This window comes from Eudoraea algarum, from assembly GCF_050589645.1.
Taxonomy (GTDB): Bacteria; Bacteroidota; Bacteroidia; order Flavobacteriales; family Flavobacteriaceae; genus JBNGOQ01.
Map to the genome: position 1 here is coordinate 1 of NZ_JBNGOQ010000002.1, position 55,902 is coordinate 55,902.

General features: G+C 44.2%; 62 protein-coding genes (1 of these 62 only partly in view). 31 read left to right on the forward strand and 31 right to left on the reverse strand.

All coding sequences use genetic code 11. The features are described from left to right. Positions 1-368: 368 nt before the first annotated feature. Positions 369-1,706, forward strand: a complete 1,338-nt coding sequence (locus ACRD67_RS06220; RefSeq protein WP_430966191.1) for an amidohydrolase family protein — start codon at positions 369-371, stop codon at positions 1,704-1,706. 12 nt (positions 1,707-1,718) lie between these two features. Beyond that, positions 1,719-2,357 carry a PAQR family membrane homeostasis protein TrhA gene (gene trhA, locus ACRD67_RS06225; RefSeq protein WP_430966192.1) on the forward strand — a complete coding sequence of 213 codons (639 nt, stop codon included), beginning with the start codon at positions 1,719-1,721 and terminating at the stop codon, positions 2,355-2,357. 85 nt (positions 2,358-2,442) lie between these two features. Here the strand turns inward: trhA and ACRD67_RS06230 are convergent, their stop codons facing one another. After that, on the reverse strand, positions 2,443-4,560 hold the full coding sequence (locus tag ACRD67_RS06230; RefSeq protein WP_430966193.1) for an Ig-like domain-containing protein: 2,118 nt from the start codon (positions 4,558-4,560) through the stop codon (positions 2,443-2,445). 207 nt (positions 4,561-4,767) lie between these two features. Then, entirely contained in the window at positions 4,768-5,439 is a 672-nt protein-coding gene (locus tag ACRD67_RS06235) for a ZIP family metal transporter (RefSeq protein ID WP_430966194.1), read from the reverse strand. A gap of 94 nt (positions 5,440-5,533) precedes the next feature. Between ACRD67_RS06235 and ACRD67_RS06240 the strand changes: the two genes are divergently transcribed. Together ACRD67_RS06240 and ACRD67_RS06245 are read left to right on the forward strand one after the other, a co-directional pair. Beyond that, positions 5,534-6,703, forward strand: a complete 1,170-nt coding sequence (locus ACRD67_RS06240; RefSeq protein ID WP_430966195.1) for a THUMP domain-containing class I SAM-dependent RNA methyltransferase — start codon at positions 5,534-5,536, stop codon at positions 6,701-6,703. Further along, positions 6,700-6,930 (forward strand): hypothetical protein, encoded by a 231-nt coding sequence (locus ACRD67_RS06245; protein WP_430966196.1) that lies wholly within the window; start codon positions 6,700-6,702, stop codon positions 6,928-6,930. Before ACRD67_RS06240 ends, ACRD67_RS06245 begins: the two co-directional genes overlap by 4 nt. Position 6,931: 1 nt before the next feature. On the opposite strand, the gene ACRD67_RS06250 is transcribed toward ACRD67_RS06245, so the two are convergent. Genes ACRD67_RS06250 through rlmD form a run of 3 tightly spaced genes read right to left on the reverse strand, consistent with a single transcriptional unit; the run spans position 6,932 to position 9,618 of the window. Continuing rightward, complete coding sequence (locus ACRD67_RS06250; RefSeq protein ID WP_430966197.1) at positions 6,932-7,684, reverse strand: DUF6048 family protein; 753 nt, start codon at positions 7,682-7,684, stop codon at positions 6,932-6,934. After that, positions 7,665-8,165 (reverse strand): DUF6452 family protein, encoded by a 501-nt coding sequence (locus tag ACRD67_RS06255; RefSeq protein WP_430966198.1) that lies wholly within the window; start codon positions 8,163-8,165, stop codon positions 7,665-7,667. Before ACRD67_RS06255 ends, ACRD67_RS06250 begins: the two co-directional genes overlap by 20 nt. A gap of 37 nt (positions 8,166-8,202) precedes the next feature. After that, positions 8,203-9,618 (reverse strand): 23S rRNA (uracil(1939)-C(5))-methyltransferase RlmD, encoded by a 1,416-nt coding sequence (gene rlmD, locus ACRD67_RS06260; protein WP_430966199.1) that lies wholly within the window; start codon positions 9,616-9,618, stop codon positions 8,203-8,205. Between the two features lie 123 nt (positions 9,619-9,741). Between rlmD and ACRD67_RS06265 the strand changes: the two genes are divergently transcribed. From ACRD67_RS06265 to rocD, 3 genes are all read left to right on the forward strand, one after another. Continuing rightward, positions 9,742-10,308: an RNA polymerase sigma factor gene (locus ACRD67_RS06265; protein WP_430966200.1), complete on the forward strand. Its 567-nt coding sequence runs from the start codon at positions 9,742-9,744 to the stop codon at positions 10,306-10,308. Next, positions 10,283-10,669, forward strand: a complete 387-nt coding sequence (locus tag ACRD67_RS06270; protein ID WP_430966201.1) for a DUF6768 family protein — start codon at positions 10,283-10,285, stop codon at positions 10,667-10,669. Before ACRD67_RS06265 ends, ACRD67_RS06270 begins: the two co-directional genes overlap by 26 nt. 117 nt (positions 10,670-10,786) lie before the next feature. Next, complete coding sequence (gene rocD, locus ACRD67_RS06275; protein ID WP_430966202.1) at positions 10,787-12,064, forward strand: ornithine--oxo-acid transaminase; 1,278 nt, start codon at positions 10,787-10,789, stop codon at positions 12,062-12,064. A gap of 70 nt (positions 12,065-12,134) precedes the next feature. On the opposite strand, the gene rplS is transcribed toward rocD, so the two are convergent. The 7 genes from rplS to ACRD67_RS06310 form a co-directional block, all read right to left on the reverse strand. Continuing rightward, positions 12,135-12,485, reverse strand: a complete 351-nt coding sequence (rplS, locus tag ACRD67_RS06280) for a 50S ribosomal protein L19 (protein ID WP_430966203.1) — start codon at positions 12,483-12,485, stop codon at positions 12,135-12,137. Between the two features lie 128 nt (positions 12,486-12,613). Beyond that, positions 12,614-12,943 (reverse strand): hypothetical protein, encoded by a 330-nt coding sequence (locus tag ACRD67_RS06285; RefSeq protein WP_430966204.1) that lies wholly within the window; start codon positions 12,941-12,943, stop codon positions 12,614-12,616. A gap of 8 nt (positions 12,944-12,951) precedes the next feature. Further along, positions 12,952-13,626 carry a tRNA (guanosine(37)-N1)-methyltransferase TrmD gene (gene trmD / locus ACRD67_RS06290; protein WP_430966205.1) on the reverse strand — a complete coding sequence of 225 codons (675 nt, stop codon included), beginning with the start codon at positions 13,624-13,626 and terminating at the stop codon, positions 12,952-12,954. Positions 13,627-13,660: 34 nt separating this feature from the next. Then, positions 13,661-14,104 (reverse strand): GNAT family N-acetyltransferase, encoded by a 444-nt coding sequence (locus tag ACRD67_RS06295; protein ID WP_430966206.1) that lies wholly within the window; start codon positions 14,102-14,104, stop codon positions 13,661-13,663. 39 nt (positions 14,105-14,143) lie between these two features. Further along, a complete protein-coding gene (locus tag ACRD67_RS06300; protein WP_430966207.1) occupies positions 14,144-14,761 on the reverse strand; it encodes a tRNA (guanine-N1)-methyltransferase in 618 nt (205 codons plus the stop codon). A 148-nt stretch (positions 14,762-14,909) separates the two neighbouring features. Continuing rightward, positions 14,910-16,358, reverse strand: coding sequence for a glyceraldehyde-3-phosphate dehydrogenase (locus ACRD67_RS06305; protein ID WP_430966208.1), 1,449 nt, complete (start codon positions 16,356-16,358; stop codon positions 14,910-14,912). 124 nt (positions 16,359-16,482) lie between these two features. Continuing rightward, entirely contained in the window at positions 16,483-17,874 is a 1,392-nt protein-coding gene (locus ACRD67_RS06310; protein ID WP_430966209.1) for a S1C family serine protease, read from the reverse strand. Between the two features lie 131 nt (positions 17,875-18,005). Here ACRD67_RS06310 and dapF point away from each other — a divergent pair, with 131 nt between their 5' ends. From dapF to ACRD67_RS06330, 4 genes are all read left to right on the forward strand, one after another. Beyond that, a complete protein-coding gene (gene dapF / locus ACRD67_RS06315; protein ID WP_430966210.1) occupies positions 18,006-18,785 on the forward strand; it encodes a diaminopimelate epimerase in 780 nt (259 codons plus the stop codon). Beyond that, the gene (locus ACRD67_RS06320; protein WP_430966211.1) at positions 18,772-19,296 is read left to right on the forward strand and encodes a GNAT family N-acetyltransferase; all 525 of its coding nucleotides are present in this window, start codon (positions 18,772-18,774) and stop codon (positions 19,294-19,296) included. Before dapF ends, ACRD67_RS06320 begins: the two co-directional genes overlap by 14 nt. An 8-nt stretch (positions 19,297-19,304) precedes the next feature. Next, on the forward strand, positions 19,305-20,348 hold the full coding sequence (gene mltG, locus ACRD67_RS06325) for an endolytic transglycosylase MltG (RefSeq protein WP_430966212.1): 1,044 nt from the start codon (positions 19,305-19,307) through the stop codon (positions 20,346-20,348). Positions 20,349-20,503: 155 nt separating this feature from the next. After that, positions 20,504-21,139 (forward strand): hypothetical protein, encoded by a 636-nt coding sequence (locus ACRD67_RS06330; protein ID WP_430966213.1) that lies wholly within the window; start codon positions 20,504-20,506, stop codon positions 21,137-21,139. A gap of 57 nt (positions 21,140-21,196) precedes the next feature. On the opposite strand, the gene ACRD67_RS06335 is transcribed toward ACRD67_RS06330, so the two are convergent. Genes ACRD67_RS06335 through dnaA form a run of 3 tightly spaced genes read right to left on the reverse strand, consistent with a single transcriptional unit; the run spans position 21,197 to position 23,817 of the window. Beyond that, complete coding sequence (locus tag ACRD67_RS06335; protein ID WP_430966214.1) at positions 21,197-21,919, reverse strand: SAM-dependent methyltransferase; 723 nt, start codon at positions 21,917-21,919, stop codon at positions 21,197-21,199. A 7-nt stretch (positions 21,920-21,926) separates the two neighbouring features. Beyond that, on the reverse strand, positions 21,927-22,385 hold the full coding sequence (locus tag ACRD67_RS06340; protein ID WP_430966215.1) for a low molecular weight protein-tyrosine-phosphatase: 459 nt from the start codon (positions 22,383-22,385) through the stop codon (positions 21,927-21,929). Positions 22,386-22,392: 7 nt separating this feature from the next. Beyond that, positions 22,393-23,817 carry a chromosomal replication initiator protein DnaA gene (dnaA, locus tag ACRD67_RS06345; RefSeq protein ID WP_430966216.1) on the reverse strand — a complete coding sequence of 475 codons (1,425 nt, stop codon included), beginning with the start codon at positions 23,815-23,817 and terminating at the stop codon, positions 22,393-22,395. Between the two features lie 207 nt (positions 23,818-24,024). Between dnaA and ACRD67_RS06350 the strand changes: the two genes are divergently transcribed. Further along, positions 24,025-24,423, forward strand: a complete 399-nt coding sequence (locus ACRD67_RS06350) for an acyl-CoA thioesterase (protein WP_430966217.1) — start codon at positions 24,025-24,027, stop codon at positions 24,421-24,423. On the opposite strand, the gene ACRD67_RS06355 is transcribed toward ACRD67_RS06350, so the two are convergent. The 4 genes from ACRD67_RS06355 to ribD are packed head-to-tail and all read right to left on the reverse strand — an operon-like array spanning position 24,420 to position 27,606. Further along, on the reverse strand, positions 24,420-25,037 hold the full coding sequence (locus ACRD67_RS06355) for an IMPACT family protein (protein WP_430966218.1): 618 nt from the start codon (positions 25,035-25,037) through the stop codon (positions 24,420-24,422). The genes ACRD67_RS06350 and ACRD67_RS06355 overlap by 4 nt on opposite strands. Then, positions 25,037-25,900 (reverse strand): EamA family transporter, encoded by an 864-nt coding sequence (locus ACRD67_RS06360; RefSeq protein ID WP_430966219.1) that lies wholly within the window; start codon positions 25,898-25,900, stop codon positions 25,037-25,039. The genes ACRD67_RS06355 and ACRD67_RS06360 overlap by 1 nt, the downstream gene beginning before the upstream one ends. Position 25,901: 1 nt before the next feature. After that, on the reverse strand, positions 25,902-26,504 hold the full coding sequence (locus tag ACRD67_RS06365; RefSeq protein WP_430966220.1) for an HAD family hydrolase: 603 nt from the start codon (positions 26,502-26,504) through the stop codon (positions 25,902-25,904). After that, positions 26,497-27,606, reverse strand: coding sequence for a bifunctional diaminohydroxyphosphoribosylaminopyrimidine deaminase/5-amino-6-(5-phosphoribosylamino)uracil reductase RibD (gene ribD / locus ACRD67_RS06370; RefSeq protein ID WP_430966221.1), 1,110 nt, complete (start codon positions 27,604-27,606; stop codon positions 26,497-26,499). Before ribD ends, ACRD67_RS06365 begins: the two co-directional genes overlap by 8 nt. Before the next feature lie 73 nt (positions 27,607-27,679). Between ribD and ACRD67_RS06375 the strand changes: the two genes are divergently transcribed. From ACRD67_RS06375 to ACRD67_RS06395, 5 genes are read left to right on the forward strand one after another with little or no spacing between them, the layout of a single operon-like run. Next, entirely contained in the window at positions 27,680-28,171 is a 492-nt protein-coding gene (locus ACRD67_RS06375; protein WP_430966222.1) for a GNAT family N-acetyltransferase, read from the forward strand. Positions 28,172-28,199: 28 nt separating this feature from the next. Then, positions 28,200-29,042 (forward strand): peptide chain release factor N(5)-glutamine methyltransferase, encoded by an 843-nt coding sequence (prmC, locus tag ACRD67_RS06380; protein WP_430966223.1) that lies wholly within the window; start codon positions 28,200-28,202, stop codon positions 29,040-29,042. 15 nt (positions 29,043-29,057) lie between these two features. After that, positions 29,058-29,639, forward strand: a complete 582-nt coding sequence (locus ACRD67_RS06385; protein WP_430966224.1) for an LOG family protein — start codon at positions 29,058-29,060, stop codon at positions 29,637-29,639. Then, on the forward strand, positions 29,639-31,636 hold the full coding sequence (gene ligA, locus ACRD67_RS06390) for an NAD-dependent DNA ligase LigA (RefSeq protein WP_430966225.1): 1,998 nt from the start codon (positions 29,639-29,641) through the stop codon (positions 31,634-31,636). The genes ACRD67_RS06385 and ligA overlap by 1 nt, the downstream gene beginning before the upstream one ends. Before the next feature lie 24 nt (positions 31,637-31,660). Next, entirely contained in the window at positions 31,661-31,963 is a 303-nt protein-coding gene (locus tag ACRD67_RS06395) for a hypothetical protein (protein WP_430966226.1), read from the forward strand. A gap of 129 nt (positions 31,964-32,092) precedes the next feature. On the opposite strand, the gene ACRD67_RS06400 is transcribed toward ACRD67_RS06395, so the two are convergent. Further along, positions 32,093-32,998 carry a bifunctional metallophosphatase/5'-nucleotidase gene (locus ACRD67_RS06400; protein ID WP_430966227.1) on the reverse strand — a complete coding sequence of 302 codons (906 nt, stop codon included), beginning with the start codon at positions 32,996-32,998 and terminating at the stop codon, positions 32,093-32,095. Position 32,999: 1 nt separating this feature from the next. Then, the gene (locus ACRD67_RS06405; protein WP_430966228.1) at positions 33,000-33,752 is read right to left on the reverse strand and encodes a 5'-nucleotidase C-terminal domain-containing protein; all 753 of its coding nucleotides are present in this window, start codon (positions 33,750-33,752) and stop codon (positions 33,000-33,002) included. A 78-nt stretch (positions 33,753-33,830) separates the two neighbouring features. Here ACRD67_RS06405 and ACRD67_RS06410 point away from each other — a divergent pair, with 78 nt between their 5' ends. The 6 genes from ACRD67_RS06410 (at position 33,831) to porD (ending at position 38,641) form a co-directional block, all read left to right on the forward strand. Beyond that, on the forward strand, positions 33,831-34,364 hold the full coding sequence (locus tag ACRD67_RS06410; RefSeq protein WP_430966229.1) for a DUF6913 domain-containing protein: 534 nt from the start codon (positions 33,831-33,833) through the stop codon (positions 34,362-34,364). 3 nt (positions 34,365-34,367) lie between these two features. Next, on the forward strand, positions 34,368-35,258 hold the full coding sequence (gene dapA / locus ACRD67_RS06415) for a 4-hydroxy-tetrahydrodipicolinate synthase (protein ID WP_430966230.1): 891 nt from the start codon (positions 34,368-34,370) through the stop codon (positions 35,256-35,258). Positions 35,259-35,391: 133 nt separating this feature from the next. Continuing rightward, positions 35,392-36,201, forward strand: coding sequence for an outer membrane protein assembly factor BamD (locus ACRD67_RS06420; RefSeq protein WP_430966231.1), 810 nt, complete (start codon positions 35,392-35,394; stop codon positions 36,199-36,201). Between the two features lie 21 nt (positions 36,202-36,222). Beyond that, positions 36,223-36,549: a DNA-directed RNA polymerase subunit omega gene (locus ACRD67_RS06425; protein WP_430966232.1), complete on the forward strand. Its 327-nt coding sequence runs from the start codon at positions 36,223-36,225 to the stop codon at positions 36,547-36,549. A 3-nt stretch (positions 36,550-36,552) separates the two neighbouring features. Further along, the gene (coaBC, locus tag ACRD67_RS06430; protein WP_430966233.1) at positions 36,553-37,761 is read left to right on the forward strand and encodes a bifunctional phosphopantothenoylcysteine decarboxylase/phosphopantothenate--cysteine ligase CoaBC; all 1,209 of its coding nucleotides are present in this window, start codon (positions 36,553-36,555) and stop codon (positions 37,759-37,761) included. Further along, on the forward strand, positions 37,754-38,641 hold the full coding sequence (porD, locus tag ACRD67_RS06435; protein WP_430966234.1) for a type IX secretion system protein PorD: 888 nt from the start codon (positions 37,754-37,756) through the stop codon (positions 38,639-38,641). The genes coaBC and porD overlap by 8 nt, the downstream gene beginning before the upstream one ends. A gap of 65 nt (positions 38,642-38,706) precedes the next feature. Here porD and ACRD67_RS06440 read toward each other — a convergent pair whose 3' ends face one another. Further along, entirely contained in the window at positions 38,707-39,747 is a 1,041-nt protein-coding gene (locus ACRD67_RS06440; protein WP_430966235.1) for an SRPBCC family protein, read from the reverse strand. A 105-nt stretch (positions 39,748-39,852) separates the two neighbouring features. Between ACRD67_RS06440 and recN the strand changes: the two genes are divergently transcribed. From recN to ACRD67_RS06475, 7 genes are all read left to right on the forward strand, one after another. Beyond that, on the forward strand, positions 39,853-41,547 hold the full coding sequence (gene recN / locus ACRD67_RS06445) for a DNA repair protein RecN (protein ID WP_430966236.1): 1,695 nt from the start codon (positions 39,853-39,855) through the stop codon (positions 41,545-41,547). 49 nt (positions 41,548-41,596) lie between these two features. Then, the gene (locus tag ACRD67_RS06450; RefSeq protein ID WP_430966237.1) at positions 41,597-42,409 is read left to right on the forward strand and encodes an enoyl-ACP reductase FabI; all 813 of its coding nucleotides are present in this window, start codon (positions 41,597-41,599) and stop codon (positions 42,407-42,409) included. Between the two features lie 65 nt (positions 42,410-42,474). Then, the gene (locus ACRD67_RS06455) at positions 42,475-43,494 is read left to right on the forward strand and encodes a glycosyltransferase family 2 protein (protein WP_430966238.1); all 1,020 of its coding nucleotides are present in this window, start codon (positions 42,475-42,477) and stop codon (positions 43,492-43,494) included. Then, on the forward strand, positions 43,491-44,444 hold the full coding sequence (locus tag ACRD67_RS06460) for a CdaR family protein (RefSeq protein WP_430966239.1): 954 nt from the start codon (positions 43,491-43,493) through the stop codon (positions 44,442-44,444). Before ACRD67_RS06455 ends, ACRD67_RS06460 begins: the two co-directional genes overlap by 4 nt. Then, a complete protein-coding gene (coaE, locus tag ACRD67_RS06465) occupies positions 44,441-45,028 on the forward strand; it encodes a dephospho-CoA kinase (protein ID WP_430966240.1) in 588 nt (195 codons plus the stop codon). Before ACRD67_RS06460 ends, coaE begins: the two co-directional genes overlap by 4 nt. An 80-nt stretch (positions 45,029-45,108) precedes the next feature. Continuing rightward, positions 45,109-46,689, forward strand: coding sequence for a sensor histidine kinase (locus ACRD67_RS06470; protein WP_430966241.1), 1,581 nt, complete (start codon positions 45,109-45,111; stop codon positions 46,687-46,689). Positions 46,690-46,694: 5 nt separating this feature from the next. After that, positions 46,695-47,402: a response regulator transcription factor gene (locus ACRD67_RS06475; protein ID WP_430966242.1), complete on the forward strand. Its 708-nt coding sequence runs from the start codon at positions 46,695-46,697 to the stop codon at positions 47,400-47,402. Between the two features lie 239 nt (positions 47,403-47,641). Here the strand turns inward: ACRD67_RS06475 and ACRD67_RS06480 are convergent, their stop codons facing one another. Genes ACRD67_RS06480 through ACRD67_RS06515 form a run of 8 tightly spaced genes read right to left on the reverse strand, consistent with a single transcriptional unit; the run spans position 47,642 to position 55,086 of the window. Next, positions 47,642-48,136 (reverse strand): gluconokinase, encoded by a 495-nt coding sequence (locus ACRD67_RS06480; RefSeq protein WP_430966243.1) that lies wholly within the window; start codon positions 48,134-48,136, stop codon positions 47,642-47,644. Further along, positions 48,129-49,052 (reverse strand): tRNA (adenosine(37)-N6)-dimethylallyltransferase MiaA, encoded by a 924-nt coding sequence (gene miaA, locus ACRD67_RS06485; RefSeq protein ID WP_430966244.1) that lies wholly within the window; start codon positions 49,050-49,052, stop codon positions 48,129-48,131. Before miaA ends, ACRD67_RS06480 begins: the two co-directional genes overlap by 8 nt. Beyond that, complete coding sequence (locus ACRD67_RS06490) at positions 49,052-49,888, reverse strand: ion transporter (protein ID WP_430966245.1); 837 nt, start codon at positions 49,886-49,888, stop codon at positions 49,052-49,054. The genes miaA and ACRD67_RS06490 overlap by 1 nt, the downstream gene beginning before the upstream one ends. Before the next feature lie 3 nt (positions 49,889-49,891). Further along, on the reverse strand, positions 49,892-51,247 hold the full coding sequence (locus ACRD67_RS06495) for an exonuclease domain-containing protein (protein WP_430967151.1): 1,356 nt from the start codon (positions 51,245-51,247) through the stop codon (positions 49,892-49,894). A gap of 23 nt (positions 51,248-51,270) precedes the next feature. After that, positions 51,271-51,930: a YggS family pyridoxal phosphate-dependent enzyme gene (locus ACRD67_RS06500; RefSeq protein WP_430966246.1), complete on the reverse strand. Its 660-nt coding sequence runs from the start codon at positions 51,928-51,930 to the stop codon at positions 51,271-51,273. 56 nt (positions 51,931-51,986) lie between these two features. Next, complete coding sequence (locus tag ACRD67_RS06505) at positions 51,987-53,222, reverse strand: DUF1015 domain-containing protein (protein WP_430966247.1); 1,236 nt, start codon at positions 53,220-53,222, stop codon at positions 51,987-51,989. Between the two features lie 5 nt (positions 53,223-53,227). After that, entirely contained in the window at positions 53,228-54,115 is an 888-nt protein-coding gene (locus ACRD67_RS06510) for a 3-hydroxybutyryl-CoA dehydrogenase (protein WP_430966248.1), read from the reverse strand. Continuing rightward, positions 54,112-55,086, reverse strand: a complete 975-nt coding sequence (locus ACRD67_RS06515) for a Gfo/Idh/MocA family protein (protein WP_430966249.1) — start codon at positions 55,084-55,086, stop codon at positions 54,112-54,114. The genes ACRD67_RS06510 and ACRD67_RS06515 overlap by 4 nt, the downstream gene beginning before the upstream one ends. Positions 55,087-55,211: 125 nt before the next feature. On the opposite strand from ACRD67_RS06515, the gene ACRD67_RS06520 reads away from it, so the two are divergent. Next, complete coding sequence (locus ACRD67_RS06520) at positions 55,212-55,853, forward strand: protein-L-isoaspartate(D-aspartate) O-methyltransferase (protein ID WP_430966250.1); 642 nt, start codon at positions 55,212-55,214, stop codon at positions 55,851-55,853. Between the two features lie 33 nt (positions 55,854-55,886). Here ACRD67_RS06520 and smpB read toward each other — a convergent pair whose 3' ends face one another. Continuing rightward, on the reverse strand, positions 55,887-55,902 hold the 3' portion of the coding sequence (smpB, locus tag ACRD67_RS06525) for an SsrA-binding protein SmpB (RefSeq protein ID WP_430966251.1). 446 nt of this gene lie beyond the right edge of the window; 16 of the gene's 462 nt are visible here — the last part of the coding sequence; its start codon lies off the right edge, out of view; its stop codon occupies positions 55,887-55,889.

Consider the following 55,902-nt stretch of genomic DNA (forward strand, 5'->3'; position numbering starts at 1 on the left):
TGGGAGAGTAGGCCGCCGCCTTTTTTCGAAGTCCCCTACAGTTTACTGTGGGGGACTTTTTTTTGTGCCCTTTTTTTTGGTACAGATCGGTCTGCGGGGCTTCCGCTCTTTTGCCCCTTCCGTCCCCCGGCGCCATCGCCGGGGTCCACCTTCCCCCTTGGGGAAGGAACTGGACGACCGTACCCGATTCACCGCTACGGCTTTTTTATGGGGCCCCTGCAAACGGCCCCTCCCCCGCCGGGGGAGGTGGTCTTGGCGAGGCCAAGAGCGGAGGAGGCCACGCCCGTCAAGAACAGAGGGGCAAGACCCTTAAGAATGCACGTGGTTTCCAACCGTTACTTTATTATCTTTATCACAAAGACAAGGTTATGCTGAAACACATATGTACGTTATTGATCTGCCTAAGCGCAATTACCGTATCCTCCCAAGAAAACACCCTTAAAGCCCTGGTTGGGGGGACCCTTATCGACGGCTTTGGGGCCGATCCCATAAAAAATAGTGTCATTATCATAGCGGGTGAAAAAATAAAAACGGTAGGCACAATCAATGATACACCAATTCCAGCCAATGCGGAAGTCATTTCTACCGAAGGCATGACCGTACTTCCCGGCTTATGGGATATGCATGTGCATACCATGATCAACGGGCATGCTGATTATACCTACTGGGACAAGACCTATCCACCCTTGTTCAAAGACGTAATCATGCCCGCATCCGCACATCAGCTACTGATGGCTGGCGTAACCAGTGCCCGTGACTTGGGCGCACCTTTAGAAGAAAGCATTGCCGTTAGGGATGCCATTAACAAGGGTGAGATTCCCGGCGCTACCCTCTATGTTTCTGGACCTTTTATTCAACATAAACCCTATCCCGGCACAGAGGACTTTAGGTGGGGAGTGACTGGTGCCGAGGATGGTAGAAAAAAAATACGCAAACTGGCAAAGGCCGGGGTAGACGTCATTAAGCTGATTGATCAAGATCAGATGACCATGGAAGAATTGACGGCAGTGGTGGAGGAAGCCCATAAAAATAATCTGAAAGTAGTGGCCCATGGCCATAGGCCGGAGGAAATTAGAAGGGGACTTAAAGTGGGCGTGGATTGTTTTGAGCATACCGGACTGTCCTCCGCGCCCAAATATCCCGAGGATGTTATGGAAATGATCGCAGAGCGCACCGCCCAAATGAACAAGGGACCCCTGTTTTGGTGCCCTACGGTGGAAGGATTGTACAATTACGAATACGTAAGGGACAATCATGAAAAACTAGACAATGATTCCTGGCATTTGGGACTGCCCGATAGCATTATCACCGATATCAAGAACAGCATCAAACACCCTGATCGTCTTCCGTATTTTCAACTTACTCCTTCGCGAAAACCGACACTTAAAACCAAAATACAACAGTTGTTGGATGCCGGAGTAGTACTTTTGATAGGAACCGACAGCGGCATTCCCATGAAGTTTCACAGTCAGTCTACCTGGAACGAACTGGATGTTTGGGTCAACGAATTTGGAATCGATCCCATGTACGCTATTCGATCAGCAACCTACTGGCCAGCGCTATGGATGGGTGTGGCCGATGAAGTGGGCACCATAACCCCTGGCAAATACGCCGATATCATTGCTGTGGATGGCGATGTACTCCGCTATATAAGCCTATTGCAGGATGTGGATATGGTCATTAAGCATGGCAAACGGTACAAGTAGGGCCTCCGGGATATGCGAATGGAAGAAAAGGCGGACTATCACAAAGAAGAAAAATGGAATGCTTGGTCCCACGGCCTGGGTATCTTGTTGGGCATTTTAGGGGCTTATCTCTTGTTGGATAAAAATACGGCGCAAAGTAATCAGACCATTATCAGCCTTGTTGTTTACAGCATTTCCATAGTTCTCCTGTTTACGGCCTCTACCCTATATCATTCGGTGTCCAAGCTTGCGCTCAAAAGGAAACTACGGATTTTAGACCATATCAGTATCTATTATTTGATTGCCGGTACCTATACCCCGGTCTGTGTGGTCCTATTAGCTGACTCCAGGGGATGGATTCTATTATATGTCGTCTGGGGCCTTGCCCTTTTAGGAACAATGCTGAAACTGTTCTTCACCGGTAAGTTTGAAGTGTTTTCCTTGTTGTTGTACCTGTTTATGGGATGGCTGATCGTCTTCGACATTGGCGCGCTTATAGCTACTACTTCCAAGCTGGGACTAACATTAATGGCCCTGGGTGGAGCCTTCTATACCTTGGGCATTGTGTTCTACGCCCTTCGTAAGATACCCTACAACCACTTGATATGGCATGTTTTTGTTTTGGGCGGCGCTATAAGCCATTGGTTGTTTATTTATTGGGATATCCTCTAAATCAGCTAACCAATGGCCGCTGACCCATGGGTCCGAAATAACAATCATGAACAATCATAAAAAATCCACATATCTTGAACACTATCTAATCCAAAAGAAAGTGCGGTGCTTTAAAGTAAACTCCGTTAACAGCTGATTTGAAAGTCGATTCCATGACTGGAGAAACCAAATACGAAAATTCATTGTTTTTGATAACCTTATCCAAATACTCATCGTATGATGTAATACCATCGTATCGTTTGATTTCTGCCTGCTGAGCTTCCATACTATTTTGTTCATACAGTTGATAAAATCCCCAGGTTTGAATTTCTTCTGGGATTTTTGGTAAAACAATCTTATCCATTTTTTCACTATCGAATAGCAAGCTCCATCGATAAGAAATATTTAAGCCATCAATTACAACGGGTGAATTACTGTCAATTAAAATTTTACCCACACTATGGCCGTTACCACTCTTTATCAAATCAACCTCATTGTTGGCAAAGCTGTAATCCACTGTCCAATCCAGCGTTTGAAAGGAAGTCAAAGGCTCTCCGGTGCGCTCCGTGTAGTAGCTGTTTAACCTTACATTATATCTATATTTATCGAAAATGTTGTTAAAATAATAGGGAATGCCTCCCGCAGGATTAAAGCCATATCCTATGCCATAAATCCTGTGATAAACATTGTTTTGAAATTCATCTTCATTAAAGTATCCCGCAATCCAAATATTGGATGATTCATAAGCGCCAGTTGTGACAATGGGTTCGAAGGTTCTACGTTCAACCCCTGCGGAAGTGAAAAGATCCGGCGTTAAAACGAAATCTGAAGGAAATTCCCAGTCTGCAACATAATAAGAATATTCATTTAAATCGAAATTGAAAAGTGGGAGGTAAATAAAATCAGTATTTATTGTACTCGTGGTGTTTCTTCTTCTATCCAAGGAGAGTTCGGAAATTTCTTGAAAAAGACTACCTCCATATCCGAAACCTTCGCTGCCAATGCCAAGGGTATCATCTGGGTCAAATCCGGTGGCTGGAAACCGCAGGGGCTGGGTTGGACCGGCATCAAATCTTGGATATGTCTTTAGGTTTAGGACACCAAGAGTAGAAGGTTTTAAATTTTGCAGTGTTGTAAATTCACTTGCATTTCCAAACGCCCCGGTTTGGTATTCCCCTATGGTGAGCATGAATTCCGAATCTGCATCAATTTCTACGTTGGTTCTAAGGGTTATTTCTTGCGTATCCTGAAAAACCCTTTTCGAGTCTAGGGTTTCACCGTCCATTGACGACGCAAAAACGTAAATTCTGGCAAAGACCGGATTATAATAATTTGCTGGAAAATGAATTGTTATCAATCTTCTATATATGTCAACTGAAATAGACGTTTCCGACTCGTTACCCAAACTGTCCGTTGCGATAAAATGTAAAGAACCTGTTCCTGTTGGAAATAACTCTGGATTAAAATCCAATTGATAATCCACGGCATCCTCAATCAGGATTAGCTGTGTATCCCCATAAACGACTTCTAACGAAACAATTTCGGAATACGTATCTGATACCTGTGGGGCTAATACAATAAGCTCATCTAAAATCTGACCATCCTCTAAGTTGGGAAGTGTAACTTCCGGACCTGTATTGTCCGCAATAAAATTCACCTCAAAAACTCCCACATTGTCCGCCGCATCCGTGGCCTCTATCCGAAATACGTTTTCACCATCTTGTAACGTCAAGGTATTTATATTGGCTTCAAAACTACCATCTGTTACATCCGATAATAGTTCACCATTAAGAAAAGTTTTTACGGAAGTCAAAACTTCGTTGTCCGTTACCTCAAAAGTTACGGCATTTACGTCCCCATTAATTACCGTGCCCTCGGTTAGGCTTACGGCGCTTACCATAGGCATTTCATTGTCTATGTTTATCGTTTGCTGTACCGATGTCACGTTGCCTGCATCATCTGTGGCGGACACTTTTAATATGTAATCCTTAAACTTGTTGGTACTCCCTACCTTGGAATCAAAAGATGAAATGTCAACGATAATTTGATAGGGAGCTGTGGTATCTTCACCCACCTTCTGCTCATTGATGAAAGCTTCGATCTTGGCAATACCTCCCGCGTCCTTTGCGTCTATGTTGATTTCTATTTGTCCGCTGACCACAATGGGTTCACTGGGCGTCGCGCTTGGAAAGCCAGCAATCGAAATGTTAACCGTTGGGGCCACAACATCCGGTTCGGGCGGCGGAGTACTATCAGAATCACTGGAACAGGAAATAAAAAAACAGCACAGAAGTGCCAATAAGATAAAGAGGGAACTACGCATGGTTTTGTATGGTTTGGATTACAAATGTATACAGATATTGCAAGACTAGAAAAAAATACTTCCAAGTACATTAATAAACGGTTAAAAGCACTTGCAGCTGCTCCAAGGTCATAAGAAATACGCTATGACAATCCCAAGGACGATGACCAACAGCTTTCGTAAATTAAAGGAATGTCCTTCAGAGCTTTCGAAGAGGATAACCGTTGAGATATGGAGAAAGACCCCGATGATCAGGGCCGTAATGGGGGCGTAGTAGGTATCAAAAAAAGCGAGATGCGCTGCCAGATAGGTACCTGCAGGGGTCATAAGGGAAAACAATACGATAAAAAGTATCGCGTGACCCTGTTTGATCTTGGAATTCAATAAAAAAATACTGAGTATTATGGCAATGGGTATTTTATGGACCAAAATGCCGTAAAGCATGGTATGATATTTTTCGATAGGTAGGCCCTCCAATAGGGAATGTATGCAAAGGCTGCCAAATAGTAACCAAGGAAAGCCACTTTTTTCACTGTCCAAATGTACGTGGCCATGTTCGGCCCCCTTTGAAAAAAACTCCAAAAAAATCTGTAGAAGAATGCCCAGCATCACAAAGATTCCTATGGTTTTAGGATTTGTGTTGATATAGACCTCGGGCAATAGCTCAAAAATGGTCAGGGCCAACAAAAAAGCCCCACTAAAGGCCAATAATAACTTGAAAGTATCTCTTTTTTGGGGTTTTAACAGAAAGACAAACACAAAACTTAACAGTACCGCCAGTACAGGTAATAGATAGGTCATTTATTATTTTGCTTAGGTGTTCGGACGAATTTAGAAAGCGAAGTGCCCGTGGGGATAAAATTAATGTATTTTTGCCGTATTCTTCTGGAAGTGTATGAACAATAATTTTAAAATGGTGGCCAAGACCCTGTTCGGTTTTGAGGAGATATTGGCCAAGGAATTGCGGAACCTCGGTGCAGGTAACGTAAAGGAAGGTGTTAGGAACGTTTCCTTTGAAGGCGATACCGGTTTTATGTACAAGGCCAATCTGTGCCTGCGCACGGCTATAAAGATTTTGAAACCAATTCATTCCTTTTACGTGCGGGACGAAAGGGATCTATATAAAAAAATATACGATCTCGATTGGTCGGACTATCTCACGCCTGATACGACCTTTGCCATCGATGCCACGGTAAATTCAGAGCAGTTCAGCCACTCACTCTATGTTTCCCAAAAAACCAAGGATGCCATTGTGGATAGGTTTCGGGAGGATCAGGGAAGAAGACCCAACGTAGATATCAAATTTCCGGATGTGCGCATCAATATCCACATTCAGCGAAACCAATGCAACCTGGCCCTGGATACCTCTGGGCGCTCCTTACACCATAGAGGCTACAGAACCGCAACCAATATCGCTCCGATCAACGAAGTCTTAGCAGCGGGGCTGCTATTGCTTAGCGGATGGGATGGCCAATGCGATTTTTTGGACCCTATGTGCGGTAGTGGAACCTTTTTGACCGAAGCGGCCATGATTGCCTGTAATATCCCGGCCAATATTAACAGAAAAGAATTTGCCTTTGAAAAATGGCGTGATTTTGACAAGACTTTTTTTGAAAAGATCGTGGACAGTAGTTTAAACCGGACCAGGGAATTTAACCACCGGATTACAGGGTATGACAAAGCGCCGTCAGCAGTTAGAAAGGCACAGGACAATTGTGCCAACGCAAACCTCTCCGAATACATCAGCGTGGAGCGCAAGAACTTTTTTGAGACCCGAAAATTGACCGAAGGGCAACTGCACATGGTATTTAACCCGCCCTACGGGGAAAGGCTCAATATTGAAATGGAAAAATTTTATGAGAGCATCGGGGATACCTTGAAACAGGGATACCCTGGAACGGATGCTTGGTTTATTACTTCCAACCTGCAAGCTTTGAAGTTCGTAGGACTGCGGCCCTCCCGCAAAATTAAATTGTACAACAGCCATCTGGAGTCTAGATTGGTGAAGTACGTGATGTACGAAGGCAGCAAAAAAGCAAAATTCAACAAACCCCCTGAACTATGAGGCCTAAATACCGAGCACTGTTGTTCAATTTTCTTGGGTTTGCACTATTGTTCATTGTAATCCGACTCATTTTAGGGTATTATATGCCTATAAACCGCATATTCCTCGCAGTTGCTTCGGCTATAGCGGCCAACATATTGGCTCCTAAATTCGGCGCCATACAAACAGATGAGGGCGAAAAGGTGTTGATGAAGTGGGTCTTTATGAAGGGTACTAGGGAAATCTAGATCAGTTATCGGATTCCACCTCCGGATCCTTTGGTTTTTTCGCTTTTTTGTATAAGGGAATAAAATACGAAATGGAGTAATTGTACCCCACTCCAAAATTACTGCCATCGGTTACCTTGTTAAATCCTGGAATCCATAGGTTGGGAAAATTATCCGCCTCCTTTTCCGTAATCAAAAAACCCAAACGTACACTGGCTCCCAAATAAATATTGGCAAAAAGCTCGGCCTTGACACCAAAGATAAATTCGAGCCAGGATGCGTTCAATCCATCAAACTCCACAGGATCCGTAGCACCTTGTACAAAGTCGTCCGGACTAAAATAACGGTTGCTGTCAAAGAACTGAAAATTGTTTAGGGTTTGGGTAAACGTACTATAGGCATAACGACCTCCAATGTAAATTGAATTGTTCATGCCATACCAGTTTTCATAGGTATTGAAGTCTATCCCCAGTTTAAGGTAACTGCCCGAAGTCGTGAAATTGAACAGGTCTTCCTGTTGGGTTTTCTCCTCCGTTCCCAGTTCCACTCCTAGATATAACTTTTGGTTCAGTCTATAGTCGCCTACGAGTTCCAGTCCGGTATAGTCCTCGTCAAAAAATGACAATACAGGGCGGCTCAGATCAACTCCCACCCTTAAGCCGTAGGGTTGTCTGTAATCTGCCGTATCCTTTGGTTGCAAGTCAATAGGTTTGCTCTGGGCATGCCCATCGAAAAAACTCAGTACCAAGAAAAGACTAATGAAATATTTGAACATGGGCCGAAACGGAATTTTCTACAAGAGGGGTTACTATTTCTATGCTTTGAATCCAGTTATCGCCATCCGCAGTTAGTTCATTGTCCAGACTGTCGTAGTTGGCAACAAATCCACAAGCCCTGGAAATGAAGATTTCACTGGTCCCATAGGTAAATCTAAGGGTGTCTAGGTTCACGGTAGTTTCATCTGTAGGTGTCGGATTTTGCGATAGGATGAATGTAGTACCACTTTCACCTATTTGCAACGGAATGGCAATAGAATCCGAGCTGGCATTGGCAATGACATCCAGTGGGGTACCGTCCGGTAGAAGACCGCGCACTTCCAGGCCTGATACGTCCTGAAACTCGGTGGGATTGTCCGCATCCAAAAAGCGAATGATCAACAAGGGGGTATCCCCATCCACGCAGATATCGTCTTTTTCACAATTGGTAAGGAAAATCAGGGCCAAGAGAACAAGAAATGAGGCGCTTATTTTTTTCATTAATTTATCATCTTCATATTGGAAAAGATAGAAGCAATTATGATGCCCGTTTTTCCAAAAGTACAACATTTTCTACATGATGCGTCTGGGGAAACATATCTACTGGCTGTATTTTTTTTAACTGGTACAATTCGTTCATCAAGGCTAGATCCCTTGCCTGTGTGGCACTATTACAGCTGACGTAGACCACCTTTGAAGGTGCAATATCCATAATTTGCCGTACCACATCCTTGTGCATGCCATCCCTAGGCGGGTCTGTAATGATAACATCGGGCCTTCCATGAGTAGCTATAAAGTCGGCATTGAATATGTTTTTCATATCCCCGGCAAAAAAGTCCACATTGGTAATTTTATTCTCCAGCGCATTGGCCTTGGCAGCGGCAATGGCCTCTGGAACAGCCTCGATCCCAATCACCTTTTTTGCGCTTTCCGAAACGAATTGGGCAATGGTCCCAGTACCGGTGTATAGGTCATAGACCAGTTCCATACCTGTTAATCCCGCAAAGTCCCTGGTAACCTTGTATAGTTCGTATGCCTGCTTGGAATTGGTTTGGTAAAATGATTTTGCGGTTATTTTAAAGCGCAACTCCTCCATGGTTTCAAAAATATGATCCCTTCCAGCATGACAGATCACCTCTTGATCATAGATCGTGTCATTGGCCTTTTGGTTGATGACATACAATAGAGAGGTGATTTCCGGAAAACTTTTGGCCAGATGGTCCAGCAATAAAATTCTCTTGTCCGCATCGTCCCCAAAAAATTGCACAAGGACCATAACTTCCCCTATGGAGGAAGTCCTTATCATAAGGGTTCTCAGCAATCCCTCTTGTTTTCTGGGATTGAAGAATGGCAAGCCGTGAGCGGTGGCAAAGGTCCTAATTTCCATACGAATGGCATTGGAGGGGTCTTCTTGCAGGTGGCATTTTTTTATATCCAAGATTTTGTCCCACATTCCTGGAATATGGAAACCCAGAGCGTTTTTATCCTTGATTTCGGTATCCGAATTTATCTCCTCCAGGCTAAGCCATCTTGCATCGGAAAAGGAGAACTCCATCTTATTTCGGTAAAAATACTGGTCTTTTGAACCCAGAATGGGTGAAATTTCCGGAAGTTCCAAATGGCCTATGCGCCTTAGATTGTTGATTACTTCCTCTTGTTTGTAATGTAACTGGTGCTTATAGCCCATATGTTGCCATTTGCACCCACCGCAAACACCAAAATGCTCACATACGGGCTCTGTCCTTTTGTCGGACCGTGTATGAAAATGCGTGGCGACACCTTCAAAATAGGCCTTTCTTTTTTTTGTGGTCTGTACATCTACAATATCGCCGGGAACCGTATTGGTAAGGAAAATTACCCTACCGTCCGGAGCCTTCCCCACAGTTTTTCCTTTGGCTCCGGCATCGATGACCGCAACTTTTTCAAAATATTGTCGCCTGTTCTTTTTGCGCATGGAGCAAAAGTACTAATAGCATTGAATTTTACAGCCTGTTTGGATCAGTTATCTTTAGAATGCATAAAAAAGACAACAAATTGAACCTTTTCGCTTTTGGCACGTCTTTCTTGTGTAAGGCATATGGGAAACACCAATAAAACATTTGATGGTCTGTTGGTATTGCAGTATCAATCCGGAGATAAAAAGGCACTTTCCCTTTTGGTTAAGAGGTACCATCTCCGATTATGTAGGCATGCTTTCTGGTACACCCGCGATATGGATGCTGCCAAGGATATCGTACAGGACTGTTGGAGTGTTATGGTCAATAAGTTGAGTAACATTAAAGACCCTAACAGCTTTGGGAGTTGGGCCACAAAGATCGTGACCCGTAAATCATTGGATTACCTCAATAGGAACAAGAGAACCCGCGAGCATATGCAATCCTATGCCAAGCTGTCCGAGACGGATGGGAGTTACGAGGAAGGGGAATCGGACCGGTTAAAACTTCAAAATGGAATACGCCTGTTGCCCGGTGACCAGCAAATGGTACTTCGCCTGTTCTATACCCAGGAGTATTCCTTAAGGGAGATCAGCGATATTTTGAATATCTCGGTAGGAACGGTAAAATCAAGATTGTTCCATGCCCGTGAAAAATTAAAGACAATTCTAAAAACAAATAACGATGAAAAAAGATCTGGAAAAAATTGATTTGCTTATTAAGGAAGCCTTGAACGAGGAAGAGGCTAAATTTTATGATGAATTGGAGGAGCAGAACCTTTTTGGGAAATTGGGGACGGTGTATCGTGGAAAAATGGGGTGGCTGGCCATGATTATGAACGTAATGCATTTATTAATATTTGCACTTTTTGTTTATTGCGTTGTACAATTCTTTGGTACGGAAGAAACCAACATCCTAATCAAATGGGCCGCAGCCGGATTTTTATGCATGATCGCCATGGGGATGTTAAAACTTTATGTCTGGCAGCAGATGGACAAGAACGACATTCTAAGGGAATTAAAGCGACTGGAGCTCCAAGTCACCGCGCTCAGTGGTAAGTTAAATCAATAAAGATCCTGGAAAGCTTTTTTTACTGAGGCAGGTTTTTTGTAACTTGCAGTTTCTACAACGGATGATTTCTCTCCCTAAGAAGGAATTGCTAAAGTTTTACTTAAAATATTCAAAGTCATGTCAGTTTTGGAAAGAATGACCTCCCAAGATGCCATAGCATTGGAGAACAAGTACGGCGCACAGAACTATCATCCCTTGCCAGTAGTATTAAGTAGGGGAGAAGGTGTTTATGTGTGGGACGTTGAAGGAAAAAAATACTATGATTTCCTATCCGCATATTCGGCGGTAAATCAGGGGCATTGCCACCCCAGAATTATTTCGGCCCTTAAGGAACAGGCCGAAAATCTGACGCTCACCTCACGGGCATTTTACAATGATATGCTCGGAAAGTACGAGAAGTACATCACCGAATATTTCGGATTTGATCGGGTATTGCCCATGAATACAGGTGCGGAAGCCGTTGAGACCGCTATAAAAATAGCGAGAAAGTGGGGATATGAGAAAAAAGGGATACCAGCCAACCAAGCGAAGATCGTGGTGTGCCAAAATAATTTCCATGGCAGAACCATTACGATAATATCTGCGTCCAATGATCCCATAGCCACGGAAAACTTTGGTCCCTTTACACCTGGCATAGTTTCAATTCGATACAACGATATCAATGCGTTGCAGGAAGCCTTGAAGGACCCTAACGTGGCCGCTTTTCTGGTAGAGCCCATACAGGGTGAAGCAGGGGTTTATGTGCCCGACGAAAACTATATCCGGGAAGCACATGAACTGTGCAGGGAAAAGAACGTCCTGTTTATTTCCGATGAAGTACAGACAGGCATAGCCAGGACCGGTAGACTATTGGCCAGTTGTGGTACTTGCTCCTGTACAGACCGACTTTGCAGTGATACCCCGGACGTTAAACCGGATATGCTGATTTTGGGAAAAGCGCTGTCAGGCGGGGTACTTCCCGTTTCCGCGGTTTTGGCAAATAATACGATTATGGAAGTTATACGTCCCGGAAACCACGGTTCTACCTTTGGCGGAAATCCACTGGCTTGCGCTGTTGCCATAGCGGCCCTGGAGGTTGTTAGGGATGAAGATCTAGCCGAAAATGCCTTTGTTTTGGGCGAACTTTTTAGAAGTGAGATGGAAAAATTGGTCGGAGAATCCGATTTGGTGAGACTGGTTCGGGGCAAAGGGTTGCTCAATGCCATTGTAATCAATGATTCGGAGGATAGCTCCACAGCTTGGGATATCTGCATGGCACTTAAGGAAAATGGTCTGTTGGCCAAACCAACACATGGAAATATTATTCGTTTCGCGCCACCGCTGGTAATGACCGAAGAACAGATGCTTGATTGTATATCGATTATTAAACGAACCCTGAAGGCATTTAAGAAATAAAGGACATTCCTTGAAAATGAAAAAACCCTCAAAAATGGCTTTTGAGGGTTTTTTTACGGTTTAGCGTTCTTTAGGAACGTACTTCCTTGATGCGGGCCTTTTTACCGGTAAGACCTCTGAAGTAGAAGATACGGGCTCTACGTACCTTACCTTTTTTATTGACCTCTATTTTTTGAAGTGCGGGCATATTAACCGGAAAGATCCTTTCTACACCAACAGTGCCAGACATTTTTCTTATGGTGAAAGTTTCCGTAGCATTGCTTCCCCTTCTTTGAATAACAACTCCTTTGAAAAACTGGGTACGTGTTTTTTCACCTTCCTTAATCTCATAGTAGACCGTTATAGTGTCTCCTGAAGAGAATTTGGGAAAATCTTTTTTTGGAACAAATTCGTCTTCAACAAATTTTATTAATGCTTCCATTGTTTTTGTTTACAGTTATTTAGAACCAACGTTCACGATTCTCGTCAGAGGTTGATTTTAACAGAGTGCAAAATTAAATAATATATGGGGAATTGCAAGGGAATATGTCGTTTTTTCCTTGCGGCAGGTCAAATAGAAGGGTTTTCATTCTTTTTGACAAGTTTTATCGCCAAAAGGATAAGCCCTGTCGCAAACATGATATATACCATTCCATTAACAACGGAAATAATGCCCTGACTTCGTACAATAGCTTCCGGACCGCCGGTCCGTGCCATGACCATAGGTAAGACCACCCCAATTATTCCAAGGATAATCGAGAGGATACTCCCCAACAGCATCAATATAGACGCGAGGGACCGTTGTTTAAAGAAAAGGATAAAACAGCCTATCAGGACCAGTAGTTGTCCCAGGCCATAGACGAAATAACCTATAATATAAGGAATTGGTAAGTCGCTCATTGTCATAATTATTTTAGTAAGTCCGGTCTTCGCTGTTCGGTTCGTTTAAGGGCTTGATCTTCCCGCCATTTCTCAATTTCCGGAAAATTACCACTTAATAGGATATCGGGTACCTTTAGGCCCTTATATTCCGATGGCCTGGTATACACGGGAGGCGCCAAAAGATTGTCCTGAAACGTATCGGTCAATGCCGAAGTTTCGTTGTTCAATACTCCGGGGATCAACCGTATAATGGCGTCACAGAGCACGGCGGCTCCCAACTCCCCACCTGATAATACATAGTCCCCGATGGAAATCTCCTTGGTGATCAAAGTTTCCCTAACACGTTGGTCCACGCCCTTATAATGTCCGCAGAGAATAATCATATTGTCCAGAAGTGAAATGGAATTCGCCATTTTTTGATTTAAGGTTTCCCCATCGGGGGTCATATAAATGACCTCGTCGTATTCCCTTTCTGCTTTTAGCGAAGCGATACATTTATCTATAGGCTCGATCATCATAACCATACCAGCCCCGCCCCCAAATTGATAATCGTCAATTTGGTTATAGCTTTTATCCGTATAGTCCCTTAAATTATGCATATGCACTTCCACCAGACCCTTTTCTATAGCACGCTTAAGAATGGAAGCTTCAAAAGGACTTTTAAGCAGTTCGGGCAATACCGTTATAATATCAATTCGCATGTAACTTTCGTCTTATGGCCAAAAACCAGTATGTTTAAGGCGCTTTCCAAAAATAGTGAAAACAATGGGAATCTTTTTTCCAACCCAGGCGCTCATATAACTTCTGAGCCGGATTGTCTACCGCGGTCTCCAGTGCCAATCCCTTGAAATTCTTTTCCGAACAATACGCCTGTGCCCTATTCAAGAGGGCCTCCCCGATACGTTTGCCTCTATGCGACTTGCTGACATATAAATCGTTGAGAATAAAGACGGCTTCGAGACTTACGGAAGAAAAGGTTTTGTACAATTGCGTGAAACCTACGGTCTCACCATGAAGTTCGGCCAGAAAAATCACCGATTCCCCCTTTGTAATCCGTTCCGTTAAAAAGGCCCTGGCCGCTGGGCTATTGGACTCTTGCCCATAAAAAATTCGATAAAGATCAAATAAGGGAGCCAGTTGTGGCACATCATCTTGGGTGGCCTTCCTTATCTTAAGCATAATAAAAGCTAAAAAAAGCTCCGGTAAAGGAGCTTTTTTTTATTTGGATTTTTTGTATTTGTTTATTTCATCCTGCAGTTGCCTGCTTATTTTTTGCTCCCGTTCCAAGGCTCTGCGTCTGTGCTGTTCATACTCCACCTCCAACTCGCTAAGCGTTGTTTTGGCCTCCTGGGTCAAAATATTACTGTTTCTAAATTTATAGATAAACAACAACAGCATAAGTAACAGCCCGCCAATTATGGTCCATAAGATAAAATTATAGGTCGATTTGGAGACAAGTGCCCCAAAAAAGGACATACTGTCCTTTTCTTCGGTCACTGAGGTAAGGCTATTGCTGGTCTCCAGCAACTTGCTGTTCAAGGAACTTATGGTGGACTCGTGACCGGATATGGTGGCATTAAGCTCCCCCTTGATTTTGTTGGCGGCATTCAGTGAATCCAAAACGTTTTGCCGCAACTTATCCAAATAGATTACCCGGACCACCTCGTATCTTTTTCCTTCCGCGCGGTAATTTCCCGATTTCTTGATTAAATATTCAAATTGGCTGCTGATAGGACCTTGATCCAAAGACAGATTTTCCCCATCTGTTTCTTGCGCAAATTGTAGATTAAACGTTAATAGGGCAATTACAATAAATAGTATTCTAAAGCCTTTCATTTATGTAATTCTTGATGTTAATAATGATTTAGAGAGGGACTAAAGTAATCCAATAAAATCAATTAAGAAAAAAATTTGCCAATAACCTATTTTTGATGCGCGTTGGCAGCTCGTATCCGATGCGTTAATCGATCTACATATAGGGTATTTAGTAATAGGTATACCTTCTTACTTTGGCGATATATTTTGCCAGTCGTATCACCTGATGCGCATATCCATACTCGTTGTCATACCAAATGTAGAGCACCAGATTTTTGCCATCCTCGGAAACAATAGTGGCCGTACTGTCATAAATGGCCGGGGAAGTTGTACCTACAATATCGGTAGACACCAGCTCATTGCTCAAGGAATATTTGATTTGTTCTACCATATCGCCCTCCAGCGCATATTTTTTGACGATGGTATTTATGCCCTCCTTGGAGGTTTTGTTGTTCACCTCCAAATTTAGGATAGCCAATGATCCGTTTGGAACGGGAACCCGAATGGCATTGGAGGTTAACTTGCCCTGCAGGCCTGGCAGTGCCTTGGCAACAGCCTTTCCGGCACCGGTCTCCGTGATGACCATGTTGAGGGCGGCAGCCCTTCCACGCCTGTATTTTCCGTGCATATTGTCTACCAGATTCTGATCGTTGGTATAGGCATGTATGGTTTCCAGATGTCCCTTTTTTATTCCTAGAGAATCTTCCACGATCTTAAGAATAGGGGTAATGGCATTAGTGGTACAGGAAGCCGCGGAGTAGATCTTGGTCGTATCCGGATCAAATTCCGTTTGGTTCACCCCGTGCACAATATTGGGAACCTCCTTACCTGGAGCGGTAAGCAATACCCTGGCCGTTCCCTTGGCTTTCAGATGCCTTTCCAATCCTTTTTTATCCCTAAAGGCCCCCGTATTGTCAATGACAAGGGCATTGGTTATCCCATAAGGGGTATAGTCTATTGCTTCCGGCGCCTGCGCACTGATAATATGTACCGTAGTTCCATTGATGATAAGTGCTTTGTTCTTAAAATCGGTATCCACGGTACCCATAAACTGCCCATGGACCGAATCGGTGCGTAATAAGGTGGCCCGTTTTTCCAGAATTTCCTGGGTAATTTCGCCCCGGGTAACAATAGCCCTTAAGCGTAATTGGTTTCCCTTGCCCGTTTTGGCCATAAGCTCACGGGCCAATAGCCTTCCAATTCTTCCAAACCCATAGAGAACAACGTCTTTGGGCCTTATTTCCCGTGCCGTGCCCGCATCTTTCAACTTGTCCAGCACAAAAGCCTTTACGTTGTGGTAATTGTTGTCATCGGCATGATATTCATAGGTGAGCTTACCGATGTCCAACTTAGAAGGTGGCAATTTTATATCGTTGATGGCGCGAAGTATTTCCACGGAATCGAATATGGAAATCGGTTTTTGTACAAACTCGCCGGCGTATTCGTGCAAGTTGATAATATCACTTACATTTTTATCGATAATTTGATTTTTGAACAGGACCACTTCAATGGACTTGTCGTACCAAAGGTCGCTGATGATCTTTATGAATTCGGTGGTAGCTTTTCTTCGGTCGGCCTGGAAGGCCAGTTCCTTTTCGTAAGAAGTTATAGGACTCATTGATTATAGTTAATGATTGTTTTGTAATTTTTTGCAAAAGTATATATTTCAAACGTTTTCGCGCAACAATTTCCCATAAAAAAAGCACTCCCAAGAGAGCGCTTTTTTATCGTTTTTCATTCCCCTATTGGAATATAAGTCGTTCCTTTTCACCATCCTTGTTGAGTAGGGTTATACTGGTTCTTCCATATTTGGAAATTTTTTCAAACGCCTTTTGGGCACCTTGAATATCATCTATTTCCTCATCGTCCACGGAAAGCAGGATTTTGCCTTCCAAACCATAGTTGTAATACCGTTCCGGAACCCCAATGATCTTCACACCCTTTTTGACCTTGAATTTCCTCTTATCCTTTTCCGATAAATTCTTCACAGCAAGGTTCATTACCGGAACCACAAGGCTCTGTCTTTTTTTCAAGGTTACCGGAATTACTTCCGTACTGCCGTTCCTGTCAATGGTTACCGCAATACGATCACCTGGTCTTTTGGAGGAAATATAGCCGGTAAGGTCAGGAAAATTACGTACCCGGACATGGTCCACTTTTTTAATGACATCGCCCGCTTGCAACTTGGCATCATAGGCACCGGAATCTTCTTCGACCCCATCGATATATACCCCATCTATTTCATTGATTCCCTTTTCAACAGCTTGGGGAGAGTTTGCGTTTATCGTACTCACACCCAAGATCCCCGTTTGTACATTGCCGTATTCCATAATGTCCTCTACCACCTTTTTGGCTATGTTGCTAGGTACAGCAAAGGAATACCCTACGTAGGAACCTGTTTGCGAGGTTATAGCAGTATTGATTCCTATTAGATCTCCATTGGTATTTACCAAAGCGCCCCCACTGTTTCCTGGATTAACGGCAGCATCGGTTTGGATAAAGGATTGTCTTCTTCCCAAATCCCTGGCCTTGGCACTTACAATACCTGCGGTTACCGTAGAGGTTAGGTTAAAGGGATTGCCCACGGCAAGGACCCATTCCCCGATTTTTGCGCTATCCGAATCCCCGAAAGCCAAATAGGGCAACTTTTCTTCCGCGTCTATTTTTATCAATGCAATATCGGAAGTAGCATCGGTCCCAATAAGCTGGGCGTCATATGTTCTGTTATTGTTAAGGGTTACCTGGAGCTCATCGGCCTTGGATACCACATGGTTGTTGGTGACGATGAAGCCATCGGGAGAGATAATAACCCCCGAACCGGTACCTACTTGTGGTTTTTGTGCGTTTCCAGAACCGTAGAAAAACTCCGCAATACTCGTGGGACCCCTTCCCTCGGTGACATTTTTAACATGCACTACGGCATTGACCGTGTTTTCAGCCGCTATTGTAAAATCAATTTCATTGATACCAGAACCCCTGGCAGAAGTAGGGGTATAGCTGGTGGTCAGCACGGGTGCCTTGGCCCCCTCGGCTACTACGGTATAATTGGTTTTTTCAAAAAATAACACATAAGCTCCCAAGGTAATTGCTCCTGCAAAAACGGAAATTAGTAACAGGCTTGCTATTTTCTTCATAAAGCGTAAGGTTTTAATTAAAGACTGTTGTAAAAATAACCGTTTTGCCGGTTCCCTATATTCGGTTTAACGAGTTTTTAACTGCTAAAAATCCCTTAATAAAGTCATATCTTTGCGACACAATAGATGCTATGGCACTTACTTTCTATAAATACCACGGGACGGGAAATGATTTTATCATGATCGATAACCGTCAAAATCAATTTCCTAAGGACAACACGGAACAGGTGGCCCAGCTCTGTGATAGAAGGTTTGGTATTGGTGCGGACGGACTTATCCTGTTGGAAGATGATGAAGATGTCGATTTTACCATGGTATATTACAATTCCGATGGCAACCAAAGCAGCATGTGCGGCAATGGCGGCAGGTGCATCGTGGCCTTTGCGCAATTTTTGGGAATTATAACCGCTATAGTGACTTTTAGAGCGGTAGACGGAATTCATTATGCAAGCATTGAAGGGGAAATCGTGAGCCTTCAAATGAAGGACGTGGACGGGATTCGGAAAAAGGAACACTATTCTTTTTTGGACACGGGCTCTCCCCACCACGTGCAATTGGTATCCGATTTAAACAAGTTCAATGTGGTCAAGGAGGGAGCAAAACTTCGTTATGGCATGTACGGCGAAAAGGGAAGCAATATTAATTTTGTTGAAGCCAACGGTCGGGGTTTTGCAGTGCGCACCTATGAAAGAGGTGTGGAAAATGAAACCTTGTCCTGTGGAACCGGAGTCACAGCGGTTGCCCTGGCCATGCACTATGATGGGAAGGCCACGGCAGAAAATATAAAGATAAAGACCCCTGGGGGAAACCTGGAGGTTACCTTTGAGAAAAAGGATGAGGGGTATGGGAACATTCGTTTGATCGGCCCTACCAAGAAAGTGTTTAAAGGAGAGATCCATGTTACGTCTTAAGGGAGAACATATATACCTCAGGGCCCTGGAACCGGAAGACCTGGAATTTCTCTACGAGCTGGAAAACAATCCAGCTATTTGGGAGATAAGCGGTACTACCACACCCTATTCCAAGCATGTGCTAAAATTATACCTCGAAAATGCACACCGCGATATTTACGAAGTAAAACAACTGCGCCTTTGTATCTGCAACAAAGCGCAAAAGGTAATTGGACTTATCGACCTTTTCGATTTTGATCCCAAAAATCTAAGGGCCGGACTGGGAATAGTTATCTTGGAGGAAGGGGACAGAAACCAGGGAAGTGGAACGGAGGCTATAAACCTTTTGTGCAATTATGCCTTTGTCCAGCTTAATTTGAGGCAGATATACGCCAATGTCATGGAAGACAATACAACGAGTATCCGTGTATTCCAAAAACTGGGTTTCGCCCCGGTAGGTACAAAGAAAGATTGGATTTATTCCGATAGCACGTTCAAAAATGAAATCCTAATGCAAAAAATAAATACTTAAGTTCAGCCATGTATATCAAAAGAATTCTACTGATCATTGTGCTGTTGGGACTGGTTGCGGGAGGTGTCTTTTCCTATAAGGTATATACGGCCGTTTTTTCGCCCAACACCAATTTCAACAACGATGAAGCCTACATATATATTAAATCCGATGCCAATTTCGAAGAGGTAGAATCGTTATTGTCGGACCGTTTAAAGGACGTTTCCACCTTCAGGGCCGTAGCTGGAAAAAAAGGCTATACAGCGAATATTAAGGGTGGAAAGTATGCCATTAAAAAGGGTATGAACAACAATGAGATTATTAATACCCTTAGAAGTGGCAATATACCAGTACGGGTCTCCTTTAACAACCAAGAGACCCTGGCCAATTTGGCAGGCCGTATTGCCCAGCAGATCGAGGCGGACAGTGTTGCCCTGCTCAGGGCCTTCAACGATGCGGATTTTTACCGTTCCAAAGGTTTTACGGAAGCCAACAAACTTGCTATGTACGTGCCCAACAGCTATGAGTTTTTTTGGAATACCACGGCAGAGGGTTTCCGCGAAAAAATGCTAAAGGAATACAACAGTTTTTGGAACCCGGCACGTTTGGAAAAGTCCGGGTCTATCGGACTAACACCTCTGGAAGTAAGTACTTTGGCATCAATCGTGCACAAAGAGACGGCCAAAGTGGACGAAAGGCCAAGGGTAGCCGGAGTATATTTGAACCGCTTGCGAAAGAATATCCTATTGCAGGCAGACCCTACGGTGATCTATGCCCTAAAACTACATAATGGCGACTTTAACAAGGTGTACAAACGTGTACTGTACAAAGATCTAGAGCTGGATTCACCTTACAATACCTATAAATACGCTGGTTTGCCGCCTGGGCCCATTGCCATGCCCGATATTTCGGCCATTGATGCCGTTCTCAATGCGGAAAAACACGATTATTACTACTTTGTGGCCAATGTGGAGAAATTTGGCTACCATAAATTTGCGAAAACTCTGGCGCAACACAACCGAAATAAAGCGCAGTATGTCCGATGGATCAATGGCCAAAACATTAATAGATAGGCAAATAATCCAATTTTTAAGACATCTTAACTAAAATTAACCGCTTTTAAGAAAATCTTAAACGGGTTATATAAAGGGTAGAAAAAAACGGTCGTATCTTTGTATTGTGAAATTTAAGCAGGGGAGTTTTCCGTAAGTCTTAAGAAAACACACATATGAGAAAGTGGATAAGTTTGTTCTGTCCTCTTATCATGATTTTTATTTTAATGAGTTATGGGTTTAACACAACTACCGAGAACGTAGTAGTGCCCGAGACACTTAGAGTAAATGAACCTACTGAAGTTTTGTTTCCCAAAAACGAAACTATTTTAAATGCTGCTATGGTCGCTCCTCCCTTTTTAGGGACCTCCTATATTGGTTTCAAGGAAGCTTTGGCGTTTAAAGAATCCCAAGGTAACTACTTTGTAATCAACACATTAGGATATTTAGGGAAATATCAGTTCGGTGTTGGTACCCTGCAGTTGATGGGTGTTTACAATTCCACCCGCTTTTTAAACGATCCCGCGCTTCAGGAAAAGGTTTTCCTGACAAATGTAAAGCGAAACAAGTGGATTTTGCGCAGGGACATCAAAAGATTTGATGGAAAGTATATCAACGGCATCAAGATTACCGAATCGGGTATTTTGGCGGCCGCTCATCTAGCGGGAGCCGGAAATGTTAAGAAATACCTGCGTTCTTATGGTAAGTTTGATGTAAAGGATGCCTATGGTACCAGTATTGCCCACTATATCAAGAAATTTTCCGGGTACGATGTTTCCGAGGTTTCACCAAAACGAAACCCAAAGGTGTAAAAGTTATTTGTTCATATGAAAATGAATACGCCCTGACCGTGAATGGTTGGGGCTTTTTTATGCCTGCAGTATAAATATGGTGGGCCTTTTGTGCAGTTCAAGTGCTATGTTTTTCCAATCCCCCACGGATTTTGTGGCAATGAACTCTGTGGGCAAGGTGATGTCACTGGCAATACACAGAAGCGTATTTTTGGAGAGTGTCCTAAGCAGTTCAACTTTTAATTTGTCATTTCTATAGGGGGTCTCAATAAATAGTTGTGATTGATTGAGTTCCCTGGATGCTTTCTCTATCGCCTTTATTTTTCGCTTTCGTTCATCCGCCTCGATGGGCAAGTATCCGTTAAAGGCGAAACTTTGGCCGTTAAGGCCACTGGCCATTAGGGCAAGTAAAATGGATGAGGGCCCTACCAGTGGAATAACACGAATCCCTCTTTCATGTGCTATTCGAACCACTTCGGCTCCTGGATCGGCAATACCTGGGCATCCCGCATCGGAAATGATGCCCACATCATGCCCTGCGAGACAGGGATCCAAAAAGGAAGGGATCGCCCCAGGTTCCGTAAACTTGTTCAACAAGCTGATATGCAAGCCTGGCTGGGATTTTTTGGAACTGATTTTTTTGATGAAATGTCGGGCAGATTTTTCACTTTCAACAATGTAGTGGTCTATGTTCTCCACCGCTCGCTTGATGGAAATGGGCAGTACCTCCAATGGGGCATTATCACCCAAGGTGGTCGGAATCAAAAAAAGCTTTCCAGGGATATCGTATGTGGTTCCCATCTGAGGTTTATTCTTGGTTTATTCTGTTGGCTATGGTCTCACAGGCCGTATTGATCAAATGAAAGACATGCTCAAACCCATCGTCGCCACCGTAGTAGGGGTCAGGGACTTCCTGTATGCCCAGGTCTACTTCTTGCAAAAGCAATTTTACTTTCCCCCTATGCGCTTCGCTCTTCGCCAGTGCAAGGATGTTTTTGTAATTATCACGGTCCATGGCATAAATGAAATCGAAATCATCCAAGTCCCTGTCCGTAAATTTTCTACATTCTTGGTGTTCTATTGCAATACCATATTTACGGGCCACCGCTATGGATCTCCTATCCGGGCTTTTCCCGAGATGATAGCCAGCCGTACCAGCAGAATCCACCAGGACCTGCCTCGGGTCTACTTTGCTTTCAAGGATGCCCTCCGCCAGCGGCGATCTGCAAATGTTGCCCAAGCAAACCATTAAGACCTTGGTCTTCATTGGGTTATCAGGAAAATTTTTTGGTTAGATCGTCTATGTATTTTCTGAACTGTTTATCTGTTTCCGCTAGGTTATCCACCGTCTTGCAAGCGTGAAGTACTGTAGCATGGTCCCTTTTTCCGATTTGGGAACCAATGCTGGCCAAGGAAGCTTTGGTAAACTTTTTGGCAAAGAACATGGCCAGTTGGCGTGCCTGCACAATATGTCTCTTCCTAGTTTTGGACTGTAGGGTGGCTACGTCCATTTCAAAATAATCCGAGACTACCTTCTGTATGTAATCTATGGACACTTCCCTTTTTGTATTCTTGACAAACTTTTCTACAACTTGTTGGGCCAATTCCAGGGTTACCTCTCTTTTGTTGAAGGAAGACTGTGCAATAAGGGAAATAATGGCGCCCTCCAATTCACGGATGTTGGTCTTTATGTGTTTGGCCACATAATCGACAATATCGTCCGGCATTTCAACACCGTCCCGGTATAGTTTGTTTTTAAGGATCGATATGCGGGTCTCATAATCAGGATTTTGCAGTTCTGCGGACAGCCCCCATTTGAAACGGGATAACAGACGTTGTTCAATATCCTGCATGTCTACCGGTGCTTTGTCCGAAGTGAGGATGACCTGTTTGCCGTTTTGGTGCAAATGGTTGAAAATGTGGAAGAACACATCTTGGGTTCCCGATTTTCCGGACAAAAACTGCACATCGTCGATAATCAGGACATCGATCAGCTGATAAAAATGGATAAAATCGTTCCTGGTATTCTTCTTTACCGACTCAATATATTGCTGGGTAAATTTTTCTGCGGCGATGTAAAGTACGGTCCGTTCGGGATATTTATCCTTGATCTCTACACCAATGGCATGCGCCAAGTGTGTTTTTCCCAGTCCTACCCCTCCAAAGATAAGCAAGGGATTAAAGGAAGTGCCCCCAGGTTTGTTGGCCACGGCCATTCCGGCCGATCTTGCCAATCTATTGGAATCGCCCTCCAGGAAATTGTCAAAATTGTAATTGGGATTAAGCTGGGATTCTATCTTAATGTTTCGTATGCCCGGAATGACGAAGGGGTTCTTCAGTTCCGGATTTTTGGATTTCACGGGAACATCCAGTTCCTGTGGCGCTACATTGGCCCTGTTGGAACTCGGTATTTTTTCGGTGAACGGTTCTTGGTTGCCATAGGTGTTTTCCATTTTTATGATGTACACCAATTTGGCATTATCACCGAGCTCTTTGGTAAGGGCAACTTTTAGCAATTTTACATAGTGCTCTTCCAACCACTCGTAGAAAAATTTGCTGGGAACTTGGATACTTAAGGCACTATCCGATAACTTTATGGGTTTTATGGGCTCGAACCAAGTTTTGAATGCCTGCGGTTGGATATTATCCTTGATAAAAGCCAAACAGTTGTTCCATACGGAATTAGCGGTGACACCCATACTTAAAGTTAATCTTATTTTTGTCGGTTAGTGACTAAAGTTTGTTGGTTAAAAAGATAGTTGGGACTATCTCTATGGCGGTGACAAATATGTGAACAAAAAATCTAAAAAAAAAATCATTTGGTATTGAATTTTCTATTTTTTTTTCGCATGTTCAAAGTCGTCGATTCACAATCTTTTAAATATATGGTTTTTACTTGAAATAATATGGATTTTAACGAAATTTCTTTTAGGGTAAGGTATGGGGAAACCGATCAAATGGGTGTTGTATATCACGGGAATTATGCGCAATACCTGGAGATGGGAAGGGTAGAGTGGCTAAGGGCTTTGGGGATTTCTTACAAAGAAATGGAAGAAAACGGGATAAGGCTACCTGTAATTTCCTTACAGCTTAATTTTAAGAAATCGGCGGTTTATGACGACCTTATCACCGTAGTGACGGAACTTAAAAAAAAACCCTCAGTGAAGATTGAATTCGACTACAAAATCCGTAATGAATCGGGTGAAATTTTGGTCGAGGCTAACACGGTTTTGGCCTTTATAAATTCCCACACAAATAGGCCGATGAGATGCCCGGATTACATACTCGAAAAACTTGGGATTTAGTCCAATTTCCCGACCTTGACCTTGTGCAATGTTGAAAAAATTGCTGCGATTTGTTGGGCCTTGTCTTTTCTTACCGCGATGGTGTACGTACAGTTGGTTTGTAACTGTTGGGAAACAATTTCCAATTGGTGTTGCTTAATGATTCGCATCACTTTGTCCATGTCTTCATATCCAAAATGGAGCACGAATTTCCGGAGCACTTTTTTTTCGACTATAGGTGATGCCTCCAATACCATCTGGGCGGTGGTACGATAGGCCTGTATCAATCCACCCACGCCCAATTTGGTTCCCCCGAAGATGCGGACCACAACGACCAGCACGTTCGTAAGTTCCTTTGCTTTGATTTGCCCGTATATGGGCATTCCGGCAGAGTTCATGGGTTCCCCGTCATCGTTGGCCCTGTATCCCTTATTTTCAATGCCCAGCTGCCAGGCATAGCATAAATGATTGGCCGTATGGTGCTTTTTTTTGAGTTGTTGGAGAATCGGTTTTACATCATCTTCCTCGGTAATGGGAAAGGCATAACCGTAAAACTTGCTTTTCCTGTCCTTGAAGAATGCTACCTCTGAGGGACGGGCCAAGGTGCGGTAGCTATCTGTTTTCTTGGAATCCATTAGGACAGCGCTACTAAAAGGATACTCACTACGGCCAGTGATATGCCTCCCCAGTTCTTTGGGCTAATTTTTTCCTTAAAGAGGACAATGCCCAACATAGTGGAGAACATGACAATGGCCACGTTGTTTATGGTAAACACCGACGCACTGCTCAACCCTTGACCGTTCAAGGCCTTCAATAGGAATAGGATCGAAAAGTAGTTGGGAATCCCAAGCGCAATACCGCCCAGAATATTACGAAAGTTAAACTTCAGGGGCCGCCTTACCGAATTCAACAGGACAAATACCATTCCGATTCCTGCAGCGGATGCAAAAACGGTGGCCGAAAACAATGGGAACTCGTTTTTGGCAATGTGGGTCTCTTCTATATATTTGATGCTGGTATCAATAAGGCCCGAACCCAGAAAGACCAAAACGGGCAGGAGTAGCGCGCTTCGTTTCAAGGAAGGGGTCTTTTCCTTGACCGAAGCGAAATACACGGCGGCAAGCGCAAGGATAATACCAATGATTTTTAAGGCTCCCAACTTTTCGTTGTATAGGACCAGGCCAAACAGCACAGGGATTGCCAATGACATCTTGGCAGCGACTGAGGCCACAGAGACCCCAACTTTTTGTGATGTCACGGCCATAAGATTAAAGACGATAATAAAGAGCAATCCCAGCGCAAAGGTGCCTGCAAACCAAGATTTTTTTGGAAGCTCGGCCAAGGCCACCTCCCCTGAGTAAAAAAAGAGCCCTACTAGGCAGGCCACCACGTAATTCACGATAATGGCATAAGAAGTTTCCACCTTGTAGAGGGCATAGAGTTTAAAGATGACAAAGATCAAACTGGAAAAAAGCACACTTAGGGCCAGGTCCAACATATTACAGTCTTGAATTTAGGGTAATGATGTCCTCAACACCAACTTTTAAATGCCACGTTTTGATCCCCAAGGCACTGGCGGCGTCCGTGTTCTCCTTAGTGTCGTCAATGAACAAGGTCTCCGAGGGTTCCAAATCATTCTCACGCAGCACATGCAAATAGCAGTCGGCATCCGGTTTTCGCAAATGTATTTCGTGGGATAGGTAAAACTTTTCAAAACATTCCTTAAACCGTACATACCTGTCCAAACCCATGTGTTCCTTCACTGTTGCAATATGGAGCGCATTGGTATTGCTCAATAGAAAGAGCCTATGGCTCCCCAGGCCGGACAAATTTTCAATAAAGTTCAAGCGGTATTCCGGAAAACCCAAAATAATAGCGTTCCAGGCCGATATGAGTTGTGCAGTGCTGGCCATGGGAATGCTGTTTCTGGCATCCTCCACGAATTTTTCGGTAGAAATGAGTCCGCTTTCGTAGGATTGGGCAAGGGATTCTATTTGGGGAGTGATGGTTTCAAAACCCAATTTTCCCAATTCCCGTAGGGTGGCCGGTTTGTCCAAATTGATGAAGATATCCCCAAAATCAAAAATGATGTTTTTAATCATGCAGGTACCAATTTAGGATATCCGTATCAATTTTTCTCGAAGACAGCTTTTTTTCATGCGCTAGCTCAGGCGCTCTAGTTCCTTTTCCGAAATGGCTTCTGCCCGTAAAGACGCGTGCTTCGTCCCATAGGTCTTGGGCTATGAACGCGGCATGTGTTTTTGCACCACCCTCAACGATAACACTGAGTATCTGATTGCGGTGCAGTACCTCACAGAGTTGAAGTTCCCGGTCTTTGGAAAAATCGATGACCTCATAGGCAATACCCTTCTGGTATTTCCTGGAGTCGGATATTTGGGTCACTACAATCGTTTCAACACTCCCGTCGAATACCTTGTAGTCTTTCGGGATATCCAGATTTTTATCCAAGACAATACGTATGGGCGAACGCCCCTCCCACAGGCGTACATCCAATTTGGGATTGTCCTGTAAAACGGTGCGGGTCCCTATCAAAATGGCTTGTTCCTCACTGCGCCATTGGTGCACCAACTGTCTGGAATGAATGTTGCTGATCCAAAAGGGCCGGGGTTCTTTTGTTCGTTGTTTTTGCTCCGGTGCCAGGAAGCCATCGGCAGTCTCTGCCCATTTTAATATGATATAAGGCCTCTTTTTTTGATGAAAGGTCAAAAAACGTTTATGATGTTGTTTACAGGCTCCTTCCAATACACCAATGGTGAGTTTACCCCCTGCTTCCTGTAATTTTTTTGCACCCTTACCGGCTACTTTTTCATTGGGGTCCAAAGTGCCTATGACCACTCGCGGTATGCCGTGTTCTACTATGAGATCCGCACAGGGCGGTGTTTTTCCAAAATGGGAGCAAGGCTCCAAGCTTACATATAGTACGGACTGCTTCAAGAGGGACTTGTCCTGTACGGAACGGATGGCATTTACCTCTGCGTGGGAACCGCCGTAGGGACTTGTGAATCCTTCCCCGATGATCTTTCCATCCAAAACGATAACACAGCCCACCATTGGGTTGGGAAAAGTGGTACCCAAGCCATTTTTAGCCAGCTCAATACAACGCGACATATACTTTTCATCGGTATGTAGGTCACTTTTTGTAAGGTCAGACGGTGTTTGCATGGTAATTAATTCCGTTTCCAATGAATTTTATCTTAGGCGCATTTCCTGTATCTTCACCCCCACAAAAATAGCACAATTAAAAGGATATTTTTTGATGAAAACGGATACCGTCACCATTCGGGAAATTCGAGCTGAGGACAACGTTCAAGTTGCTAAAGTTGTCCGTCAGGTTTTAGAGGATTTGGGCGTCCCCAAGGTGGGTACGGCCTATGCAGATACCTCCTTGGACCATATGTACGAGAGTTATGATGTGCCAAGGGCCACCTATTTTTTGGTAGAGGAGGCCGGAAAGATAATAGGATGTGCGGGCGTGGCACCTTTGGAGAATTATGAAGGTAATGTATGCGAGCTGCAAAAAATGTATTTTTTGGAAGAGGCCCGGGGTAGGGGCATTGGTAGCAAAATGATGCAGATTTGCTTGGACCGGGCCAAGGAATTTGGCTTTGAAAGGTGCTATTTGGAAACCATGCCCTATATGAAAGCTGCCCAAAAGTTATACCTAAAAACAGGATTTGAATATATAGATGCACCCATGGGGGACACAGGTCATTATTCCTGCCCTGTTTGGATGCTAAAAGCACTATGACAAAATGTATCTAAAGGACATTAGATCAATGTTCAGGAAAGACCTGAACACGCTTTATCCCACTCCCGAGATTGACGGTTTTTTTTATATGCTCATGGAGGAGTATTTAGGACTGGAGCGGTTTGTACTGGCCTTGGAACCCAAGCTGACCCTTTCCAAAGCGGAAGAACAGCTTTTTTTTGAAGCTTTGGGCCAATTGAGATTGGGAAGACCCATTCAATATATTTTGGGCAAGGCCCATTTTATGGATGCCCAATTCGCAGTAAACCAAGATGTCCTGATCCCAAGATCGGAAACCGAGGAATTGGTGGCTTGGATTCTTTCCGATTGCCGTTCCGCCCATAAGGAAGACTTTAGTATCCTGGATGTGGGTACGGGAAGCGGTTGTATTGCCATTTCCCTGGCTAGTGCCCTGCCCAAAGCGGAAGTAACAGCACTGGATGTTTCGGCCAAGGCCCTGGCAATTGCTATGGAAAATGCGCACGCCAACGGGGTGCAGATGCAGTTCGTGCAGCAAGACATCCTAAAAGAGGACTCCTTGGAAAAAAAATTCGATATTATCGTCTCCAATCCGCCCTACGTCAGGGAATTGGAAAAGTCGGGGATGCACAAAAACGTGAAGGATTTTGAGCCAGATCTGGCGCTGTTCGTATCGGATGAAAGGCCTCTAGTGTTCTATGAGCGGATCACGGATATGGCAAAGACGAATCTAAAACAGGGAGGCACCCTGTATTTTGAGGTCAATCAATATTTGGGCAAGGAAACACAAAGGCTTTTACAGGACCAAAATTTTTTGGAAATTGAGCTCCGAAAAGATTTGTCGGGCAAAGACAGGATGTTGAAAGGGAAACTCCCTTTGGACATGATATAGGAAAAAGCGTATTGGATGAACAGCATAGTGGTTTTCTGTGGAAGTAGCGAGGGCGATGATCCTTCCTTTGCGGATGATGCATACGGTTTGGGAAAACTGTTGGCCCAGCAGCGACTTACCCTGGTCTACGGCGCTGCCCGAATTGGCATTATGGGAAGACTGGCCCAAGGGGCGCTTGACCATCAGGGAACCGTAATTGGTGTTATCCCCGATTTTCTAAAAATCAAGGAAGTGTTTCACACGGGCCTTTCCCGTCTGATAGTCACCAAAAACATGCACCAACGCAAGTTAAAAATGCACGAACTGTCCGAGGGGATCATTATGCTTCCTGGAGGCTACGGCACCTTGGAAGAATTCTTTGAAATGATAACCTGGGCGCAACTGGGGCTGCACGACAAGCCTATTGGAATCCTGAATACCAAAGGATTTTACGATAATTTAATAGCCATGTTACGGACCATGGTAGATCGAGGATTCGTAAAACAGGAAAATTACGATATGTTGTTGGTGGATAATCAGATGGACGGACTCCTGGCCCAGATGCGCAATTATGTCCCCCAACAGCTGCCCAAATGGATTAAAAAAGATCAGCTATAATGGATACAAAAACACAAATTGAGACCTTAAGACAAGAGCTACGTGAGCATAACCACAATTACTATGTGTTGGACAGGCCTGTGATATCGGATTATGAGTTTGATATGAAACTTAAGGAGCTCCAAGCCTTGGAAGAAAAGTATCCGGAGTTCCATGACCCCAACTCTCCCACCATCCGCGTAGGCGGGGCTATTACCAAGAATTTTGAGACAGTGGTCCATGAACATCGGATGTATTCCTTGGACAACTCCTATTCCAAGGACGACCTCGCAGATTGGGAAAAACGGATACAACGTATATTGGGCGATGTGCCCTTGGAATTTACTTGCGAACTAAAATATGATGGTGCCTCCATTAGCCTTAGCTATCTGGATGGGAAGTTGGATCGGGCAGTTACCCGTGGCGATGGTTTTCAAGGTGATAAGGTGACTACCAACATCAAGACCATTAAATCGATCCCCCTGCAGCTCAGGGGGAATTATCCCTCCAAATTTGATATCCGGGGAGAGATTATTTTGCCGCTGGAAGGGTTTGCCCAAATGAATGCACAGCGGGTGGCAGATGGGGAAGACCCTTATATGAACCCTAGGAACACTGCTTCGGGAAGTCTAAAACTGCAGGACAGCGCACTAGTGGCAGAACGTCCTTTGGATTGTCTTTTATACGGTATTGTGGGTAAGGACCTAGGGATCAGCTCCCAATATCAAATGTTGGAAAAAGCCAGGGAGTGGGGATTTAAAGTGCCCACTATCGCCAAATTATGCCAAAGTACGGAGGAAGTCATGGAATTTGTGGACCACTGGGATAGGCATCGGCATGAACTTCCCTATGAAACGGATGGCGTGGTCATTAAGGTGAACAGCCTTAGGTACCAGGACGAGTTGGGTTATACCGCGAAATCGCCCCGATGGGCCCTGGCCTATAAGTTTAAGGCAGAACAAGCGGTTACCGTTCTGAATAAAATTACCTACCAAGTAGGGCGTACAGGGGCCATTACCCCTGTAGCCAATTTGGAACCCGTCCTGTTAGCTGGGACTACGGTAAAACGAGCGTCCCTACATAATGCAGATCAGATAGCAAAATTGGATATTCGCGAAGGCGATACGGTATATGTGGAAAAGGGTGGGGAAATCATTCCCAAGATTATGGGGGTTAACCTGGCCAAACGTCCCAAGGATTCCACCCCTACCGTATACATAACACATTGTCCTGAATGCGATACCCCGCTACTGCGTACCGAGGGAGATGCAAAACACTACTGTACCAATTACTATGGTTGCCCTACCCAAATAACGGGAAGGATCCAACATTATATTTCCCGTAAGGCCATGGATATTGAAGGTATGGGGAGCGAAACTGTGGAACTGCTTTTTAAGGAAGGTCTGATAGAAAATTACGCGGACCTCTATACACTTACCAAAGAGCAGGTTATGCCCTTGGAGCGTATGGCGGAGAAGTCGGCCGAAAATTTGGTGAACGGAGTGGCCAAGTCGGTCGAAATACCATTTGAACGCGTACTCTTTGCGCTTGGTATCCGATTTGTAGGGGAAACTGTGGCCAAAAAACTGGCCAGGGCCTATAAAAATATCGATGCCCTGATGGCCGCTTCCGAAGAGGAGTTGACCGCGGTTGACGAAATAGGGGAGCGGATCGCTAAAAGTGTGGTGGAGTTTTTTCAGGATGAGAGAAACCTGTTGATCGTAGAGCGGTTAAAAGGGTATGGCGTGCAATTTGAACTCTCCGCAGATAAGTTATTGAACCAGACAGAATTGCTCAAAGGGCAGACTTTTGTAGTGTCGGGGGTGTTTGCACAACTAAGCAGAAACGAACTAAAGAAGATGATCGAGGACAACGGGGGTAAAGTAGGTTCATCTGTTTCTTCCAAGACCAATTATCTGGTGGCAGGTGATAATATGGGCCCCAGTAAGCGCTCCAAAGCAGAGAATTTGGGCGTGCCCATAATTTCAGAAGCTGATTTTTTAAATATGGTACCTTAAAGGACAAGGCAAAACCAACCAGTTATGAGCTACCCCAAAACCTATGAGGCCTTTTTGGAAACCCTAAAAGATGCCTGTCCGCCCAATCACTGGTCCGAGGCGCTACAGTCTTTGTGGTATGATGCCAAGGGGAACTGGGAAGCTTCGCACAACATCGCACAGGATATCCCCAATACCACGGGCCATTGGATTCATGCCTATTTGCATAGAAAAGAGGGAGACGCGTGGAACGCCGGTTATTGGTACAGGCGGGCCGATAGACCCTTTCCCAAGATGGATTTGGAGGAAGAGCATCGGGCTATTGTACGGTGGTTGCTGGAAAATTAAATCATACAGGGACTTTTTTCCCTCTATGATAGGCGATGGTCGTGTTAAACAACCAATGGAAGAACTCCGGATCGGAGGGTTCCTTTCGGGTAACGGTGAAGGGATACATGCATGTTGCAGGCCAAACGACTATACGGTGATAGAAACCCCATTGGCCTCTACTTTTTTCTCGCTATCGAAGTGAAAATCGATACGTCCCAGGTTGATACCATAGCACCCCACTTGATTTATGAGTACACGACCGCCCTTTCGATTTTCGCGAATGGTGGGTTTATCCAGGAAGGTATGTGTATGGCCTCCAATGATCAGGTCAATATTTTCTGACCGTGCGGCCAATTTTAGGTCGTCGGGTTTATCGCGATTGTAGGCGTATCCTAAATGGGAAAGACAAATGACCAGGTCGCACTGCTCTTCTTCCTTCAGGATCCGGCCCATATCCTGGGCTATTTCATAAGGGTCAAGGTATTGGGTCTCCTGGTACAGTTTTTTGGTGACCAGCCCGGCGAGTTCGATGCCTAATCCAAACACCCCAATTTTGATGGAGTCCATCGTATACGTGGTATAGGGTTTAACATGACCGTCCATCAGGGTATTGCTGAAATCATAGTTTGCAGACAAGAGCTTAAACTTGGCATGGGGCAATTGGGCATAGAGACCGTCAATGCCGTTATCAAAATCGTGGTTTCCGATCGTGGCCGCATCGTATTTGAGCATGCTCATCAGTTTAAACTCCAATTCACCCCCGTAAAAATTAAAATAAGGTGTGCCCTGAAAAATATCTCCGGCATCCAAGAGCAAGGTATTGGGGTTTTCCTTCCGAATACGTTCAACAAGGGTAGCCCGTCTTGCCAGACCACCCAGATTGGGCCATTGGGAATGATCTCCGGCAAAGGCATCTATATGGCTGTGAACGTCATTGGTGTGTAAGACCGTAATATGCTTTTTGCCTCCCGAGCAAGAGTTCAGGGAGAGTCCTCCCAAACCTACAAAGGTAGAACCTGCAACGGTATTGGATATAAATTTTCTTCTGTCCATGTCAGTTGAGTTGCATAAATCTATTATCTACAACGGGGGACAGGGTGTCCACCTTTTTAAAATAATCAATGATGGCGTTCCTGACCTTGTAATCGATTTCCGTTACGTGCAGTCCATGGGTAAAAAAGCCCATATCGTCCCCGCCATTGACCAAATAGTTAGAGGTGGCGATGAAATAGGACCGGGTTTCATTAAAGGGCTTTCCACCGATATTAACGGATTGTAGCTCCCCGTTTTTATCCAATACAATCTGTATACCCGCTATAGGTTGTGGACGCCTTGCCTCGATTAGGAAAGACACGAGTTCCCGGACCGATTTTCCTGTCAATTCCACTATGGCGATGGTGTTTTCAAAAGGCATAATCTCATAGGCGGTGCGGGCAGATACCGGGCCCTTGGAGATAACCGAACGGATACCGCCATGATTCAGGACCACAAAATCGATATCTTTTTTTGTCCGGGCCTTAAAAACAGGATTTGCCATTTCCAGGATAATATCGGCCATAAGATTTCCCGCGGTCGTGTTGTATTTCCCGTCGTCCTTGGTAATGTTCTTGGCCGCATAGGCAAGGCTACTGTCCAGCACCTGATCAATACGTTCGCGGTAAGGGGCTACAAAATCATCTATGGTATTTACGGGAGCAAGGGCGCTAGTTATGGGGAGTTGTTTGCCCTCCACTTCCGAAAGGGCCGATTTTTCCTCCCCACAGGAAAGAAAAACCAGAATTGTTATAAATACAACAAAATGTTTCATATTTAAAATCATAAACCTTTTTATCTTCGCATTAGAATTGCATGGATATTAATTACATTTGTAGAAATGTAAAAATACATGTTTTTAAAGGGACTTAAGGATAAATTTAAGTATAAATCCGGCCTTAAATTTCTGAAGGAGGAATTGGACAACCCCCAGCAAGTGCTCAAGAGGAGCAAGGGAATCAAATCGCTGGGCTGTATTGTTGACTTGGACAAATTTGACGATACGAACAAATTCTTTGAGTTTGTCGATGAGTTTGCCCTAAGGCCGCAGGCGGTAAAAATTATTGGCTATAAAGATTATTACGATAAAAATTCGCCGTACGCCACGCCCATTTTTTCGGATAAAGATCTGGGTTGGAACGGAGCTATTGAAAATAGCTATGCGCTGGAATTTTTAAGTAGGGAATACGATTTACTGATCAATTATTTTACCGAAGAAAATTTGCTATTGCAATTGATGAGCATAAAAACCAGGGCCCGCATCCGTGTCGGCTTTGAAGAGGTTGATGAAAAATTGAATGATATTATTTTGAAAACTCCCATGGATGATTTTAAGACATTTAAAAAGGAGTTACAGAAGTATTTGGTAGTTCTAAACGAAGTTTAAGCAATGGAACGGTTATATGGTACAGGGGTGGCGTTGGTCACGCCTTTTAATGAAGATTTGTCTATAGATGTGCGCGCCTTGGAACGCATTGTAGCCTATGGTATTGAGGGCGGACTGGATTATTTGGTGGTCCTGGGGACCACAGGTGAATCCGTTACCTTGACCAAAGCGGAGAAGCAGTTGGTTATGGACACGGTGGTTGCGGCCAATTCTGGAAGAGTGCCGCTGGTCGTGGGTGTTGGCGGAAACAATACGGCCCAATTGGTCGCGGAGCTGCAGCAACTGGACCTGACCGACTTTGACGCAATCTTATCCGTATCGCCCGCTTACAACAAACCGACCCAGGAAGGAATTTACCAGCATTTTAAGGCAATTTCAGAGGCATCGCCAAAACCGATCATCCTGTACAACGTTCCGGGAAGGACGGCAAGCAATGTACTGCCCGCAACACAGCTAAGGTTGGCGCGTGACTTCAAAAATATTATCGGGGTTAAGGAAGCGTCTGGTGATATGCTACAGCTTACACAGATCATTCGCGAAAAACCCACGGATTTTATGGTAATTTCCGGCGATGACCCTACTGCACTACCCACTGTATTGGCTGGAGGGGCAGGAGTCATTTCTGTTTTGGGCCAGGGTTTACCTATGGAGTTCTCCAAAATGGTCCGACTTGGACTGGAAGGCCGGCCGGATGAGGCCTATCGTCTACATTATAAGATGATGGAGGGCATGGACCTTATCTTTGAAGAGGGAAATCCCGCTGGCATTAAGGCAGTTTTTGAAACTTTGGAACTCTCAGGGGCCAAGGTGCGGTTACCCTTAGTGGAAGCGTCTGCCGAACTCAAGCATAAAATCAAAGTGTTTATGCGGGCCTTCAATGGTGTTCATGCCTAGAACCTATCCGTACTTTTTACGTTAAAACTTACCCAAAAGGATTGTCGCAGAACCAGCTACGGGCTATTTTAGCTTAGCAAAAATGTTTTTTAAATCCGTTGATAATCCGTAATTTTGCAAAATGTTTTTAAAAATGAAACGACACTTTCCCCTTTTGGTCCTGGCCTTGGTCTTGGCATCTTGTAGTGAGTATCAGAAAGTACTTAAGAATGAGGATGTTAAAGCGAAGTACGACCTGGCGGAAAAAAAATATAATGAAGGCGATTTCAGACGTGCCAATCGACTTTACGAGCAAATTGCCCCCAAATATGTTGGAAAGCCCCAAGGTGAGCGGGTGTTGTGGTTTTACTCCAATAGTTTTTACCAAATCAAGAATTACAATTTTGCCGGATACCAATTTGAGCGGTTTATAAAATCGTATCCCAAGAGCGACAAGATCCAGGAGGCCACCTTTTTGGGTGCCAAGAGTTACTATATGTTGTCCCCCGCTTACTCCTTGGATCAAACGGATACCAACAAGGCCTTGGCCAAACTGCAGAATTTTATCAATACCTATCCGGATTCGGAATTTTTTGCCGAGGCCAATATTATGGCCAAGGAACTTACCAATAAGAAAGAAAAGAAAGCGCTGGAAATCGCCAAACAATTTAACAAGATAGGGGAGTTCAATTATCCTATTCTGGTTTCCGCGGTGGCCGCTCTTGATAATTTTGTTACGGACAACCCCGGCTCTATTTACCGCGAGGAGGCGCTGTATTATAAATTTGAAGCCACCTCGAGCATAGCCTTCAACAGTTTTGAGACCAAAAAACCACAGCGCCTGCAGGATGCCAAAGCGGCGTACGCTAACCTAAAAAAATATTTTCCAGAAACACGTTTCGCCAAAAAGGCGGATAATCTTATGGAAAAAGTGGAAAAGGAAATAGAAGGCCTATCCAAGTAATCTAGTTTTATAGCAATGAATATGAATGATCTAAAAAATTCCAATGCGCCCGTTTCTACGGTAACCATCAACAAGAATGAGTTCGATGAGAAAACGGACAACATTTACGAAGCAATCTCTATAGCCGCAAAACGGGCCGTTCAGATAAATTCGGAGATTAAAAAAGAGCTTTTGGAAAAGCTGGAGGAGTTTGCCACTTACAGTGATAGTTTGGAAGAGGTTTTTGAAAACAAGGAGCAGATTGAGGTTTCCAAATTCTATGAGAAACTTCCCAAGCCCCATGCCCTGGCCGTGATGGAATGGTTAGAGGACAAAATTTATTACAGGAACACCGAGAAGGACGCTTGATCCATGTTGAGCGGTAAGCATATCCTTTTAGGCATCACTGGGGGTATAGCCGCCTACAAAACTACCTTTCTTGTTCGCTTATTGATCAAGGCTGGAGCCGATGTCAAAGTAGTTTTGACGGAGAGCGCAGCTACTTTTGTCTCTCCTCTTACCTTGGCAACACTTTCCAAAAACCCCGTGCATACTTCCTTTGTAGAAGAAGGGGAAGAGGGCAGTGTAGCCTGGAACAACCATGTGGAGCTTGGGCTATGGGCAGATTTGATGTTGGTGGCCCCGGCCACCGCCAATACCCTGTCCAAGATGGCCAATGGAACTTGCGACAACCTTCTGCTGGCCACCTACCTATCGGCTAAATGCCCGGTGTTTTTTGCTCCAGCCATGGATTTGGACATGTACAAACACCCATCCTCCAAAGCCTCTTTTAAGAAACTGCAATCGTTTGGCAACATCATGATCCCGGCTGCCTCAGGGGAACTGGCAAGTGGGTTGCACGGAGAAGGCAGAATGGCCGAACCCGAGGATATTGTGAATTTTTTAAACCATCACCTTTCCAAGGATTTGCCATTGGGACAAAAAAAGGTGTTGATCACCGCAGGCCCCACCTATGAAGCCATAGACCCAGTGCGGTTTATCGGTAACCACTCCTCTGGACTTATGGGTTGTGAACTGGCCAAGAGGGCCGCACAGCTTGGAGCAGAGGTGATTTTGGTCTTGGGACCCACCCATCTCTCCCTTACAGATTCGCAAGTGCAGGTACTCCGGGTTACATCGGCGGAAGAAATGTACCAAGCGGCACACGAACATTACGCGGACATGGATATTGCGATCTGCGCCGCGGCCGTGGCCGATTACCGGCCTAAAACCATTGCCGACCAGAAAATAAAAAAACAGGAAGACGAATTCACCATTGAGCTGGTGAAGAACAAGGATATTCTGTATTCCCTGGGTAGGCAGAAAAAAAAGCAATTTTTGGTAGGTTTTGCCCTGGAGACCGAAAATGAAGTAGAAAATGCCAAGGGCAAGCTTAAAAAGAAAAACCTGGATGCTATAGTCCTGAACTCCTTAAACGATTCCGGTGCGGGTTTTGGTAAACCCACGAATAAAATAACCTACATAGATAAGAATTTACGGATAAAAACGTTTGATGTAAAGACCAAGGCGGCGGTAGCTTTGGATATCTTTAACGAAATAATTGCCAGCATCCATGCATAAGTTTTTTTTAACACTGATTCTTTGTGCATTTGGTCTTGCCATAGAGGCCCAGGAATTGAATTGTGTGGTAACGGTAAACTCTGATCAGGTAAACCAGACCAACCAGCAGGTGTTCAAGACTTTGGAGCGTTCCCTTAACGATTTTGTCAATAAAAGCAAATGGACCAACAGGGTGTACAAGGAAAATGAACGTTTGAACGCACGGATGTTCATCACAATTACCGAATTTGAATCGAGCAGGTTTAAGGCTACTATTCAAATACAATCTTCCAGGCCCGTTTTCAATACCTCCTATGAGAGTCCGATTTTCAATTATAAGGACAATCAATTTAATTTTGAATACATAGAATTTCAACCCTTGGTATACAACGCCAATGTCTTTGACTCCAATTTGGTAGGGGTTATTTCTTACTACATATATATCGTATTGGGACTGGATGCCGATACCTTTACCTTGGAAGGTGGAAATGAATATTATAAAAAGGCACAACAGATAGTTACCCAGGCCCAGGGAAGTAGCTTTTCGGGTTGGAGCCAATCTACCGATAGATCCAGATTTGAGCTTGTGGATAATCTACTTTCCAATACCTTTAGGGAGTACCGTATTGCCATGTATAATTATCACCGAAAGGGACTGGATATCCTGGCGGATAACGGCAGCACTGGGAAACAAGTAATTTCGGGAAGTCTACGGTTGTTCGAGACCTTAATTGCCAGACGGCCCAATGCCTTTTTGATACAGACTTTTTTTGATGCTAAATCCGAGGAAATACAAAGCATATTCTCCGATGGCCCCAAGGTAGATATCGTAAAACTGAAGGAAACCCTCAACAAGGTGGCCCCGTTTTACGCCAACACCTGGAACGAGATTACCTATTAACACTTTGAAGAAATAAGGCCGTCCAGGAAACTACAACGTGCTTTCCCTTGGACGGCCCATTACCTTTATTTGTTTACGGGATAATAAATATCCGTTTGAATTTCATTGGGTTTTACCGTAGTAGGGTCGTTCATGTACATCTCGTAGACCGGTCCGTTAGCGGTAAGCTCGTTATCCTCTATATACTTGCTTATGGCTGCATGGGCCTCGGCATTGCCAGTTCCATAGTTTCCAAATTTGGAGAGGGTGACTACATTGCCCTTGCGTAGGTCCATTTGCCGCATCCCCTCGGCCGGGGAAAGGTCCTTGTGCAGGAATACTCCGACCATAAAGTCCGTTTCCCCCTTTTCCTCATCCCATTTGGTATAAATGGCGCCGGGAACGTAATCGCCCGGCTGTAGCCCATTCTGGGATACATAGGTTCCCGCTTTGGGCATGGATTCCTGAAAAATGGCTTTCATACCTTCAAAGTCCGCTATCTTGGAACTGTGGGCATACCCAATGAATTTTTGGGCTTCCAAGGGCTTTTTGACCACTTCTCCCAGACTCCACGAGTTCATGGCCTCAGCGTAGGCCTTCGCCTCGATTTGGGTAACACTGTCCAATCGTTCCAGCCCCCTTTCGAACATAGGCCCCATCATATTGTCATAACCGCCGCTAATGGCACCAAAAAACTTAAAGATAAAAGGGGTGTCCTCGGCACGTATGCCCCAGGTAACCTCCGTACCGTTGTCCACAGGTTTAAACTTCCAAAATCCATTGGCCTTTACGCCATCAAAATCCAATTCATTGTCCAGGGACTCATTTTGGACCGCCACGGTGGTTGTGGCACTTCCATTGCCATCCTTGCCGCTCCAACTATAGGAGGCGCCCAAACCCTTGGTCTGCTCTGGATAGGTATAGGTCATGCTGGGATCTTGCTCTGCCCAGGGCCCCCAGCTTTCCCAGTTTCTGTAATCGTCCACATTGTTGTAGACAACTTCCACCGGTGCCTGCACCGTTCTTGTTCGTGTAACCTCATAGTCGCTCGGTTGCATTGCCGCATAAATCAATAGCCCTGCGACGACCACAACTACTACCAATAACAAATACTTTAGAAATTTCATGGTTTAATGTTTTTAGGTTGTCAATAGGAGCTAATTTACAAAATTTCAATGGCAGCGTCCCTCGGAACAAAAAGCGGCTTATTTTTTAACGCGTCTTTTTTAGCTATGGAATATAATTTATCTTTACGCCATACTAGATACGTAGCCTTGCTGAATTCACTTTCCATAAAAAATTATGCGCTAATAGACCGTTTAGAGGTTTCGTTTAGCAAAGGTTTTACCGTCATAACCGGAGAGACCGGGGCAGGTAAGTCCATTCTCTTGGGTGGTCTGTCACTGGTATTGGGAAAACGGGCAGATCTGTCCTCACTTCGTAACAAGTCGCTAAAGTGCGTGGTGGAGGCCCAATTTGGGGTAGGCGCGTATGGACTTCAATCTTTTTTCGCGGAAAATGACCTGGACTATGAGGAAATGACCATTGTAAGAAGGGAAATTTCACCAAGCGGAAAATCCAGGGCTTTTATCAACGACTCCCCGGTTACCTTGAACGTTTTGGCACAGCTTGGGAATCGATTGATCGATGTACACTCCCAGCATCAAACCTTGCAACTCACGGAAACGGATTTCCAGTTAAAGGTTATCGATGCCCTTGCAGGTAATGGGGATTTGCTATCGAGCTATCGCAGCCAGCTATTGACTTATCAAAAAATCACAAAGGAACTGGAGGAAATGCGACGGTTAAGGCAGCACGCCCTAAAGGAACATGACTACAATAGCTTTTTGCTGAAAGAACTGGAGGCTGCCCCTCTGCAGCTTGGTATCCAAGAGGAGTTGGAGGCGCAATACGAGCAGTTGAGCAATGTGGAGACCATCTTGGAACAACTGTCCACGGCGCACCAGTTGTTGAACGACGAGCAACAAGGTGTTCTTAACCTCCTGTCCCAGGTAAAACAATATGCGGCCAAACTGTCGTCCTTTGGAAATCAATTCATGGATTTGAACAACAGGATACAATCGGTCTTCATAGAAACCGATGATATTGCCAGTGAGTTATGGGCGTTACATGAGCAAATGGAAGCCAATCCCGTGCTGTTGGATGAGGTAAATGCAAAATTGCAGCTCCTGTACGATCTGCAAAAAAAACACGGTGCCCTCGGTATTCCAGAATTGATCGATATCAGGGAAAACTTGGCACAAAAAGTCGGCATTGCGGACAACATCGATACCGATATACTGAAAAAAGAAGAAGAACTACAGACCGCGGAGAAGGTGCTGCAGCAAACAGCAGGCGATTTGGGAAGGCGGCGAAATAAGGTAGTTCCCCAACTGCAGGCACAGTTGGAGGAAAGTTTGATCTCCCTGGGCATCCCAAATGCCTCTTTTAGTATTGAACTGGAAACCGCATCAAGCTTTAAACACAACGGGAAGGACGAACTTTCCTTTTTGTTTTCCGCCAATAAAGGGAGTGCGTACGGCGAACTGAAAAAAGTAGCTTCCGGAGGGGAACTGTCCCGTATTATGCTGACAATAAAGTCTGTATTGGCCAAGTATGAGCACTTGCCCACCTTGATGTTCGACGAAATAGATACAGGGGTTTCGGGTGAGATCTCCAACCGGATGGGCGATATCATGAACGAAATGAGCCAGAGCATGCAGATATTCTCTATAACCCATATACCGCAGGTAGCTTCAAAAGGCGATTATCATTTTAAGGTCTACAAGGAGGATAAGGACGGCGCAACACACACCCTAATGAAAAAACTTTCGTCCGAGGAAAGGGTAGTGGAACTGGCTGAAATGTTGGGGGGAAAAACCTTATCCGATTCTGCCATGGCCCATGCCAGGGAACTACTGAATTAACTTATTTTAGATATCTTTGGGCTCTGAACCAATAGCAAGAACAAAAAACATGGCATACAATTTATTAAAAGGTAAAAAGGGAATCATATTTGGCGCTTTGGACGAAAATTCCATCGCTTGGAAGACTGCGGAACGCGTTCATGAGGAGGGTGGTACTTTTGTGTTGACCAACGCTCCCATAGCCATGCGAATGGGACAGATCAAGGAATTGGCAGCGAAGACCAAGTCAGAGATTATTCCTGCCGATGCTACCAACGAGGAGGATCTGGACAATTTGATTCAGAAGTCCATGGAACTTTTAGGTGGGAAGTTGGATTTTGTGCTGCACTCCATTGGGATGTCGGTCAACGTTCGAAAAGGCCGCGCCTATACTGATGAAAAATACGATTTTACTACCAAGGGCTGGGACGTATCGGCCCTTTCCTTTCACAAGGTAATGCAAGGTCTGTACAAGGCAGATGCCATGAACGAATGGGGCAGTATCGTGGCCCTTACCTATATGGCGGCTCAAAGAACCTTCCCGGATTACAACGATATGGCAGATAACAAAGCCTATCTGGAATCCGTAGCGCGTAGCTTCGGCTATTTTTTTGGAAAGGAAAAGAAAGTTAGGGTCAACACCATATCCCAATCACCTACACCCACCACCGCAGGCCAAGGTGTCAAAGGTTTTGATGGATTCATAAGTTATGCAGAAAAAATGTCGCCCTTGGGGAACGCTACGGCCCAAGATTGTGCGGATTATACGGTGTCCCTTTTTTCGGATCTCACCAAAAAAGTGACCATGCAAAATCTTTTTCATGACGGAGGTTTTTCCAATACTGGCGTAAGTCAGGAGGTAATCGATCAGTTTACTGAATAATGTCGTGACATAGCGTACAGAGCCATCCTCCTTGAACGGATGGCTTTTATTTTTATAGTAATACAATGGGTCTTTTCTTTTCTTTTGTCATACCGGTTTACAACAGGCCAAACGAGATTATGGAATTGCTCGAAAGTCTGTTGCGACAGACCTATGATAGGCCCTATGAGATCGTAATCGTGGAAGATGGATCCACACTTTCCTCGGAAGAGGTGGTCGCAGGGTTCAAGGACCGTCTTTCCATTACCTATTTGACAAAAAAAAATACAGGACCCGGTGATTCCAGAAACTACGGTATGAGGCACGCCAAGGGAAATTACTTTATTGTTTTGGATTCTGATTGCATTTTACCGCCCCATTACCTGACCGAGGTGGATGAATCCCTAACCCACTTCCCGGTGGACTGTTATGGAGGTCCTGATGCGGCACACCCTTCCTTTAGCAATGTTCAAAAAGCCATTAACCACACCATGACCTCTTTTTTGACTACGGGCGGAATTCGTGGCAAAAAAGCCTCGGTGAACAAGTTTCAGCCCAGAAGTTTTAATATGGGGATTTCCAAAGAGGCCTTTAAGGCAACAGGGGGATACGGGAATATACACCCGGGCGAGGATCCCGACCTAACCATTCGGATTTGGAAGGCGGGATTTGGTACTAGATTAATCCCAAATGCCTTTGTCTATCACAAGCGTAGGATCAATTGGAACAAATTTTATGTTCAAGTCAACAAATTTGGAAAGGTAAGGCCAATTCTCAATTTATGGCATCGGGGTACGGCCACATTTTCCTACTGGTTCCCCACCTTGTTTTGTTTTGGGTTTTTAGGTGCACTCACCTTCTGGATCTTTGGTCCTCAGCCCTTTAGTTCCTGGCCTATACTGGCATTTATCGGGTATTTTGGGGTCGTTTTTTTTGATGCGTTGCTGAGAAACAGAAGCTTGTCCATAGCCTTTTTGTCACTGATTGCCTTAGGCATCCAGTTTTATGGATATGGTCTCGGTTTTCTTAAGTCGACAATCTTGGTTAATTTTAGCAAAAGGAAACCGGAAGCGTTGTTTCCCGATTTATTTTTTGAGAAGGTATGATAACAAGGATTAGAAAGGGCTTGAGCAAAAGGAAGGTAAAAATATTTTTACTTTTTCTTATAAGCTCCTTCTTGGCCTGGTTTATCAGCAACCTGTCCGAGTCCTATGAGGATAGGGCTACTTTTCAATTGGAGTATATCAATGTCCCGGACAGTTTGTTTCTGACCCGAGCCTCCAAAAATGAAATCGAAGTCCAGCTAAGGGCAAACGGTTTCCAGTTTCTTTGGTTTAATTTTAGCCCCAAGCGTGTAAAAGTAAATCTTTCGGCCATGGGGAAGAGGGGCAACAAATATTTTGTGCTTCACGATAGTTATAAAAATCAGATAGAAAGACAACTATCCGGTTCCATGCGACTTTTGGACGTTGATAGGGACACACTCTTTTTTCAGTTTTTTAAGGTATATTCCAAGGAAGTTCCCGTAAAACCCGTCATAGAGCTTAATCTGGCCCAAAACCATTTGTTGGATGGCAAACTGGTGCTGGATCCCGATAAGATAACTATCACCGGACCGAAAAACGAAATTGATACGATCTTGGTGGCAAGGACCGAAGCGTTAATATTGCCGGAACTAAATTCAGATTTTTCACATACCCTCAACTTAAACAAGCCAGAGATGTTGGAGAATACGTCCTATTCGCAACGGACTATCCAAATTTCCGGAAAGGTCTCCCGCTTTTCTGAAAGGATTATCGAAGTCCCTGTGCAGGTTATTAACGTACCCGAAGGGGCCGAGATCAAAACCTTTCCCAATGTGGTGTCGCTGCTCTGTAAAGCCAAAATTGGCCAGTTGAAGGATTTGAGCGCAGCGGATTTTCAGCTTTTGGCCGACTATGAAAGGGCTGGGAACTCCAAAAAGATCTTACAATTGGTCGTGGGCCGACAACCAGAGGGCTTACACAGCGTACGTCTTTTGGAAACACAGGTAGAGTATATTTTGAAAAGGGAATGATGATTGTAGGACTTACAGGAGGGATAGGTAGTGGAAAAACCACCGTAGCCGAGATGTTTATAGAACTGGGGATCCCGGTGTACGACTCGGACTTTGAGGCCAAACGTCTGATGCAGTCTTCCAAGAAATTGAAAAAAGCCATAATAGCACTATTTGGAAAGGAGGCCTATACAGATAAAAAGTTAAACAAAACCTATATTTCCAGTCTTGTATTTAAGGACGGGAAACTCTTAAAAAAGCTGAATGCCATTGTGCATCCGGCGGTAAAAAAACATTTTAAATCTTGGGCCAAGAAGCAGAAAACGCCCTATGTTATTCAAGAAGCAGCCATCATTTTTGAGAACGCTTCCCATGAATCCTATGACCGGATTATTTTAGTGACATCCCCACAAAATATTAGAATTCAGAGAGTTATAAATAGAGATGGACATGCCGAAGAGAAGATACGCGATCGCATGCGGAACCAATGGGAAGATGCCAAGAAAGCGACCTTGGCAGATTTTGTAATTGAAAATGTGGATATTGAAAAAACAAAACTAAAGGTTCGGGAAATTCACAAGCAACTCCTCGGTTTATCGCAATAACCCATAAATTTTAACATTATTGTTAAGGTTAGGTTAAACACGCAATCCGCTATATGTTAAATTTCTAATTTTACAAAAAAATGAACAAGAGGTTATTTGTCCTTCTGGTAATACTCATGAGCCTTTCCCTAGTGGGGATTATTTTTGTTCAGGGGTATTGGATAAAACAATCAGTAGAGGATAAGAAAGAACAATTTTCCAATGCCGTATCGGAGGTCCTGAACGAGGTCACCGATAAGATTGAGGATGGTGAGAGAAATGATTATTTTGATCGGTATTTTGAGTTAAGGGATAGTATCGGAAAACCACAAAGTTCCCACTTAAGTAATTTCTTTTTTGTTGATAGGGATATTAATTCGAACGAGATACTCTTTTATTCGCATGGAATATTAGAGGAAGATTACAATATTGCATCTACGTTCTTTGACAATGGTCAGGGTTCCGATACCACTACCATTAAGAGTTATACCAGCAAGCGAACGCAGACCATATTCAAGGAAGACTTTGGTCTGGACGGTAAACAGTACAAGTTGACGCCGGTTCAAAAATTGGAAAAAATAGGAGGTCTATCGGCCTTGGAAAAGGCGCAATACGAGGATGTCTTTGGCGAGTTTGCTAAGACTGTGCCCATCCATAAAAGGATATCCAAGCAAAAGATAGAACTACTATTGAACCGTGAACTTGAAAACAGGGGATTGGACATCAATTACGAGTATGGGGTGTATAGTAAAGGCCTGCCTACAAAAGTAAAGTCCAGACGCTTTAAGTATGCGAAGACCGCACTCTACAAGGCCCCTATTTTTAAGGATAGCGAAGGGAATACGGATTTTTCCCTATTGATATCTTTCCCCAGAAAGGAAAGGTTCCTATGGCAGTCCATTTTGGGCATGGTCCTCTTGTCTACCTTGTTTACACTGGTCATTGTAGTAGCGTATTCCAGCGCCATTTATCAATTGATAAAACAGAAACAGATATCCGAGATAAAATCGGACTTTATCAATAATATGACGCATGAGTTCAAAACTCCTATTGCCACTATAAATCTGGCGGTAGAAGCCATCCGAAACCCTAAGATAATAGAGGAAAAGGATAAAGTAATTAGGTACCTTCAGATGATTCGGGACGAGAACAAGCGTATGCATGCGCAGGTAGAGAACGTATTGCGCATATCCAAATTGGAAAAGAATCAGTTGGATATCAGTAAGGATAGGGTTAATGTGCACGACATCATTAAGGATGCCGTTACCCATATAGAACTTATAGTGGGCGATAGGGGCGGATACGTAAATACACATTTGGATGCGGTAAGATCGGAAGTCTTGGCCAACGAGATGCATTTTACCAACGTAATTGTGAATATTTTGGACAATGCGGTAAAATATTCACCCGAGGCACCCAAAATAGACGTGTTTACAGAAGTTGCAAAGAATTTTATTATTGTCAGGATACAGGATCAGGGAGCAGGAATGAGCAAGGCGGTCCTAAAAAAGGTTTTTGAAAAGTTCTATCGGGAACATACTGGAGATATACATAATGTTAAAGGGCATGGTTTAGGCCTAGCCTACGTAAAAAAAATAATAGATGATCATCAAGGGGAAGTCTATGCAGAAAGTGAAAAAGGAAAAGGAAGTACTTTCTATATAAAACTACCTTTAATTTAAAATTTATGGAAACAGCGAACAAGAAGATATTATTGGTCGAAGATGACCCAAATTTTGGAATTGTGCTAAAGGATTACCTATCAATGAACGATTTTGATGTAACCTTGGCCAAGAATGGTATGGAAGGATTCGAGAAATTCAAAAAAGATAATTTTGATGTCTGCATCCTGGATGTAATGATGCCCTATAAGGACGGTTATACCCTGGCCAAGGAAATACGGGAAAAGAACGAGAACGTGCCCATAATCTTTCTAACGGCCAAAACCATGAAGGAGGATGTGCTTAAGGGATACAAATCAGGGGCAGATGACTATCTGAACAAACCTTTTGATTCGGAGGTATTGCTGATGAAACTACGCGCTATACTGCAGCGCAAGGCGTCCAATACACTGGCAGACAGCAAACAGTTCGAGTTTAATATTGGTGGTTTCCATCTTAATTCCAAGCTTCGGTTTTTGAAGTACAAGGACGAGGAGGCCATAAAACTCTCCCCCAAGGAAAATGAACTGTTAAGGCTTTTGGCCCTACACGAGAACGATTTGATGCCCAGGGAACTGGCCTTGACCAAAATTTGGAGAGACGATAATTACTTTACGTCCAGGAGTATGGATGTGTATATCGCCAAACTTCGGAAATACCTTAAGCGTGACGATACGGTAGAGATACTGAACATCCATGGGGAAGGATTTAGATTGGTCATTAAAACGGAGTAGTGGTAAAAACCTAGTGCATTACATATAGGACCGCCCTTTGGGGCGGTTTTTTGTTTTACCTCTCCGTCTTCCGACGCTCGCTGTGCTCGGCCGAAATCCACTTCCCCTAGCTTAGGGGAGGAGCCTATATGTAGTTTCACAAAGGACATATTGAATTGGAAAGGTGCCCGTATTTTAAGCCTTACGCCTTGGCAGGCAGGCAGGAAAGAAGGGAGAGGATGTTTTGCCCTTCCGGCCATCTAAACTCGCGCAAGTACTTCGGACACTATTTCCTGGGGCGATTTGCTTATGGATATGCCCGGAGCGTCTGTTGGCGGTTCCAGAATATCGAACTGGGATTGCAGGAGATCCGTAGGCATAAAATGGTCTTTTCTGTTTCGGTGCCTGGCCAAAATTTCGGCGAAACTACCTTCCAAATAAACCCATTTCGTTTGTGTTTCCATACCTTCCTTCAACAGATCTCTGTAGGACACTTTTAAAGCGGAGCAGGCTATCACCGCACCGGTAGCTGCATTTTCCCTTGCAAGCCTATTGAGGGTCCGGAGCCATCCGGCACGGTCTTGGTCGTTCAAAGGCTCTCCGGCGCTCATCTTCGCAATATTGGTTTCGGGATGGTAATCGTCCCCATCATAAAAAGGGATCGACAGCGTTTTGGCAAGTAATTTGCCGATGGTCGACTTTCCACAGCCGGAAACTCCCATCACAAAAAAAATATAGGCACCGCTATTATTCATATCCTTCCAGTTTTAAGCGCGTTTCCACCTGTGAAATGATCGCTTTTATGTCGGCATCATAATCTACCCAAATTGTGTCTTCATTTTTTTTAAACCAGGTAAGTTGCCGTTTGGCAAATCTACGGCTGTTCTTCTTTATTTCGGAAACGGCAAATTCTAAATCGCATTGCCCCTCAAAATAACTAAAAAGTTCTTTATATCCCACAGTTTGCAATGCATTCAGTCCTTTGTGTTTTTCCAAGGAACGAGCTTCCTCCAAAAGTCCGTTGGCCATCATTTGGTCTACCCTTTGATCGATCCTGGTATAGACCACCACCCGGTCTGCCCGGATACCCAGGGTGATGGCCCTAAAGGGCCGCTGCTCTTTCTTGGCACCCAAAAAGGAGGAGTAGGGTTTTCCTGTACCCATACAGACCTCGAGAGCACGTATGAGCCTATGGGGATTTTCCCGGTCTATTTTTTTATAGTGTTCCGGGTCTAATTCCTGCAGCCTTGATTGCAGGGGCCCAAGGCCGTATTCACTGAGGACGTTGTTCAGTTCGTTTCGGATATTGGGGTCAATATTGGGAAAAACATCCAGCCCTTTGTTCACGGCATCTACATATAGCCCACTGCCGCCCACCAGGATGACGGTACGATGTTTGGCAAAAAGAACATCCAAAAGAGCCAGGGCATCGCGTTCAAAATCACCCACGGAATAAGGGTCCAGAATACTTTTGTGCTGTATGAAATGGTGTTTTACGCGGTGTAGGTCCGATACCGAAGGCACGGCGGTACCAATGGACATTTCTTTGTAAAACTGTCTGGAATCGGCCGAAACGATCTCGGTACCCCAATGTTCCGCCAACCGAATGGCCAAGTTGGTCTTACCAATTCCCGTAGGGCCCACGATACTGATCAGTGTCTTCCCGGCCATCAATCCTCTCCTAGGTTATGCCCGCATTTTCTGCAGTAATGGGCATCGGCACGCAGGATCTCGGTACCGCAGTCGGTACATGATCTTCCTATATCTTCCTTGGGGAGCTTTTTTTTCGAGGAGGCGTATTCGGCCGATACAATACCTGTTGGAACGGCGATGACACCATATCCGATGATCATAATGACCGTAGCAATAATCTGCCCCAATGCCGTTTCGGGCGAAATATCTCCATACCCCACTGTGGTGAGCGTTACAATGGTCCAATACACGCTGTGGGGAATGCTATTAAAACCGTGCTCGGGGCCTTCTATCAAATACATGGTAGTGCCCAGCAAGACTGAAATGATCACAAGAAAAAACACAAAGACCATAATCTTGGTCCTACTGGCACTCAATGCCCTAATAAGGTTGTTGGATTCGCCTACAAAGCGGACCAGTTTGAGAATTCTAAAGACCCGTAACAATCGCAAAGCCCTAAAGGCCGTCAAATATTGGGAGCCAACGAGGAAAAAGGACAGGTATTTCGGAACCGTTGAAAGAAAATCAACGATACCGAAGAAACTAAAGATATATTTACTGGGTTTTTTTATGCATACGATCCGCAGGATGTACTCTATGGAGAAAAGAATGGTCACCACCCATTCCGAAATATCCAAAAAACGATGATATTTTATATCAAATCGAGGCAGGCTTTCCAGCATCACTATAATGACACTATAGACGATTACTATAAGTAGGATGATGTCAAAAAGCCTTCCGGCCGGGGTATGTGTGCCATAGATAACCTCGTGGATCTTGGTTTTCCAACTTTTATGTGGCTTTTCTTCCTTCAAAATTTAATGATCCAGGTCCAAAATTTTCAACACTTTCCGTTTTCTAAGATAGGATTCTATGATATGTGTGGTGTTGATATTGCCCTTCATGGGCGTTATTATGGATTCTAAGATATGAATATTATTTATTTGGTGGTTTAAATTGTAAAATCCCAAGCCTTTGAACATCCCATTTTGAATCAGTATGGCACTGTGTTCCCCTACCTCCCGACCTTTGTCGATCAATACGGAGTTTTTTTGCGAAAGGCTGTATTTTTCAATGGCCTGTTCCACCCGGTGGTTGTACCATGTAACCTCTGTATGCTGCAGGCAGTCCTCAGCATTGGTTTTTACACAGCTACAACGGGCATCGGGGATTGCATTTAATTTATCGCAAAGTTGAAATTCATCGTTTATTTTAGATAATAGGTTCACTGCCCCCTCAAGGCTGGCAAAGGTGGTTATCCTACCCGAGGTACCATTTAGCCTGTCTGGCCTTAGCGTAAAATACCCTTTCGTGCTTACACTTTTATAAAGGGCGTGTGAAAATAATTGTTGTTGGTAATTCAAGTTGTATTTGGGCCTGTTCCGGCCCAATTCTTCCTGTTCTTTCAGGATGGCGATCAATTCGTTCCCGGTACGCTCAAAGGTCACCTTTTTGGTTTCCTTCTGTATTTTTCTTGCCGTTTCCCCGCTTCTGGTAAAATGTTGGTTCACCCTTTTTTTTAGGTTTTTGCTTTTGCCCAAAAAAATGATTTCCCCTTCTTTATTGTACATGTAGTACAGGCCTGTCTCGGATGGCAATTGCTCTACGATATCCAGTTGCCTGGGTGAAAGTTCGCCAAGCGACTCTTCGCGTATGATGCCCTTCATGATCGATTTGTCCAGATCTTTATTGAGCAGCAGTTTAAACAGTTGAAGTGTTGCCAGCGCATCACCATTGGCCCTATGCCGATCGCTTACCGGAATGCCAAGGGACCGGACCAATTTTCCCAAACTGTATGAATCCGCTTCGGGGAGCAGATTTTTGGAAAGATCCACGGTACACAGGGTTTTTCGTTCAAAATTAAAGCCCAATCTTCGGAATTCCGTCCGCAGTATCCGATAATCAAATTGCGCATTATGTGCAACCAATACGGTATCCTCGGTAATTTCTACGATACGTTTGGCCACCTCATGAAATTTAGGTGCCGTACGCAGCATTTTATTGTTGATTCCGGTAAGATTTGCTACAAAGGGCTGAATTTCCTTTTCCGGGTTTACCAGGCTTATGAAGGTATCCACCACTTTATGGCCATCAAATTTATGGATGGCAATTTCCGTGATACCTTCCTCGTTGTACTTTCCACCGGTGGTTTCTATATCCAATATGGCATACATGGCCTCGTGTATGTTGAATCTGTTCAAAGGTAGTTTCTTGCGCCAAAGATACTACTTCCTATCCGGACCATAGTGCTTCCCTCAGCAATTGCCAACTTGTAATCGCCGCTCATTCCCATAGAAAGGACGGATAATTCTGGAATCTTTTTTTGGACGGTCCCAAAAATCGCTTTCAAATACCTGAACTCTTTTTGTACCTGCCCTACATCCGATGTAAAGGTGGCCATCCCCATGAGTCCAACAATCCTAACATGTTCTAGCTCCGTCAGGTCCTCGGAATGGAGCAACTCCTCCAGCTCACTCTCGCTAAGTCCAAATTTGGTCTCTTCCTCCGCTATATGGATCTGCAATAAGCAATCAATAACCCTCTGGTGTTTCCGGGCCTGTTTGTCTATTTCCTTTAGTAATTTTAGACTGTCCACGCCGTGGATCATGGCAACATAAGCGGCCATATATTTCACTTTGTTACGTTGCACATGCCCGATCATATGCCATATGATATCCTTGGGAAGGGCCTCCCATTTCGCAGTCATTTCCTGAATCTTGTTTTCCCCAAAAACCCTTTGGCCAGCCTCATATGCTTCCAAAATAGTCGCTATTGGTTTGGTTTTGGATACCGCTACGAGCACCACATTTTCGGGAAGGGCATGTCTTATTTGGTCTAAATTTTCTTTAATGGACATATCTTGTTCATTTCAAACTTTGTAGATTAAGGGTGCGGTAATCGAAGGGGCTTTGTTCAAAATTCATAAATAGTGATGCCGCTTCTCAATTTGGGCTCAATATAAGTGCTCTTTGGGGGCATCACAAGGCCCTCGTCCGCGATTGCCTTTATTTCCTCTATCGTAACGGGTACCAGGCTGAATCCAACAGCGAATTTCCCTTGATCGATTTCGTCCTTCATCCGGATTACATTGTATTTCCCATAACCGTATTGGATTCGTTTGTCGTTTCTAAGGTCTTTGATGCCCAAAATAGGCTCCAAGATGGTCTTAAACAAGATTTGGGTGTCCAGTTCACTCAAGGAATCATCAAAGGTGTAGATTTTTTTACGCAGATAGAGCGAATAGAATTCGCCATCCAAATACATACTAAAATGATGTTTTTTAAGGGGCTTATAGAGCAGATTTCCCCTGTTCTCGATTCTGAAAAAAGCGTCTACCTGAATTAGAAACTCCTCTTTGGAAAGTCCGTTAAGATCCTTAACCATTCTATTGAACTCATATATTTTGATTTCGGATTCGGGAATCAAATAGCTCATGAAGAAATTATAGGGCTCCTTACCTGTATGATTCGGATTTTGTCGCTTGGAATTTTGTGCAAAAAGATAGGAAGAGGCACTTCGGTGATGGCCATCGGCAATATATATAGAATCGATGTTGCCGAATTCTACCTGCAGCTTTTGGATTGTTTTTTTGTCCGAGACCACCCATAATTTGTGTGTTACCTTATCGGTTGTAGTAAAATAGTACTCCGGATCTTGCCGGGTTTCCTTTTGGATGATTTCGGCAATACTTTCTTTGTCGGGGTAGGTAATCAACACGGGTTCCGCATTAAAACCTACAGTATCCAGGTAATCGGCAAAAAGCGTTTCCCGTTTTTGCAGGGTGTTTTCATGTTTTTTGATGACATCATTTTCATAATCTACCGTGCTGGTGGCACAAAAAAGGCCGCAGCAACTGGCAGCCCCCTTTTCCACTTTGTATACATAGAAGCTATCCTTGGCATCCTTCATCAGGACATTGTCCTCAAGGAACTCCAGATAACGGTTGTGGACCAGTGTAAAGCGTTCCTGTCCCTTTACTCTTTTATCGAACTTAAAGCCGGGGTTAATGATATGTAGAAAGGAGAAGGGGTTATAGCGCAGGGTGGCTTCCAGCTCTTTTTTTGGATATTCTTCATAGGAACGGGAGGCTACCGACGCCACTTTGTCCTTGGTAGGCCTAATGGCCTTGAACGGTTTTATGATTGCCATGCCACTTAGTTGAATTGGGCCGCTACCTTTTCCGCTTTTCGGGAGGCGGAATAATCATAGAAACCTTCCCCGGACTTAACCCCTAACTTCCCGGCCGCTACCATATTGACCAATAGGGGGCAGGGAGCGTATTTGGGATTCTTGAAACCATCGTACATCACATGGAGAATGGAGAGACATACATCCAGTCCAATGAAATCTGCCAGTTGCAAGGGGCCCATGGGATGGGCCATGCCCAATTTCATTACGGTGTCTATTTCATTGACCCCCGCCACGCCGTGAAACAGGGTTTCTATTGCCTCATTGATCATGGGCATCAATATCCTATTGGCTACGAAACCGGGATAATCATTTACCTCCGTCGGTGTTTTTCCCAATGCCTTGGACAGCTCCATAATCTTTTGCGTCACCTCGTCGGATGTGCTGTAACCCCTGATGATTTCTACCAATTGCATCACTGGCACCGGATTCATAAAATGCATCCCGATAACCTTGTCCGGACGCTGGGTGACAGCACCTATTTGCGTGATGGAAATAGACGAGGTATTGGAGGCCAGGACAACATGTGCTTCGCAGAGTGCATCGAGCTCGCGAAAGATATGGAGTTTGGTCTCTATATTTTCTGTGGCCGCTTCCACCACGAGGTCCACATTGGTTACTCCTTCGGCCAATTGCGTATACGGGTCAATATTGGCCAATGTGGCCTTCTTATCGGCCTCGGTAATGCGCTCCTTGGAGATCATACGGTCCAAATTCTTGGCAATGGTGGTTACACCTTTATCCAAAAAAGCCTTGGAGACATCTATAAGATTAACCTTATAGCCTTTTTGTGCAAAAACATGGGCTATACCATTTCCCATGGTTCCGGCCCCAATAACTGCAATGGTATTCATTCTTGGTTCTTTTTAAAGGATTCGATAATCTGTAGGGCCACTTTTAAGGCCTTAGCCCCCTGTTCTAGGCTTACCACGGGGACTGTATTGTTTTGTATGGCATCGGCAAAGGTCTCCAATTCATCCAAAATTGCATTATTGGTCTTGATAGCCGGATTCTCAAAATAAATCTGTTTTTTTTCACCCTCGGCATTCTGTAAGATCATATCAAAATCCCCTGGATTTTCCGGGGCGTCCTTCATTTTCACCACCTCTACCTTCTTCTCCAGAAAATCTACAGAAATATAGGCATCCCTTTGAAAGAACCTTGATTTACGCATATTTTTCAGGGAAATTCTACTGGCCGTGAGATTGGCCACACACCCATTTTCGAATTCGATCCTGGCATTGGCAATGTCGGGCGATTTGCTGATTACGGAAACCCCACTGGCATTGATCTGTTTTACTTCCGAGTTCACTACACTTAAAATGGCATCAATATCGTGGATCATAAGGTCTAGCACCACAGGAACGTCCGTACCCCTAGGGTTGAACTCGGCAAGGCGATGCGTCTCTATGAACATGGGTTCCTGGATCTTCTCCTTTACGGCCGTGAACGACGGGTTAAATCGTTCTACGTGGCCTACCTGTCCTTTAACCCTGTATTCTTTTTCCAGCTTTAGCAGGGTTTCCGCCTCTTCAATCGTGTTGGTGACTGGTTTTTCGATAAAGACATGTTTGCCTTTTTCCATGGCCTTTCTGGCACAATCAAAATGGGAGAGGGTCGGGGTAACAATATCCACTACGTCTACTGCATCGATCAGTGTATTGATATTATCGAAATAGCGGTATCCAAACTCGTCGGCTACTTTTTTGCCGTTTATGGCATCGGGATCATAAAAACCGACCAAGGTATATTTTTTGGATTCGTTGAGCAAGCGCAGATGAATTTTGCCTAAATGGCCCGCTCCGAGGACTCCTGCTTTTAGCATACATTTTGTTTTTTCAAAAGTAAGGAGATTAATTGTAAAATAGGGTAATGTATTCTTTCGATATTATATCAATTTTCATTTTTTCATTCTGATTTCTTTACCTTCGTAACACCAAAACCAAACCCTTGAAGGATACGTTAAAACATAGTGGAATGCGCAACAAATTGGCCGATACCTTATTGGCTAAAGGAATAACTGACAAAACGGTATTGGATGCCATACGCACAGTTCCCAGGCATTTATTTTTGGACAGTGGTTTTGAAGATCACGCCTATCAGGACAAGGCGTTTCCCATAGGAGCGGAACAGACTATTTCCCAGCCTTACACGGTGGCCTTTCAAACCGCCCTTCTTGAGCTCAAACCCAGGGATAAGGTCCTGGAAATAGGTACGGGAAGTGGGTATCAGACCGCAGTATTATTACATCTGAAGACCAAGGTCTATACAATAGAGCGACAGTTGGAACTTTTCAAAAAAACCAACATTTTTTTCAAAAAAATGGGCTATAGGCCCAAGAAGGTGATCTTTGGGGATGGTTACAAGGGTTTGCCCGAGGAAGCTCCCTATGATGCCATTGTGGTGACCGCTGGAGCTCCCAAAGTACCGAAAGCCCTTATGGCCCAATTGAAGATAGGCGGAAGACTGGTCATTCCTATAGGTGTGGAAGAGCAAATAATGACACGTTATTTGCGGAAATCAGAGAAGGAATTTGAAAAGACAACCTATGGATCTTTCCGCTTTGTACCGCTTTTGGAGGACAAGAACTAGTTGTAACAGGACTTAGGTTAGTGGAAGGGCGTTTTAGTTGTTGAAATTT

Excerpts from the sequence above, each read along its gene's own strand:
- ACRD67_RS06220 (WP_430966191.1), top strand. The coding sequence starts at position 369 with ATGCTGAAACACATATGTACGTTATTGATCTGCCTAAGCGCAATTACC.
- trhA (WP_430966192.1), top strand. The coding sequence starts at position 1,719 with ATGCGAATGGAAGAAAAGGCGGACTATCACAAAGAAGAAAAATGGAAT.
- ACRD67_RS06235 (WP_430966194.1), bottom strand. The coding sequence starts at position 5,439 with ATGACCTATCTATTACCTGTACTGGCGGTACTGTTAAGTTTTGTGTTT.
- ACRD67_RS06240 (WP_430966195.1), top strand. The coding sequence starts at position 5,534 with ATGAACAATAATTTTAAAATGGTGGCCAAGACCCTGTTCGGTTTTGAG.
- ACRD67_RS06245 (WP_430966196.1), top strand. The coding sequence starts at position 6,700 with ATGAGGCCTAAATACCGAGCACTGTTGTTCAATTTTCTTGGGTTTGCA.
- ACRD67_RS06250 (WP_430966197.1), bottom strand. The coding sequence starts at position 7,684 with ATGTTCAAATATTTCATTAGTCTTTTCTTGGTACTGAGTTTTTTCGAT.
- ACRD67_RS06255 (WP_430966198.1), bottom strand. The coding sequence starts at position 8,165 with ATGAAAAAAATAAGCGCCTCATTTCTTGTTCTCTTGGCCCTGATTTTC.
- rlmD (WP_430966199.1), bottom strand. The coding sequence starts at position 9,618 with ATGCGCAAAAAGAACAGGCGACAATATTTTGAAAAAGTTGCGGTCATC.
- ACRD67_RS06265 (WP_430966200.1), top strand. The coding sequence starts at position 9,742 with ATGGGAAACACCAATAAAACATTTGATGGTCTGTTGGTATTGCAGTAT.
- ACRD67_RS06270 (WP_430966201.1), top strand. The coding sequence starts at position 10,283 with ATGAAAAAAGATCTGGAAAAAATTGATTTGCTTATTAAGGAAGCCTTG.
- rocD (WP_430966202.1), top strand. The coding sequence starts at position 10,787 with ATGTCAGTTTTGGAAAGAATGACCTCCCAAGATGCCATAGCATTGGAG.
- rplS (WP_430966203.1), bottom strand. The coding sequence starts at position 12,485 with ATGGAAGCATTAATAAAATTTGTTGAAGACGAATTTGTTCCAAAAAAA.
- ACRD67_RS06285 (WP_430966204.1), bottom strand. The coding sequence starts at position 12,943 with ATGAGCGACTTACCAATTCCTTATATTATAGGTTATTTCGTCTATGGC.
- trmD (WP_430966205.1), bottom strand. The coding sequence starts at position 13,626 with ATGCGAATTGATATTATAACGGTATTGCCCGAACTGCTTAAAAGTCCT.
- ACRD67_RS06295 (WP_430966206.1), bottom strand. The coding sequence starts at position 14,104 with ATGCTTAAGATAAGGAAGGCCACCCAAGATGATGTGCCACAACTGGCT.
- ACRD67_RS06300 (WP_430966207.1), bottom strand. The coding sequence starts at position 14,761 with ATGAAAGGCTTTAGAATACTATTTATTGTAATTGCCCTATTAACGTTT.
- ACRD67_RS06305 (WP_430966208.1), bottom strand. The coding sequence starts at position 16,358 with ATGAGTCCTATAACTTCTTACGAAAAGGAACTGGCCTTCCAGGCCGAC.
- ACRD67_RS06310 (WP_430966209.1), bottom strand. The coding sequence starts at position 17,874 with ATGAAGAAAATAGCAAGCCTGTTACTAATTTCCGTTTTTGCAGGAGCA.
- dapF (WP_430966210.1), top strand. The coding sequence starts at position 18,006 with ATGGCACTTACTTTCTATAAATACCACGGGACGGGAAATGATTTTATC.
- ACRD67_RS06320 (WP_430966211.1), top strand. The coding sequence starts at position 18,772 with ATGTTACGTCTTAAGGGAGAACATATATACCTCAGGGCCCTGGAACCG.
- mltG (WP_430966212.1), top strand. The coding sequence starts at position 19,305 with ATGTATATCAAAAGAATTCTACTGATCATTGTGCTGTTGGGACTGGTT.
- ACRD67_RS06330 (WP_430966213.1), top strand. The coding sequence starts at position 20,504 with ATGAGAAAGTGGATAAGTTTGTTCTGTCCTCTTATCATGATTTTTATT.
- ACRD67_RS06335 (WP_430966214.1), bottom strand. The coding sequence starts at position 21,919 with ATGGGAACCACATACGATATCCCTGGAAAGCTTTTTTTGATTCCGACC.
- ACRD67_RS06340 (WP_430966215.1), bottom strand. The coding sequence starts at position 22,385 with ATGAAGACCAAGGTCTTAATGGTTTGCTTGGGCAACATTTGCAGATCG.
- dnaA (WP_430966216.1), bottom strand. The coding sequence starts at position 23,817 with ATGGGTGTCACCGCTAATTCCGTATGGAACAACTGTTTGGCTTTTATC.
- ACRD67_RS06350 (WP_430966217.1), top strand. The coding sequence starts at position 24,025 with ATGGATTTTAACGAAATTTCTTTTAGGGTAAGGTATGGGGAAACCGAT.
- ACRD67_RS06355 (WP_430966218.1), bottom strand. The coding sequence starts at position 25,037 with ATGGATTCCAAGAAAACAGATAGCTACCGCACCTTGGCCCGTCCCTCA.
- ACRD67_RS06360 (WP_430966219.1), bottom strand. The coding sequence starts at position 25,900 with ATGTTGGACCTGGCCCTAAGTGTGCTTTTTTCCAGTTTGATCTTTGTC.
- ACRD67_RS06365 (WP_430966220.1), bottom strand. The coding sequence starts at position 26,504 with ATGATTAAAAACATCATTTTTGATTTTGGGGATATCTTCATCAATTTG.
- ACRD67_RS06375 (WP_430966222.1), top strand. The coding sequence starts at position 27,680 with ATGAAAACGGATACCGTCACCATTCGGGAAATTCGAGCTGAGGACAAC.
- prmC (WP_430966223.1), top strand. The coding sequence starts at position 28,200 with ATGTTCAGGAAAGACCTGAACACGCTTTATCCCACTCCCGAGATTGAC.
- ACRD67_RS06385 (WP_430966224.1), top strand. The coding sequence starts at position 29,058 with ATGAACAGCATAGTGGTTTTCTGTGGAAGTAGCGAGGGCGATGATCCT.
- ligA (WP_430966225.1), top strand. The coding sequence starts at position 29,639 with ATGGATACAAAAACACAAATTGAGACCTTAAGACAAGAGCTACGTGAG.
- ACRD67_RS06395 (WP_430966226.1), top strand. The coding sequence starts at position 31,661 with ATGAGCTACCCCAAAACCTATGAGGCCTTTTTGGAAACCCTAAAAGAT.
- ACRD67_RS06400 (WP_430966227.1), bottom strand. The coding sequence starts at position 32,998 with ATGGACAGAAGAAAATTTATATCCAATACCGTTGCAGGTTCTACCTTT.
- ACRD67_RS06405 (WP_430966228.1), bottom strand. The coding sequence starts at position 33,752 with ATGAAACATTTTGTTGTATTTATAACAATTCTGGTTTTTCTTTCCTGT.
- ACRD67_RS06410 (WP_430966229.1), top strand. The coding sequence starts at position 33,831 with ATGTTTTTAAAGGGACTTAAGGATAAATTTAAGTATAAATCCGGCCTT.
- dapA (WP_430966230.1), top strand. The coding sequence starts at position 34,368 with ATGGAACGGTTATATGGTACAGGGGTGGCGTTGGTCACGCCTTTTAAT.
- ACRD67_RS06420 (WP_430966231.1), top strand. The coding sequence starts at position 35,392 with ATGAAACGACACTTTCCCCTTTTGGTCCTGGCCTTGGTCTTGGCATCT.
- ACRD67_RS06425 (WP_430966232.1), top strand. The coding sequence starts at position 36,223 with ATGAATGATCTAAAAAATTCCAATGCGCCCGTTTCTACGGTAACCATC.
- coaBC (WP_430966233.1), top strand. The coding sequence starts at position 36,553 with ATGTTGAGCGGTAAGCATATCCTTTTAGGCATCACTGGGGGTATAGCC.
- porD (WP_430966234.1), top strand. The coding sequence starts at position 37,754 with ATGCATAAGTTTTTTTTAACACTGATTCTTTGTGCATTTGGTCTTGCC.
- ACRD67_RS06440 (WP_430966235.1), bottom strand. The coding sequence starts at position 39,747 with ATGAAATTTCTAAAGTATTTGTTATTGGTAGTAGTTGTGGTCGTCGCA.
- recN (WP_430966236.1), top strand. The coding sequence starts at position 39,853 with ATGGAATATAATTTATCTTTACGCCATACTAGATACGTAGCCTTGCTG.
- ACRD67_RS06450 (WP_430966237.1), top strand. The coding sequence starts at position 41,597 with ATGGCATACAATTTATTAAAAGGTAAAAAGGGAATCATATTTGGCGCT.
- ACRD67_RS06455 (WP_430966238.1), top strand. The coding sequence starts at position 42,475 with ATGGGTCTTTTCTTTTCTTTTGTCATACCGGTTTACAACAGGCCAAAC.
- ACRD67_RS06460 (WP_430966239.1), top strand. The coding sequence starts at position 43,491 with ATGATAACAAGGATTAGAAAGGGCTTGAGCAAAAGGAAGGTAAAAATA.
- coaE (WP_430966240.1), top strand. The coding sequence starts at position 44,441 with ATGATGATTGTAGGACTTACAGGAGGGATAGGTAGTGGAAAAACCACC.
- ACRD67_RS06470 (WP_430966241.1), top strand. The coding sequence starts at position 45,109 with ATGAACAAGAGGTTATTTGTCCTTCTGGTAATACTCATGAGCCTTTCC.
- ACRD67_RS06475 (WP_430966242.1), top strand. The coding sequence starts at position 46,695 with ATGGAAACAGCGAACAAGAAGATATTATTGGTCGAAGATGACCCAAAT.
- ACRD67_RS06480 (WP_430966243.1), bottom strand. The coding sequence starts at position 48,136 with ATGAATAATAGCGGTGCCTATATTTTTTTTGTGATGGGAGTTTCCGGC.
- miaA (WP_430966244.1), bottom strand. The coding sequence starts at position 49,052 with ATGGCCGGGAAGACACTGATCAGTATCGTGGGCCCTACGGGAATTGGT.
- ACRD67_RS06495 (WP_430967151.1), bottom strand. The coding sequence starts at position 51,247 with ATGTATGCCATATTGGATATAGAAACCACCGGTGGAAAGTACAACGAG.
- ACRD67_RS06500 (WP_430966246.1), bottom strand. The coding sequence starts at position 51,930 with ATGTCCATTAAAGAAAATTTAGACCAAATAAGACATGCCCTTCCCGAA.
- ACRD67_RS06505 (WP_430966247.1), bottom strand. The coding sequence starts at position 53,222 with ATGGCAATCATAAAACCGTTCAAGGCCATTAGGCCTACCAAGGACAAA.
- ACRD67_RS06510 (WP_430966248.1), bottom strand. The coding sequence starts at position 54,115 with ATGAATACCATTGCAGTTATTGGGGCCGGAACCATGGGAAATGGTATA.
- ACRD67_RS06515 (WP_430966249.1), bottom strand. The coding sequence starts at position 55,086 with ATGCTAAAAGCAGGAGTCCTCGGAGCGGGCCATTTAGGCAAAATTCAT.